This is a genomic window from Leucobacter sp. GX24907 (assembly GCF_053567335.1).
Genome location: NZ_JBSGPD010000011.1, coordinates 1 through 48,498, shown reverse-complemented (window position 1 = coordinate 48,498; position 48,498 = coordinate 1). Strand labels below are relative to the sequence as shown.

Below are 48,498 nucleotides of genomic sequence, written 5' to 3'. Positions count from 1 at the left end.
AGCAGCCGATCGAAGTTGTTCGTGACCGCGTTCCAGTTGAAGTCGTAACTATTGATGATCATAAGAACTCCAGAGGTTCTGGACGATCACTCGCCTACTTCATCTCGAGATCGCCGAGGTTCTCCGGGTCAACGACGCCGGCCTCGTCGAGCGCGCGCTGCAGCGAACCGTCCTGCTGAGCGTTCTGGATCGCGATGTTGAGTACCTGCAGCGAGCGAGGATCGATGTCCGGGCTCACGCCGTAGTTCGAGCTCACCTTGAAGATGGCGGGCTCGGGGCGCACGAGCTTCAGCGACGAGTCCTTCTCAGCAGCGTCGGCGAGGGTGGGAACGTCACCGAACGCGGCGTTCGCGCGGCCGGACTTCACGACCTCGATCGACTGCGGAATGCTCTCAGCATTTACGATCTCAACGCCGAGACCCTCGACGGTCGACTCGTAGGCCGTGCCGGTGGCGACGCCGATCTTGTCTGCCTCGATGATCTTGTCGACGGTGTCGAGACCCGAATCAGCGGGAACGATGAAGACGCCCTCGTACTCGTAGACCGAGTCGGTGAACTGGATGGCGAGTGAGCGCTCGGACGTGGCGTCGAGGTATGCGGCGACGTCGAAGCGATCCGCCTGCAGACCCGAGACCATCTTCGACCACTCAGCGGCGACCGGGGTGAACTCGACACCCATTTCTTCGGCGAGCTTTTCGAGCGGCAGAACGTTGGGGCCGCCCATCTGGCCGTCTTCTTGCTCGCCGGTCATCGGGGGAGCGGAGGCGATGCCGACGCGCAGCTCGCCCTGGCTTTGGATCTTGTCGAGCCAGGCGCCGTTCGCGGAGGCTCCTGCTTCGCCGCCACCTCCGCCGCCCTGGATACGGGCTCCGAGCCAACCGCCACCGATCGCGAGCGCGATCACAGCGACGATCGCGAGAATTACCTTGCTGGACTTTGACATCTTCGTCATCTTTCTTCTCGAGGTGGCCGTGCCGATAGCTCGGCACGGGTCATCTGGGAATTACAGCCCCGGGCGGAACCCAGGGGAGACACTTTCACTGCAGCAGTGTCTTACAATCTTCACTGTACCGGGCCAGTTGCCTCGAGAGCGAGTGAACAGGCCAGGAGTCGTGGGATCGTGTCTTTTTTGTGACCTTCGTCGAGCAGCGCTCCAGTTGAGGCATATCAGGTATGCGTGCCGGTACTTCACCGGCGCTCGCCCGACTACTTTCCTTCTGCCTTCAGCCGCTTGTACAGCTCGTTGGCAGAGACGAGGGTGTGATCGGAAAACGCGCGCATGATGACTTCGCGGTCGCGAGTGCGAAGCGCCTTCATGAGTCGTTCGTGCAGCTCGAACTCGCGGTGCGGATCTTGATGTTGCCTGCGATCTTCGGAGAGACCGATCGTCATCTGCGCGGCGGTCACGGGCCAAAGCTTGTTCAGGAGGAAATTGCCGGAAGCCTCCCAAACCGCATGGTGAAAATCCATGTGTGCATCGTGCTGCACGACCGGGTCCGCATCGAATGCTTCAGAGGAGTAGTGATCCCAGGCGTCTTCGACGATGGCGAACTTCGTTCCGGATTCGTCGGCGAGAATCGCGTCGATCGCAACCATGTCGAGAGCGTTACGCGTGACGGCCATGTCGTGTACCTCATCGCTGCGCATTTCTGCGACGCGTAGCCCCCGGTAGGGCTCTTTGACGATGAAACCTTCCTCGGCGAGGGCGTTGAGTGCTTCTCGCACCGTCGGTCGGCTGACTCCAAGCGCGGTCGACAACTGGGTCTCGGTCAGCTTCTCACCCGGGAGGAGAACGCCGGTAATGATCGAGCGACGGATCTCGATGCGAACGGCTTCTTTGCGCGAGACGGGCTTGATGCGCGTCGGGCCGAGCCTAGGGTCGTCGAACATCGAGACTCCGCGACTCGTCATCGTGTCACTCATAGTGGTAGGCCTTCCGGGACGTTCTCCAGAGGCTACCATTAGTGTCAGACAATGCACCATTCGGGGTGCACGGCAGTCGTGAAGCGGTGTCCGCTCAGCCGTGCCGTGGCGTGTGCTGCTCGGCCGCTTCGACGCGATCCTGGCCCGCGAGCGGATTCCACTGCACCCCGCTGCGCGCCTCCACCCCGGGCAGCAGGCGCTGCGTCCGGTCGTAATCTTCCATGGGATGGAAGAAGAGCGGCTTGACCGTGTCGAGCTGTGAGAGACGTGTATCGAGCGCTACCAGAGTCTCGGTCCGCTCTGCGTCGCTCATCTTCCCGGGGGCGAAGGCGGCGAATGGCGGCAGCACTTCGAAGCCGCAGTAGGCAAGCAGGCCATTCTGGATCGGCCAGAGCACGTGATGGAGGTCGCCGTCGATCCCATTCGGTTCGTAGAGCGTTCCTGCGGTCCCGGTGGTGACGCACAGCATGGCCTGCTTTCCCACGAAATGGCCCTTGCTGTACTTACGTCCCGCACTGTAGGCGAAGCCACGCGAGAGTACGCGATCCGCCCACCCCTTGAGGATCGCCGGCATCGAGAACCACCAGATCGGAAAGTGGAAGATCACCAGATCGGCTTCTGCGACCTTGCGCTGCTCTTCGGCGACATCGGCGGAATGTGACATGTCCGCGTGTGCGTGTTCCTGCTCGGCCGAGGGGTCGAAACGGTGCTCGTCAAGCCGATCGACGAATTCGTCCGGTGCAAGCGCGGCCTGCCAGTTCAACACGTAGAGGTCGCTGACCTCGACGTCGTATCCGGCGTGCTCAAGCGATGCGACGGCACGGTCTTTGAGCGCGGCCGTGAACGAGGTCGGCTCGGGGTGCGCATAGACGAGCAGAGCGTTCGGCATGCGGGGCTCCTTCGAAGTAGAGGACGTTGTAGATCAGCGTGAGAGAAAGTCGAGGATATCGCGGTTCACAGTCTCGGCGAACTCATCGAAGAATCCGTGCCGACCTTCGGGGTAGATGATCGAACGCGAGCGCGGAATACGTGCCGCGATGAGTGCGGAGTTCTCCGGCGGTGTGACGCGGTCGTCGCTTCCGTGCAGCACGAGCGTCGGAGCGACGATGGCGGGCAGCTCCTCCCACGCAGCATGCCCCTGGCTGATGCGGCGGTGGGCGCCGCGCTCGCCGGGAGACATGGTTGGATCTCCGAGCAGCGGGCTTTCGGACGGACCGTACGGCCGGCTCGGAGTGTAGAACATCGCGTGCAGCATGCGTAGACGATGTTCTGGGCTCGTGGCACCGACGCCGGAGAACTGAGCTCGTGCATCAGCATCGGGCGCAACCGCGTGAGTCCCTCCGGGTGAGGTGCAAGCGAGGACGAGGGCTTCGACGAGCTCGGGATGCCGTGCGGCCAGCATCTGCGCTACACGTCCGCCCATCGAGGCTCCGTAAACCGAAGCGGAGCGCAGGCCCAGTGCTTGCAACACATCGGCGGCGTCATCGGCAAAGCTTGCCGTGCTCCAGGGTTCGCGAGACGCGCGGTCCTCGAGAGAAGATCTGTTCGGCTCTCCGCTTCCGTCCGTCGCCCGGCTTCCGCCCGTCCCGCGGTAGTCGAACGTGACGGTCATGAAATCAGACTCGAACGCGCTGCGCAGACCGTCCCACCAACGGTGAGAGTTCGCCTGGCCGGGGAGGAGCAGGATCACCGGAGCGCCTGCCGGACCTCCCAGTTGCGCGGCCAGAGGGAAGCCATCACGAGCAACGATCTCGACAGACCGGGCAGAGCTACTGAGCATTGTCTGGGGCGGGGTCGTTGAGGTGCCCGGCCCTTCAGGTTCCGGCCCGGAAGGTCGCGCGCGTCAGCAGGTTCACGCCGCCTTCGTTCAGCGTGTCGTAGTAGGTGAAGCCGGTGCGATTCTTTCGGCGACCCGACATGAGTACAGGCAGGTCGACCGATGCTTGCGCAGCATCGGCATCATCGACTTCGAAGCCGAGCTGGAAGACGCCCTCGCCCTTGGCGTCGAGGAATGCGCGCTGCGGGCTCGGTTTCTCGCTCGGTTGACAGAGCTGCAGTTGAACGTTGCCGAGGTTGCAGACGCGGTACTTCAGCTCCTGGAAGGCCTCGGGATTCGGAACATCCAGCTCTTCGTACTCGGCGAGCGGCGGGTACTCGATCCAGGGCCCGATGCCCACCGATTCGTAGAATGCCTGCGACTTATCGATGTCATGCACGACGATGCACACGTGGTGCACCTTCTCGAACGGAGCGGACATGGTTCAGGCCTCCTTGCGGGGCATCACGTAGTTGAGTACGCGGCGGCCGCCGTCGGGGTAGATGGTTTCACCGGTGAAGTAGGAGGCGTCGTCGCTTGCGAGGAACGCGACGACCGACGCGATCTCGCTGGGCTCGCCGTAGCGCCCGAGCGGGGTGCGCATGAGGATGGCCTCGTCGCCCGCGCTGTTCACGAAGTCGCCGGCGACCATCTCGCTCATAATCGTGCCGGGGCCCACCCCGACGACACGGATGCCATGGGGTGCGAACGCGACCGCGGCCGTGCTCGTGACTTGGTTGATGCCGCCCTTCGAGATTGCGTACGGGGCGACATTCGGGTTCGCGAGCCCGGAGTTGATCGACGACATGTTGATGATGACGCCCTTCCCACCCTGTTCGATCATCTGGCGCCCCGCGGCCTGCGTGCCGAAGAAGACGCCCTTCAGATCGACGTCGAGCACACGATCGTAGGTCTCTTCCGAGACCTCGAGGAAGGGGAGGATCGGGCAGATCCCTGCATTGTTGACCATGACGTCGAGGCGGCCGAAGCGTTCGACCGCCTGTGCCACGAGCCCCTGCACGTCTGAGACCACGGCGACGTCTGCGACCACCGACAGCAATGTATCCGAGGTGCCGGTCTCGGAAGCGTGCAGCTCATCGACGGTCTGCTGCAGACGTTCGGCGTCGATATCGGAGATCACGACCTTCGCGCCCTCTGAGAGGAAGCGTTCGGCGGTAGCTCGTCCGATGCCCTTTGCGGCTCCGGTGATGACGACGACAGTGTCGGTGAACCTCATGAAATTTCCTTTCGCGGAGGTCGAATCAGTGAGAGCGCCTCGGTCAACGCAACGGCGCCCGTGACTGCGATCTTACTCTCGGCACCGGGTCGTGAGCGGGGCGAAGCGGGGTGCAGACCTGCAGCCAAAAGCAGTGCTTACGCGCCGTGAATCGAATCGCACTGCACGGCCGGAACGATCCGTCTTGCAGGCCCGAGCGGAGCCTGCAGGTTCCGACGGGGATACCATCGAGGGATGGATCTTCGACAGCTCGAGATCTTCCGCGCCGTTGCGACGTCCGGGAGTCTCAGTCGGGCGGCCGACGTGCTGCATATCGCTCAGCCCGTGCTGAGTCGGCAGGTCAAAGCACTCGAGATGACGCTCGGCACGCCCTTGTTCGTGCGCACGGGTCGCGGAATGGCGCTCACCGAGGCCGGGAACGAGCTGATGCACCAGAGCACGGGCATCATCACGGAGGTGCGTCGACTGCAGGACAGCCTGCGCTCCTTCGATGGTGTACCGCGTGGAGAAGTGGTGGTCGGCTGCGTCCCCACCGTCGGTGAGCGCATCGCCGGCCCACTCGCCGAACGGGTGATCCGCGATCTCCCTGAGGTGTCGCTGCGGCTCGTAGAGGGGTATTCAGGCCACTTGGTCAACTGGATGCATCGCGGAGACCTCGACCTCGCCGTGATCTACCGCGGCGACGAACGCCCGCACGTGCAGGTGGAGAATCTCGGCCGGGAGCCGCTCCTCGCCGTTGGAGCCGCCGACTGGTGGCCTGAGGAGCATGAGGAGATCTCCTTCGCACGTTTCGCTTCCCGTCCGGTTTCCCTGCCGAGCACCGGTCACGGTTTGCGCAGCATCATCGACTCCGCGGCCCGGAGCACTGGAGTCGAACTCGATGTCGTGCTCCAGGCCGATTCCTATCGGGTGCTGCTCGACGTCGTCGAACGCGGTCTCGCGGCGACCGTGCTCCCGGCATCTGCGATGGTGGGACGCGGCGGACGATTTTCGACAGCCAGGCTGGTCGATCCCGCTCTGGAGCGAGGGCTTGCGATCGCCCGACCCGTCGGCACCGCGCAGACCCTTGCCATCACGTCCGTGCACGAGCTCCTGCGGGCGCAGACCGTCGAGTTGCTCAGCGCGGGGTGAGACGCTGCGTACGCGGGAGGTACACCCCGCCGAGAAGTGCCTTGTCGTTGCATCGCGCGCCGCGAACGAACAACCCTGCTCATCTCGGCGTGAAGATCCGCGCCCTACTTCAGTACGAACGGGTTGCCCGTGTCGGGTTGCGTGGAGATCCACACGGACTTCGTCTGCAGGTACTCCTTGATCGCCTCTTGACCGCTTTCGCGCCCCATGCCGCTGCGCTTGTAGCCGCCGAACGGCGAGGTGAAGCTGACCGCACGGTACGTGTTCACCCACACGGTGCCGGCCTGGAGCCCGTCAGACATGCGGATCGCGCGACCGATATCGCTCGTCCAGACGCCCGCGGCGAGCCCGTAGAGGATGTCGTTTGCGATGGCGAGCGCATCCGCCTCGTCGTCGAAGGGGATCACGGAGAGCACCGGGCCGAAGATCTCCTCCTGCGCGACCCGAGAGCGGTTATCGACGTCGGTGAGGATCGTGGGCTCCACCATCTGTCCGCCGCTCGCATCGGGGCCGGTGTAGGGCTTTCCGCCGAGCGCGACCGTGGCTCCCTCCCGCTTGCCGATCTCGATGTAGTCGAGCACCTTCTGGTACTGGCCGGGGGTGGTGACCGGGCCGACCTGGGTGGTCGGTAGACGAGGGTCGCCGATCTTCGCGGTCTCCGCAACCTCCACGAGTCGTTCGACGAAGCGATCGTGAATCGAGCGCTGCACGAGCAGGCGAGACCCTGCGATGCAGGTCTGGCCCGACGCCGCGAAGATGCCGGAGATTGCGCCCATGACGGCCGCCTCGAGGTCGGCGTCTGCGAATACGATGTTCGGCGACTTTCCGCCGAGCTCGAGCGAGACCTGCTTCAGGTCTTTCGCGGCCGCCTGGTAGATCGATCCGCCGGCGACTTCGGAGCCGGTGAAGGCGACCTTCGCGATGTCGGGATGGGAGACGAGCGGTGCGCCGACGGTCTGACCGAACCCGGCAACGACGTTGAACACGCCGGGTGGAAACCCAGCCCGGTCCAAGAGTTCCGCGAACTCGAGCGTCGAGGCCGAGGTGAATTCGGAGGGCTTGACGACGACGGTGTTCCCTGCGGCTAGAGCTGCCGGGAGCTTCCAGGAGAGCAGGAGGAGCGGTGAGTTCCAGGGCGTGATCATCGCCACGACGCCGAGCGGCTCGTACTTCGTGTAGTTGAGGATGTTGGCCTTGTCGGTGGGAATGACGTGGCCTTCGATCTTGTCGGCGAGGCCGCCGTAGTAGCGGTACCACTCGGCGAGATATTTCGTCTGCCCTGACATCTCGGCGAAGAGCTTCCCGTTGTCGCGGGTTTCGGTCTCGGCGAGACGCTCCGACTCTTCCTCGATGATCTCGGCGAGCTTCACGAGCAGCTTTCCGCGGGCGGTTGCCGTCATGGCCCGCCACTCGGGCAGTGCGTCCCGGGCTGCCGCGACGGCGCGGTCGACGTCGGCGGCACTCCCGTCCGCGATCTCAGCCCACATTTCTCCGGTGTACGGGTTCGTGCTCGGAAAGTATTCGCCGTTCTCCGGTGGCGTCGGCTGCCCCGCGATGTAGTGCTCGTATCGGGTGACCATGGTGCTCTGCTCCTTCACCTCGGGTCTCCGAGCCCCAGTGCGGCACGGAAGCGGTTCTTGCTGTAGACGGCATCGCGAGACGGGAGGGATCGCGGCAGGTTCTCCGCAACGACCTTGATCACGTAGAGACGAGGCCCGTGGTTCGAGACGGGGTCGAGGGACTCGACTTCGTTCCAGTCGCGGATGACTCCGGTCTCGACGAAGCCACTCGCCCGTGCGATCGCGGCGAGGTCGATGCCCGCGCCAGTGTGGCTCACCTGCATGCCGGTCTCACCGAAGTGACCGTTGTCGATGACCACGATCGTGAGGTTCGGGGGTGCGGCAACACCGATGGTCGCGAGGCCGCCGAGGCCCATGAGCTGCTCGCCGTCACCCGTGATCACGAGCACGGGGCGGTCGGGTTGCGCTTGTGCGAGGCCGAGGCCGAGCAGCGACGCCGCGCCCATCGCGCCCCAGAGGTAGTAGTTGTCGGGGTCATCGCCGGCCGCGTGCACGTCGTAGCTCGGGGAGCCGAGTCCGGTGACGACGAGCGAATCGCGTCGCTTCGCGAGGAGGTGCTCGACGACGGGGCGGCGGTCGAGCACGCCGGGTGCTGATGTCAGAACTACCACTTCTTTGCTCCCAGGAGTCGTTGCGAGATGAGGACGGCGATCTGCTGATCGGCGTCGAACGCCATGCCGACACTGGAGTCGGTGATGGCGAGGAGATCCTCTTCGGTTTCTGCGCGGTACACCGTGACGCCGAGCGCCTCGAGTGTCTTCTGCACCGCATGACCCATGGGCATCTGCCAGGGGTTGAACTCGTGCCACTCTCCACGCATGGTGACGAGGATCAGGAGCGGCATCCGTGAGATGACTGGCAGCGAGAGCATGTTGATGCAGTTGCCGACGCCGCTTGATTGCATGAGCAGTACGCTGCGCTGGCCGCCGAGCCAGGCGCCGGCGGCGACCGCGATTCCCTCCTCCTCCGTCGTGAGCACGTTGGTGGTCACTTCAGGATCCGAAGAGAGGAGCTCGATGGTGCGCGTGTGGCCCGCATCCGGCACATAGGCCAGATGGTTCACGCCGTGTGAGCGGAGAACTTCAACCAGGCGATCCGGCCAGGGGGTAGCCGCGGAGGCCGCAGGCTCTTCCTCGGCGGCAGCCTCCTTTTCAGCCGCAGCCACATCCTCAGCGGCAATGGCCGGGGCATCTAATGCCTCGAATGTCATCGAACGGGCTCCTTCGCGTCGTCGAACACCAGATCTTCTGGTGGTGCTTGGGGATCACGCTAACCGCGATGCGGGGGCGGAGGTAGGGGCAATCTGCGATATCCGATATGCGCAGAGCAGCTATGGAGGATCGGTGCTTGCGGTGAGGCGCTTGCAGCTGGCACGGTGAGGGTTCTGATGAAACTCACGTCCAATCAATTGCAGCTGCTCGTCGCAGTGCAGCGCACCGGGAGCCTTGCCCAGGCGGCGTCGGTCCTGGGCGTGACTGCGCCTGCCATCTCCCAGCAGATTGCGAAGCTGGAACGGAGCGCGCACGCGACTCTCGTCGAGCGCAGTTCGAAGGGGACTCTGCTCACCCCGTTGGGTGCGGAACTCGCGGAACACGGGCGCCGGGTGCTTGCCGAACTCGGGGCGGCCGAGCAGTCGCTCGCGGATTCCACCGGCGCTTACCTCAATCGGTTGCGGGTCGGCGCACCACCGTCGCTGTCGCTTCGACTCTTGCCCGATCCGGTCGCGGCAGCACGATATCGAGATCCCGCTGCGAATCTGAGTGTGATCGAATCCGGCTCAGACGAGGGGATCGGGCTCGTGCTCGACGGTGAGCTCGATCTTGCGCTGGCAGCCTTCTACGGGGACTATGACGTCGAGGGCGATGTGACGCTTGAACCGCTTATCGATGAGCCGATGGTCTTGGTGCTTGCCGACGATCATCCGTTCGCCGGGGAGGCGGGTGCACCAGTCGAGCTTGCGCGACTCGCGGGCGATGACTGGGTCAGCGGGGCACCTGGCCGTCCGCTGAGGGAGCAGTTGGATCGTGTGGGTGATGAGCACGGGTTCGCACCTGAAGTGCCGTTCGTGACCGAGTCGTTCGATGTGGCGCAGTCTCTTGCCGATGTCGGGGTCGCCGTGACGCTGGTGCCGGCAACCGCGGTCGACGCTCGTCTCAGTACGGTCGTCAGACCGACCCTGCCCGCATTGACCAGGCGTATATATGCCGTCATGCCGACGCGCCTCGAACGTGTGCCCCTTCTGCCCGACTTTCTTGCGGATCTGCGGCGTGTAGCGCGAACCATGATCGGCCCCGACACCTATTCCCCATCGACCTCAGAGGAAGCCAGCCCATGACCACGATCTCTACATCCGCGACCGCGGCCAATCCGTCCGATTACGACGTTGTCGTGGTCGGGGCCGGTGTCATCGGTGCGAGTGTCGCGTTCCACCTTGCGGAGCGCGGGAAGCGAGTCATCGTGGTCGAGGCTCGGCCAGGGCATGGGGAGGGATCTACCGGGCTCTCCTTCGCTTCGGTGCGCGCGCAGTGGGCTGATCGCTTCAACGCTCGGATCTCATGGGAAAGCATTCAGCGCTGGCGCAGTTTCGAACAGGTCTACGGTATCGATGTCGGGTATCAGCCGAACGGGTACCTCCTGCTGTTCCCCGAAGCGCAGTGGGCGTCGCATCAGCCGGTGATCGAGATGCAACAGTCACTCGGGATTCCGGTTGAGGCGCTCACTCCGGAAGAGGCGCAGAGCCGCACGTCGTTCGAGACCGATGGAATCGGCGGGGCCTCCTGGGGTGCTGCAGACGGCCAAGTCGATCCGCACGGGGCTAACGGTGCATTTCTGGACCTCGCACGGGCTCGGGGTGCTGAGGTGCTCTTCAACTTCGCCGTCGATCGCATCGAGGCTCATGATGATGGCAGCTGGACCGCCAGTGCGGGCAAGCGCTCGGTACGGGCTCAGCACCTCGTCAATGCCGCGGGGGGCTGGGCAGGCGAGGTCGGCGCACTCGCCGGTTTCGAGGTTCCAATCGTGCATTCGCGCCGCAACGTGTTTTCGACCGCTGAGGGTTCGAGCGACCGTTACGTGCCCATGACCATCGACCTCGGCAGCGGCGTCTTCTTGCGCTCTGAGGGGAGTCGGGTGATCTTTGGCGCGACGAACCCGGACGAGCCGAACGGGTACAACACCCAGCTCGACTGGGAGTGGGTCGAAGGGGTGCTCATGCTCGGCTACGAACGCTTCCCCTGGCTTGCCGAGATGCCACTCGACCGCAATTCGAGCTGGGCGGGTACGTACGAGAACACCCCTGACCATCACGCCATCATCGGAGCGATCGCTGAGGCGCCGACCTGGGTCAATGCCGCCGGCTTCTCGGGACACGGCATGATGCAGGCGCCAGAGGTGGGCAGGATCGTCGCTGAGACGATCATCGACGGAGCCTCTCGCGACTACGATATCTCGTCGCTGTCGCTGGACCGCTTCCGAGGGGGCCGGGGGCCGGACGAGCAGGTCTCGCTCGTGTTCTGAGCGGGCGGAAGTGAGCCGTGAGTCAAACCTCGGCAGAGACGAGTCAAGCTTCGGCAAAGACGCCCAGGCGGTTTCCGCTCGGATCGTGGAACTCGAATCTGCGACCGCCCGGATACTCGTACGGGCCCGCGACGATCGTGCCTCCGGCCTCGGTGACGGCCGTGAGGCTCGCGTCGAGGTCGTCGGAGAAGAGCAGCACGAGCGGCCCGGTCGCGCTGGGCGTCCCTGCGGCATTGAGACCACCGACCTCGCCGACCCCGTCCGGTGATGCGATGCCCTGGTACTCGGGGCCGTAGTCGTTGAACTGCCACCCGAACGCGGCTTCGTAGAAGGCGCGGGTCGTCTCCATGTCGGTGACATCGAATTCGATGTAGCTGATGGCGTGATGGGTGGGTTCGGCCATGATGACACCTCCGGGTGCGGGGCTTCGTTGCAGGCCCGCCCAGTCTAAACCGGGCGCCGCTGAAGCGGCGGACTCAGATCTGTCTGTTGAGGCAGCGGTGCGAGATTACTCGACGTACTCTATCCGCCCGGTGATTGCGGGTACCCCGCCCGGACCGATCACGGCGAGCTCGTCGGCAAGATTTCCCTGCTCCCCGGGGGCTGCGTTTTTCCCGGCGACATGGAGCTGTTCACCGGCGAAGATCGGTGCGCGCGCTGAGAACTCGAATGCGGTGACGGATGCATGGGGTCGGGCCTGCAGAAACCCGTCCACGAGGTACGTGGCGAGCAAGGGGCCGTGCACGACGAGCCCCGGGTAGCCTTCAACGCCGGTGGCATAGGGCAGGTCGTAGTGGATGCGATGGCTGTTGAAGGTGAGCGCAGAGTACCGGAAGAGCGTGGTCTCCGTTGGACGTCGAGTGCGCACCCAGTCCCAGCCCTCCGGGAGTGGGGAATCGGGGCGCGGGGGGTGATGCGCCGAAGGGGCTGTCGGATCGGCCGCTGCCTGTTCACGGTAGACGATCGTGTGCCGATCAACGATGGCGAGCTGTCCGTCGGCCGAGATGTCGTGGCGCAGCACGACGAAGCAGAGGCGTCCGCTCGCACCCTGCTTCGGGGTGAGCGACGCGATCGTGGTGGTGCGCTCAAGCTGCTGGCCGACGATGATGGGGGAGTGGAATGTGATCTTGCTCCCCGCCCACATGCGACGCGGGAGATTGAACGGAGGCCTATCGAGCGGAGGCATGAAGTCTCCGAGCCGTGGGTGCCCGTCGGGACCCAGCTCGCTCATCGGCGCGGAAGGTGTGAACTGCAGCCAGTGGCCGAGCGGGAAGAGCATCGCCGCGTCGGCGTTGGCGTCGGCGCCGATCGAGGGGCCAGTGGGCGGATGGTCGAGTACGGCGTGCAGGCCGATCGCCGCCGAGCGCGAAGCCACGTCATTCGACTCTTCGGAGCGGCCCAGCCACGAGGAAAGGTCTGGATCAGGTGAGTGTATTGAGAGGTCCGAGGTCATATCTGCGCTCCCGATCTGCAGTCGTCTGATGCTGTGTCGCTTCCACCACTCATTATTCTATATTATATAGGAAGGCCGTTGATCGGCTCGATACCGAAAGGGAACTACGACTCATGACTCCCGACGCTGCGACTCCGACCGAGGCGCTGTCCTACCTATTCGTGCCGGCCTCTCGTCCGGACCGCTTCGAGAAGGCGCTCGGGAGCGAAGCCGATGCGGTCATCATCGACCTGGAGGATGCGGTCGCAAGCGACGATAAAGGCGCGGCACTCGAGCATCTCCTGACCGCGCTCGACGAGGGGTTGTCCCAACCCGCCCACGCACGGATCAATGCTGCAGGTTCGCCCTGGTTCGAGCGAGACCTCGCCGCTCTCTCTGCGCTCTCGGAGCACTCGCGCGCGTCACTCGCCGGGGTGCTGCTGCCAAAGGCTGAACGGGTAGACGACCTCGAACGGGTCATCGGTGCACTGCTCGGACTGGGTCACGGGGCAGCTGGTGGGGCAGGGCACCGTCCTGAAGTGATCGCGATCATCGAGAGCGCTGCCGGAGTCTCCGCGATCCGTGAGCTCGCAGGAGTTCCCGGTCTCTCTCGTTTCGCAGTGGGCGCCGCTGACCTATCGTTCGATCTGGATGTCGAGATGACCTCGAGTACCGTCGATTGGGTCTATGCCCAGTTGGTCGTCGAGTCCCGTGTGGCCGGCCTTGCGGGACCGATTGCATCGCCTCCATTTGAGATTGAGGATCGCGCGATCGTCGAGCGCGAGGCGCTCCGACTGCGTGGGCTCGGTGCGGCAGCGCAGTTGTGCATCCACCCGCGCCAGGTGTCCGCGATCCACCGGGGATTCAGTCCAAGCGCCGAACTCGTCGCCTGGGCAGAACGCGTGGTGCGCGCCGCGACTCAGACCGACGGCGCCGTGCAGGTCGACGGCCAGATGGTCGACAAGCCGGTGCGCGAACGGGCCGAGCGGGTCCTGGCTCGCGCCCGCTGATCTCGAACCCGACGCGCCTACGCGAGACCGAACTCCTGCAGTACTCGTTCCGTGTGCTCGCCGAGCGCCGGCACCGGCCCCATGGGGGCTTCTTCGCCCAGAGATACCGGGGGAAGCGCGACACGAGCACTGCCCGACGGGGTGCTGATAGTACGCCAGCGATCCCTCGCCGCCAGCTGCGGGTGGGCCGAGAAATCGTGCATCGTGCGCATCTGCGCGTTCGCGATACCGACCTCGTCAAGCAGCACCTGCAACTCCGCAACAGTGCGTCTGCGCACGTGTTCCCCGATGACCTGATCAAGGCGCTCCCGGTGCGCGACGCGCAAAGAGTTCGACCGGAACTCCTCGTCGCTGACCAGCTCCGGGCGTTCCAGTACGCGTTCGCAGAAGAGCGCCCATTCGCGCTCGTTCTGCAACCCCAGAAACAGTGTGCCGTCGGCCGCTGCGAACGGGCCGTACGGGGCGATACTCGCGTGCGCGGCCCCGGAACGCTTCGGAGCATTACCGGAGTACTCCGCATAGAGGTAGGTCTGTTGCATCCACTCGCCAAGCGCTTCCAGCATGCTGACCTCCACACGCGTGCCGACCCCGGTGCGGCAACGCTGCAGCAGCGCCGCGAGCGTGCCCGAGTAGGCGTACATGCCCGCGGCGATATCAGCGATCGAGACGCCGACCTTCGCGGGCTGTTCCTCGGACCCGGTGAGTGAGAGCAGCCCGGCCTCGCACTGAATGATGAGGTCGTAGGCCTTCTTGCGCGCATACGGACCGCCGCGACCGAAACCAGAGATCGAGACCGTGATGAGTTCGGGGTTGATCTCACGCAACGCGTCATCGGTGAAGCCGAGCCGCTCCACCGCGCCCGGTGCGAGGTTCTCGACGAACACGTCCGCCCGGGCGAGCAGCGCTCTAAGAGCCTCACGCCCCTCAGGGGCCTTCAGATCGAGGACCACCGACTCTTTACCCCGGTTGAGCCAGACGAAATAGCTCGCTTCACCTCCGACAGTCGTGTCATAGGCGCGCGCAAAGTCACCGGCCTCTCGCTCGATCTTGATCACTCTGGCACCGAGATCGGCGAGCTGCCGCGTCGCGAACGGGGCCGCGACCGCCTGTTCGATCGAGACGACAGTGATGCCTTCGAGGGGGCGCACGGTCACAGCCCTCCGCGCGACACGAGCTGTGAAGCGATCACATTGCGCTGAATCTCGTTCGTCCCCTCGCCCACGATCATGAGCGGAGCATCGCGGAAGTACCGCTCGATGTCGAACTCGGTCGAGTAACCGTAGCCGCCATGAATGCGCACCGCGTCGAGTGCGATCTCCATCGCGGTCTCCGAGGCGAAGAGCTTCGCCATGCCGGCCTCCATGTCGGCGCGCTCTCCGCTGTCGTACTTCTCTGCGGCGAAGCGAGTGAGCTGGCGTGCAGCGGTGAGCTTCGTCGCCATGTTCGCCAGGTGGTGGCCGATGGCCTGGTGCTTCCAGATCGGCTGCCCGAACGACTCGCGCTCCTGCGCATAGCGCAGAGAATCCTCAAGCGCGGCAGACGCGACCCCCAGCGCACGGGCCGCGACATTGATGCGTCCGGTTTCCAGTCCGCGCATCATCTGCCGGAAGCCGGCCCCGGCCTCGCCCCCGAGAATCTGCGAGCGGGGTGTGCGATAGTCGACAAACGAGAGCTCGCACGTCTCGACGCCCTTATATCCCAGCTTCGGGAGATCCTTCGAGACCTCGAAACCCTCACCCGGCTCGACCAGCACGATCGAGATACCGCGGTGACGCGGCTGCGCACTCGGATCCGTCTTGCACATCAGCGCGACGAGGCCGGAACGCCGCGCGTTCGTGATCCACATCTTCGATCCGTTGATCACCAGATCGTCTCCGTCGGTCTTCGCGACGGTGCGCATCGCCTGCAGATCAGATCCGCCGCCCGGTTCAGTGAGCGCCATCGTCGCACGCAGCTCACCGGTCGCCATCCGCGGCAGATATGCCTGCTTCTGCTCCTCGGTACCGAACTCGGTCAGCAGCTTGGCGACGACCGTGTGGCCGCCCATGGCCCCAGCGAGGGTCATCCACCCGCGCGAGAGTTCCTCGGTGACTTGCGCGTAACAGGGCATCGAGACCGGGATCCCACCGTACTCCTCGGGCACCGCAAGCCCGTAGATGCCCATCTCCTTCATCTGCTCGATCCACTGTTCCGGATACTCGTTCTGATGCTCGACCTCGCGCACCGTCGGTTTGACCTCTCGGTCGATGAACGCGCGAACAGTATCGACCAGGAAAGACTCTTCTTCATTGAGGTGGGGCATCGGTGCTTCCTTGCTTGGTGTTCTGCTAGGCGTTCCGCTCGGGTTCCTGCCGAGCTACGCGGATCCGGATATAAATATATAATATAGAAAATTGAATGTCGAGGTAGAGTGAGAGTCGAGACCCGAGAAGCGCATGAAGCGCAGTCGACCGCGCCATTCAGTGCCCCTTTGTGTATGTGAGTTCTACTCATCCACTCCGAGCTCGATCGCCCGGCTTTCTGAATCACGGAGGTACGCGTCGAGTGCGTCGGCTGCCCGGTCGCTCTCGCCGGCACGCAGCAGCTCGACGATGCGGAAGTGCTCGTCGCGGAACGATTGGTACACCGATACCTCGTAGTGCGCGTAGGCGAGCCGCATTTGCGCGAGAATCCGCGACATCATCCGGCTGAGCAGTTCGCTTCCCGCCTGTTCGACGAGTCGGCGATGGAACGCCTGATTCGCCTCGGCGAGCGATGCAGCGTCGGTGGGATCCGCGCCCCGTGCCGTTGCTTCGAGTGCATCAAGCACGTCCGTTTCGAAGGCGATGGTGCGGATCACCCCCGGTTCGATGACTCGGCGTACGCGGTAGATCTCCAGGAGATCCTCTCGCGAAGGACTCGCGACGAACACGCCACGGTTCGGTTCGTGCCGGGCCAGACCCTCTTCCTCGAGAAGCTGGAGCCCTGCCCGCAATGTATGTCGGGAGACGCCCATCGCCTCGGAGATCGCCACTTCAGGGAGCTTCACGCCCGGAGGGATCGCGCCGGCCGAGATCTCCCTGCGCAGTGACTGCGCCACCTGCTCTGGGACGAAGGCGTGCGTTTTGCTGTCTAACCGGGGGAGTGCGGCGAGGAAGGTCGGCCGAACTCCTGGTACGGGTGGTCGATCGTGGCTAGTCGATCCGGCCAAGAGCCTCTCCCGACGAGAGCGTCTGACCGAGATCCAACGCAGCACGTGCGAAGGTGCCCGCGCGGTGCGCGACGACATTGGTCTCCATCTTCATGGCCTCGATGACTGCGATCGGAGTGCCGTCTTCAACCGAGTCACCGTCCTCGACAAGCCATTTGGTGAGGGCGCCGGTCACCGGTGCTGTCACAGCATGCTCGTCGTCTACGACCCGTGCGTCGGCAGGGTTTCCCGGAGCTGAGCCACCCGTCATGCCTGAGGCCATCGCTCCGAGCACGGCTTCGGGAAGCCCGAGCTGTACCGAGCGGCCATCGACCTCGATCATGAACCGACGGACCCCGTCTTCGCGTGATCGAACGGCCTGCGCCAGGTACTCGGAGGTCTCGAGTTCGGTAGTGAACTCCGTCTCGATCCAGCGGGTGTGCACCCGAAAGGACTCGGGCCCGTCGGCAGCAATGAAATCGGGATTCTCGAGCACTTCGCGATGGAACGGCAGCGGCGTCGGGATGCCCTCCACGCGCATCTCGGCGAGGGCGGTACGGGCCCGTCGCAGCGTGGTGGCACGATCGGGGCCGGTGACGATGATCTTCGCGAACATCGAGTCGAACGCGCCCGAGATGGTATCGCCGCTGCGGATGCCGGAGTCGACGCGCACGCCGGGGCCGGTCGGAGGTTGGAAGGTGTCGATCGTGCCCGGTACGGGCACGAATCCGAGCGCGGGATCCTCAGCATTAAAGCGAAACTCGATCGAGTGCGCGCGCGGTTCGGGCGTCGTGCGTACCCTCAGCGCCTCACCCTCGGCGATCCGCAGCTGTTCAGCCACGATGTCGATGCCGGTCGTCTCCTCGGTCACCGGGTGCTCGACCTGCAACCGCGTGTTGACCTCCAGGAAGCTCAGTGTGCCGTCGGGGCTCAGGAGGTACTCGACTGTCGCAGCACCGACGTAGTCGGCGGCGGCGCAGATCGCGCTCGCAGACTCGATGATTCGCCGACGCAGTTCCGGATCGAGGAACGGCGCCGGAGATTCTTCGACGAGCTTCTGATTGCGCCGTTGCAGCGAGCAGTCGCGCGTGCCGATGACGACGACGTTGCCGTGAGTATCCGCGAGTACCTGCGCCTCAATGTGTCTCGGCCGGTCGAGGAATCGCTCGATGAAGCACTCGCCGCGACCGAACGCGGCGACCGCCTCGCTCGTCGCGGAGGCGAAGGCATCATCGATCTCGTCGATCTGACGCACCACCCGGATGCCGCGACCGCCGCCACCGTGCGCAGCCTTGATGGCAATCGGGAGGCCATGCTGCTCTGCGAAGGCGTGGATCTCGTTGGGAGAGTCGACCGGGCCGTCGCTGCCGGGCGCGAGTGGCGCGCCGACCTGCAGAGCGATGGCGCGCGCTGACACCTTGTCGCCGAGGCGCTCGATGGTGTCGGGGCTGGGGCCGATCCAGACGAGCCCTGCGGCAAGTACGGCGCGAGCGAAATCGGCGTTCTCGGCGAGGAAGCCGTATCCCGGGTGCACCGCGTCTGCTCGGGTATTCCGCGCGGCGGCGAGCAGCTTGGCCTGATCGAGATAGGTCTCCGCCGCGGTCGCCCCGTGCAGGGGCACTGCGGTGTCTGCAAGACCGGTGTGGAAGGCCTCGAGGTCTTGGTCGGCGTACACGGCGACGGTGTCGTAGCCGTGTTCCCGGGCGCTGCGGATGATACGCGCCGCAATCTCTCCGCGATTTGCGATGAGGATCCTCTTCACGAGTCCTGTCCTTCCGGTTCGGCGAGTGGAGTGAGTGTGTCGGCGGAGACCGCCGAGAATCTGACGGCGTCGCCCGGGGCGAGCTGAGCGGCGCGAGGCAGATCACTCGCGAGCACGACCGCAATGATCGGGTAGCCGCCCGTGATGCCCTGGTCGTTGACGAGAAGCACGGGGGTACCTGACGGGGGGATCTGCACCGACCCGAGCGCCATGCCTTCGCTCAGGAGTTCACCCTCGCGGGCGCGTTCAAGCGGACGAGCGTCGGCGTTTTGCGGATCAACGTCGAGACGGATGCCGATGCGGTTCGACGCCGGAGTGACGATCCATCGCTGTCTGAGGAAGCGCTGCTGCTCCGCCTGCGAGAACCAGTCGTCTCGCGGGCCGAACACGACCCGCAGCACTACGGAGCCTTCGGCATCGGTCACCGATGGTGCGGTGCGGTGCGGTGCTGGCGGCGCGACCGCGGCGACCTGAGCGGAACCGACTCGCAGCACGTCTCCGACGGCAACCGGGGGCGGGCCGACCTTGATGTGCGTGTCTGTCGAGGCGCTGCCGAGCGCTGTCGGGGCGTTGATGCCCCCGCGCACGGCAACCACACTGCGCGCCCCGGAGCTCGGGGCGCCGATGCTGATCGTCTCGCCGGGCAGGAGAACCGCGGGATCCCCGAGACGTACGGTGCGAGCGGTCACTCCAGTGGCATCGCTGGCACCAGTGGCTGCGACCCCGTCACCGTCGCCGCTGATCGAGATTTCGACTTCCGCGCCGGTGACTGCGACGACCGAGGGGCGCAGCGCACGCATGCGGAGACCGCCGAACAGAACTTCCAGAATCGGGGCTCCCGCGGCATTGCCCACGGCGTGGTTCGCCTCTCGAACCGCGGCACGGTCCATCGCGCCGGCAGGCCCAGCACCGAGCGCGGCCGTGCCCTCGCGGCCGAGATCTTCGATGAGGGTCTGCAGGCCGGTCCCGAGCACCTCAAAGGTCGCGAGGCCTTCTGCGTGTTCCGACAGAGCGTTCGATCCGCCTGCTGCAGCCGCGGCCGCAGTAGTAGCAGCAGTAGCAGTAGGGGCTGCTATCGCTGCCGGACGCACCGGCCGGTAAGTCACCGTGTCCCAGGGCTGCACGAGCGCAGGCGATTCGCGATCGAGGCTCCACATCTCGGCGTCGGTGCGGCCGATGAGCTGCCAACCGCCGGGCGCGAGACGCGGGTAGACCCCTGAGAACTCGCCCGCCAGAGCAACGGAGCCGCCTGGAACCGCGGTTCGGGGCGAGGTCCGGCGCGGCATCTGGAACTGTTCGCCGGGTGCGACGCAGTAGGTGAAGCCAGCGAACCCGGGAAAGGCGCCCATCCAGGTGCGACTACTGTGCCACTCGATGAGGGCTTCCGTGCTCATTCCGAGGAATTCCGCTGCGTCAGCCAGGTCGGGTCCGTCGTAGGCGACGTCGATGACGATTTCGTTTGCGGTCCTTGCGTCGCGCCTGGCAAAATCCATGTCTGCCAGGGAGTGCTGCGCACGAGCCGCCAGGGTATGGCCGCTCATGCGCAGCAGCACGGTGCGGGCTCCTGAGATGGCGTCGAGCTGGCCGGAGAGTGGATGCTCGATGAGATGTCCGTGCGCCGACATCGCGGCTTCGAGCGAGTCGAATTCGAGGAGCAGGCTGCGGTCGCCGGCCCACTGCACGCGCCGAGCTCTCATGCGAAGCTGCGGATTTCAACGCCGGCGCGCTCGAGGGCCGAGCGTACTTCGCGAGCCATCTCGATGGCTCCGGCGGTGTCGCCGTGCACGCAAATGCTCTCGGCCTCCAGATCGACGACGGTGCCGTCGAGCGAGATCAAGCGGCCCTCTTCCGCGAAGCGGAGCATATTGTCGACGACGCGCGTGGTGTCGTGGAGCACGGCCTCCGGGTGCGATCGAGGCACGAGGTTGCCGTTCGGCAGGTAGTTGCGGTCGGCGAAGGCTTCGAGCACCACGCGCAGGCCCAAGTCTCTGGCGTAGTCGACGGCCACCGAGTTGGGCATGAGCAGCAGTGCCAGGTCTGGATCGTAGGCCGCGACTGCGTCGACGACGGCCCGAGCCTGCACTTCGTCGTGAACGACGGCGTGGCCGAGTGCACCGTGCGGCTTCACGTAGCGGATGTGTGTTCCGGCAAGTCGAGCCATGCCGGCGAGTGCTCCGATCTGGTACACGGTTTCTGCGTACAGATCTTCTCGGGAGTAGGCGATGAATCTGCGCCCGAACCCTGCGAGGTCGCGGTAGCCGATATGTACGCCGACGCTGATACCGCGTTCTGCGGAGATCGCGAGGGCTCGCTGCATGGTGACGGGGTCGCCGCCGTGGAAGCCGCAGGCGATGTTCGCGCTCGAGACGGAGGCGAGAATTCCGGCGTCGTCGCCGAGTTGCCAGTTGCCGAATGACTCAGCGACGTCGCTGTTCAGGTCGATGGAGGGGAAGCTCTTGAGTGTGGACACAGTGCGATTATGACCCGGGAGGTTGGATTGTGCAACAATCTGGAAAGGGTTGAGGCGGGAAATCGCGGGCGAGTTCGCTTATGGACAGGGCGACCTCGCTAACTACTCAGGCGACACCGGATCAGGCAGGCGGCACCTCTCACCACCCAGTCGGCACTGCGTATTCCTTGACCAGGTCATGGTGCTCACGGGACTGCGTTGTCGGATCCCTAGAATGGAGCGGTACAGTTCCGAGATTCCCGACCCCGTATGGAGTCGGGTGCGCGCGGCAGGTGGAGGACCAATGCAGCGACGTCAGCTCAGCGACGAAGTCGCGGCCTATCTGCGGCAGTCGATCATGGCCGGTGAGCTCGCACCGGGGGCGTCCGTGAAGGCGGAGGCCGTCGGGGAGAAGCTCGACGTCTCTGCGACCCCCGTGCGTGAGGCGCTGCACGCGCTGAGGGCCGAAGGGTTCTTGGATCTCGTTCCTCGGCGCGGCTTCACAGTGCGTCCGCTTACCGCTGCCGATATTCGTGACATCTTCGAGGCGCACGCACTGATCGCGGGCGAGCTTGCAGCTCGCACCGCCGAGCGCATTACTGATGAGCAGGTTGCACGACTTCAGCGGAATCAAGACGAGCTCATGCGCGCCGCGCAGCAGCGGGATCACGTCCTACTCGAACAGCTGAACGACGACTTCCACCGTCAGGTCTACGCAGCCTCCGGATCGGAGCGGCTGCGTTGGGCGCTCGGCGGGTTCGTGAAGTACGTGCCGAGCGCCTTCTACGCGGAGATCGATGGCTGGCCCGAGACTACGGCTCGGGACCACTCCGCGGTCTTCCAAGCAGTGATCGCCCGAGAGCCTGCTTCGGCTCGATCGGCGATGTCGCAGCACATCCGCAATGCGGGGGAGCAGCTCGCGCAGCACTTCGATCGTCGGCAAGCGGAGTGACCCTTCCGCACTCTACGGAACTGCGTAGGGAGTCGGGTCGATTTCAGGTGTGGCGCCGTCGAGCAGATCGGCGAGAAGTTCGGCCGATCCAGCGGCCTGAGTCCAGCCGAGATGGCTGTGACCGCTGTTGATCAGCAGACCTGGCACTTTGGTCGCCCCGATATAGGGATTGCTGTGCGGCGTCGAGGGGCGCCAACCGGAATGGTGCACGGCGCGGTCCCAATCAAGAGCGCCGGGGAGCAGCTTCGCGGCGACGTCGCGGATCGAGGTGTAGTTCTCCGCCGACTGGGAGGTATCGTAGCCGGCGAACTCGGCGGTAGACGAGAACCGCATGCCATTGACGACGCGGGAGAACGCCACGTGGGCGCGTTCGTCGACACCGCCGATTCGGGGGAGCTGAGCACCTTCGACCGCGGGTACGGTGATCGCGTACCCCTTCGCGGGGAGGATCGGGAGCCGAATGCCTACCTCGCGCGCGAGTTCCCGAGTGCGTGCCCCGGCAGCGAGCACGACCGCATCCGCGCTGACATCGCCTGAGCCGGTGCGTACGCCGGTCACTCGGCCCGCGCGGCGGATGATTCCGAGCACCGGCGTGGAGAGGCGCACATCGACGCTGTAGCGAGCTACCGCCTCAGTGAGCAGCGCACGTGAGAACGCCTCGGAATCCCCGTGCGCAGCTCCGGGGGTATAGAGCACGCCGACACTCTCGCCCTGCTCGGTGACGAGCGATCCATAGGCCGGGTCGCGCCGTGCGAACTCCGTTCCGGGTACGGCTTCGTAGTGTTCACCGAGCTCGGCGAGGCCAGCCCGGTCGTGCGCCAGGCGTTCGAGATGCGCGGAATCGCTGCCGATGAACGCCATGCCGGTGTGTTCGAACGCGACGTCCTGACCGAGGTCCGCAATGATTCGTTCGAGCTCGAGCAGGCTGTAGGCGCTCAGGGCATGCGCATGCCTGATGTTGCGTGCGACACGTGACGGGAAGCATTCGCGAAGGAACCGAAGGCCCCACGGAATTAGGCCGAGACCTGCGCCCGGACGCACCTTGATGAACCCCGCCTTGCTCGGGATCAGTGCCCGCGCGAGCAGACCGACCGCAGCCGGACTGGCCCAGACGACCGAGTCGCCTGGCACCAACATTCCGGCATTCGAGGCCGTTGCCTCTGTCGCGACCTCCTCTGCGCGCTCGAAGAGTGCAACATCGTGACCACGCTGCGACAGTGTCCAGGCTGTGGTGATGCCGACCACTCCGCCGCCGACGACGATGACGCGCATGTTGTTCCTTCCTTGTTCCAGTGCTCGGAATATGGTCAGTCGGTGAGGAGGCCCCGGCTCCGAAGCTCTCCCGCGATCGCGTCGAGCGTTGCCGAATCGGTCACGGGGAGAAGTGGTGCGCGGACCTCGCCACCCGGCTGACCGAGCATCGCCATCGCTGCCTTGAGCTGTGCCGATGGTGACGCAAAGCGGCCACCGAAGTCGGGCGTCGTGAACGCTGCGGTGAGCGACCACCAGCGGTCGGCGTACTCGCGTGCCTCGTCGAGGCGGCCGTCCCACAACGCGTCGAAGAACGGTACTGCGAATGGTGCCCCGATTCCACCGCCGTCAATGTAGCCGTCGCCTCCCATCTCGCGGAGGATTGCGATCCCACGACGGTTGATGAGGCTCGCGAAGATGCGCACGCGGTCGGAGAGGGCTTCGATCGTGTCGACGACGCGCATCCAGTCGCTCGTGCTGTTCTTGATCGCGACGACGTGGTCGAGGTCGGCAATGCGCTGAAGCGTGTCGACTTCGATCTCGAGGGCGGTACCGCGCGGCCAGTTGTAGGCAATGATCGGCAGCTCGGTGGCCGCGTCGATCTCGCGATAGAACTGCAGGATCTCCTCTTGAGTCGGGTGTGCGTATGGTGGCGGGGTCGAGAGGACTCCACTCGCGCCGACCTCTGCCGCCTGCGCGGCGAGGCCCGCGACCTGCCTGGAGGTAAATGACGTGCAGCCCATCACGACCGGAATGCGGCCTGCTGCGGCCTCGACAGCGATGCGGGCAGCGCGTACTCGCTCGTCATCGCTCTGAGCCCACCACTCGCCGGAGCTGCCTCCGACGAGCACACCGTGCACTCCTGAATCGACATAGTGCTCGATGAGCGAGTGCATCGCCTGTTCATCCAGGGCGCCGTCGGCGGTGAAGGGGGTGGGGGAGGCGGGCCAGTAGCCGCGCCAGTCGACACTGTCGCGATCCATATCGGATCCTTTCTCAGTACGCCGAGCGCATGCCTGCGCTCGAACGGTTGGGGCTATACACGGTTGGATCAATACTCGGTTGGTTCAATGCACGGATGGGGCTCCACGCAGATCGGTCTAGACGGTGAAGCCCGTCGGGAAGGGGTCGGTCGGGTCGAGGAAGTGCTGGCTGGTGCCTGTGATCCATGCGCGACCGGTGAAGCTCGGTACGACGGCGGGGATCCCGGCGACCTCACTGGTGCCGACAATTCGGCCGATGAAACGGGTACCGAGGATGGATTCGTTCACGAACTCTTCGCCGAGTGAGATCTCGCCGCGTGCATGCAGGGCCGCCAGACGGGCGCTGGTGCCGGTGCCGCAGGGAGAGCGATCAAAGTAACCCGGGTGGTTCATCACGATATTTCGGGCATCTGCTCCGTCGGTTCCCGCCTGAACGAACTGTGCGTGGTGGATTCCGCGGATCAGTGGATCTGCAGGGTGCTGCGGTGGCTTCTGCTCATTGATCGCGGCGATGATGCGCAGGCCGGTGTCGACAATGCGGTCTTGTTGGCCGAGCTCGATCTGGAGGCCAAGCTCTGATGCCTGGATGATCGGATAGAAGTTGCCGCCGTAGACCATGTCGTATGTGACAGTCGCGGAGGCGCCGTCGGGTCCGAGACCTGGCACCTCGACAGTCTCGTCTTGTGCGAGTACGAATGCGGGAACGTTGGTGAGCGCCACCCCGGTGACGGCAGCGTTCTCCACTGATGCCTCAGCGGTGACGAGGCCCGCTGGGGTATCGAGTCGAACGGTGGTGATGGGTTCCTCTACGGAGACCATGCCGGTCTCGATCAGCACGGTCACCACGCCGATGGTGCCATGGCCGCACATCGGGAGGAAGCCGGTCGGCTCGATGTAGAGAACACCCCAGTCAGCGTCCTCACGAACTGCAGGGAGCAAGATCGCTCCGGTCATCGCAGCGTGCCCGTGGGGTTCGCGCATCAGGAGGAGGCGGAGATCGTTCAAGTGCTCCTGCGCCCATGCGCGGCGCAGAGCCATGCTCGCCCCGGGGATCGGCGGTACGCCTCCGACCACAACTCGGGTCGGCATGCCACCGGTGTGCGACTCGACCGCGTGTATGACCTGCAATGCGCGCATCGGTTGAACCTCCTCGTCCTCGAAACGTGAGCTGTGGGACAGCGACGGAATGACTCACGGTCTCCCTCGAGTCTCATTAAAATTTTACCTTAGGGAAGGAATGGCAAAGAGTCAAACATCACTTGACTCTCAGTGTTCAATCGCAAGAGATAGGCGAGGCAAGTTCTGGCTTTGAGAGTAAAATGTTTACGATTCGGCTAGAGTGGTCGGGGCCGCTTCTCCGGCGGTGAACGGCGATCGAAGGAGATACCCTCATGGCAGGGCCGCTGCCCGAGCACGTCGCGCAGACTGCGCGTGCGGCGCTGACCCAGGAGTCAGGCAAATCGAGTCCTGCGAGCCGTCGGGATCTGATGGTCGAAACGTTGCGTTCGGCGATCCTCTCGGGAGAATTGAATGAGGGGGCGATCTACCCGGCGCCGGCGATCGCAGCTCAACTCGGCCTCTCCACGACTCCGGTGCGCGAGGCCATGATCAAGCTTGCAGATGACCACCTGATCTCGGTACTGCCGAACCGGGGGTTTCTGGTCACGAACCCCACACCGACCGAGATCGACGACATTCTCGACGCGCGGTTGCTTCTCGAGGTGCCGGCAGTGCGCAGGCTGGCGGTGACTGGTGTTGAGGATCTCGACTATCGTCGCCTGCACGCGCTCGCCAGTGAGAGCGTTGCAAGTGCGGAGACTCTGGATCTCTCTTCCAATGTGCGTGCAGATCTCGAGTTCCATGTAGGGCTCGTCGAGCTCGCCGGCAACCGAGAGGTGACGCGGATGGTGCGATCGCTGCGCTCCCGTTGGCGTCTTCGGGGGCTCGGTTCTCCGGAGAAGCGAGCGGCCTTACTGCGCTCAGCGCACGAGCACCTTGACATTCTTCGACTGGTACGCGACCAGCGCGTCGATGAAGCGGCGGCGCTCTTGGAGTCGCATCTCGTCGCAGCCGGCGAAGTATGGAAGGCGGATGCCTCATGAACGCCACCGACCGAGAGGGAACTTTCGAATGAGCAATGCAGAGCAGCACACCTCAGATCAGCAGGCGTCGAGCCGGCAGGAAGCAGCGACCATTTCGCTGGGAGTCGTTGGGGTGGGGGCGATCGCCGCAGACGTCACGACGGCGATCCTCAGCGGCCCGCACGCCGACAAAGTCGAAGCTGTGCTGTCACCGCGCTCGAGAGCTCGGAGTGCCGAGCTCGCCGAGCGCTTCACACAGGCGCGCGTCGCGGAGAGCAATCAGGCCGTCGTCGATGCGAGTGACATCGTCATTATTGCCGTGCTGCCCGAACAGCTCGCCGAGGTGTGCTCCGAGCTGACCTTCTCCGAGCACCAGACGATCGTCAGCCTGGTGGCCAGTTGGCCCCCCTCGGCGATCGCCCCGTATGTCGCGCCCGCGCAAACCATCTGCCAGATGATTCCGCTCCCGATGATCACGCTGGGCGTTGGCCCGATCGTGCTCTACCAGGCGAATGCACAGATCGAGTCGCTGATCGAAGGCTGCGGCGAAATCGTGACTCTCGAGCGCGAGAATGATGTGCTGGTATTCAATGTGCTCTCGGCGGTCATGTCGACCTACTTCGAAGTGCAGAACGAGATCATCGACTGGGGGTGCTCGCACGATATCGATCGGGAACGGGTGACGAGCTACATGACGGCGCTCTTCCACGGGCTCGGAGTGCAGTCCACTCGGGCGAAGGCCGACGAGATGGCAGACATGCCCGTATTGCACGAGACCCCGGGCGGGCTCAACGCGCAGATTCGCGAAGCGTTCCAGCGACGCGAAGCCGGAGCTGCGATCCGGGAAGACCTCGAAAGCGTCCATGCGGATCGGAGCACCCGTTCCAAGGGCTGAGCGGTGAGCGTTGAACGGCTGAGCATTCAAGGGCTGAGCATTCAAGGGCTGAGCACCCAACTGCCGAGTGCAAGCACGTGTGCTGCTAGCTCGGCGGGTTCAATCGGAGCTCGTGCGCGTCGAGTGCCTCCTCGGCTGCACGGATGACGTCGGACCCGTATCGGCCGATTGCACGCTCTTCGACGAGCGCTGCGCGTTGTGCTTCGAGGACGACGCGGCTCAGGCGCAGATAGGCCCGCGCGGGGCTCTCGGTGTTCTCGACGGTGCTCACGAATCCTGTCGAGCCGAGGGCGAGCGGAGCGAAGGCCGTCTTCGCCGAGCCTCGCACCCGCGCAATGATGTCGTCGGACGGCGCAGTCCCGTCGGAGCGGTGTTCGGCGAGTGCATCGTCGAGTGCAGCCACGCCCTGCGCGATGAGATCCTCGCTCAATGCGATGGTCTCCCGGATCGCAATCGCGTCAGCGCGGTTCCCGTCGGGCCAGAGTCGCGCGATGAGGGTGGGCAGAGTCAGCCCATGGAGCAGCAGCGTCAGTGTTGCGACGAGGAAGGCGATGAGCACGATCTCCGTGCGGAATGGCACGTCGACGGCAATCGACTGCGCCGCAGCTAGCGTGACCACGCCGCGCATGCCGCTCCAGGCAAGTACGGTGCCGTCGCGCCATCCCAGGGCTTGCTGCCGTTCGTGCGCGAGGTCGGCCTCCGTGCGACGCTGCAGCAGGCGGAAGCGAGTGATCCTGCGGCCACGATGTGTGGACTCATCGGCCTCGATGCCGTCCCAGCGGTCGGCCAGATGCGTGAGTCCCTGAGACCGGGCAGCGAGACGCCTTGCCGCCCGGCGCATGGAGAAGAGGAGCGGCACGAGAAAGACGGTGCGGCAGAGGATGAGGGCCGCAACGAGCGCCAGCGCGATGAACGCCAGATGTTCGATGCGGAACGGGTGGCCTCCGGCGTCCTCGATCAGTGCGTGCAGTTGCAGCCCCATGACCAGAAAGACGCCGTTCTCGAGCGCGAAGAGCACGGTACGCCAGTTGACCCGTTCCGCGATGCGAGCTGTCGCGCTGAAGCGCCGTGCTGCGTGGTGGCCCGTATAGAGTCCGGTCACCACGACCGCGATCACACCCGAAGCGCCGAGTACCTCGGCCGGGATAAACGCTACGAACGGCACAACGAAGGAAATGATGGTGTCGTAGATGGGGTTCTCGAGCTTGGAGCGCACCCAGACTGTGAACGCGCCGATCCCGAAGCCGATCGCGGCCGCGATGGCGGTAGCGTATGCGAAGCTCCCCACCGAGCCCCAGAAGGAGAAGCTGCCGGCAACCGCCGCGATCGCAGTCTTGAGGAGAACGAGGGAGGTCGCGTCATTGACGAGACTCTCGCCCTCGAGAATCGAGACGAGACGCGGTGGCATCCCGAGGCGCTTACCGATGGAGGTCGCCGCGACGGCGTCTGTCGGTGCGATAACCGCTCCGAGAGCGACGGCCACGGGGAAGGGGATGAAGGGGAAAACGAGGTGCATTGCGGCACCCACCGCGAGTGCGGTGATGAGTACGAGCAGCACCGAGAGTCCGATGACGGGACGGAAGTTCCTGCGGAAGTCGATCAGCGGTACGTTGACCGCGGCCGCGTAGAGCAAGGGTGGCAGCACGCCGATCAGGATGATCTCGGGATCGATCTCGATGAGCGGCACGAAGGGGAGAAACCCGATCCCGATGCCGGTGACGACGAGCAGCAGTGGGGCCGCGATTCCGACGCGCCCGGAGAGGATCGCGACGCCCACGACAAGCACGACCCCGATCACTGCGAGGATCTCGATCTCCATGCGAGAAGTGTAGCGGCGTGGCGTCAGAGTCACCCGGCCCTGCCGCCTCGCCGCCACACCGCTACGTGTTGGATCGAAAGATCAGAGCTCGTAGGGATCGCCCACGTCGGCGAGTTCGGCGTCGAGGTTCCACTTCTCAAGCACCTCGACGATCGTGCCGTCATCGTGCATATCGGCGATGATCTCGTCGAGAGCCTCGCGGAGAGCCTCGTTATCGAAGCTGGTTGGCCAGTTCGCCTGCCCGGGCTTCTCGAACTCCGGCACCTCCGGGCGGGGCGTCAGTGGTTCGAGGGTGACGCCATCGATAGGGGAGTCTTCCAGGCGCAGAGTCGCGGTGGGAATCGACGCGATGATCGCGTCGATGCGGCCGGCTTCGAGGTCGCTGTAGATCGACTCGTCGTCTTGGTAGACCGTGAAGTCGTCACCGAGCCACTTCTGCACGCTGTCATTCCAAAGGTTTCCCACAACAGACGCGATCCTCTTGCCTTCAAGGTCATCGGCAGTCAGGCCTTGCGTAGAGATCACCGCGCTTTGATCGAGGTAGACAGGCGTGCTCAGCCGAACAATCTCTCCTCGCGCCGTCGTTCGGTACCAGTCCGCGGCAGCGAGGTCTGCACGCCCGGTCTGAACCGATGGAATGGAAGCGTTGGCGCCTCCCGCGGCGTCTATGACGAGTTCGAGGCATGTACGGTCAGCGACTTCCTGCAGGAGGTCTCCTTCAAGACCAGACATGCTGTCACCTTCGATGATCGACAGCGGTGGGAAGTCGTAGGCGGCGACAATCAGTTTCCCGGGTTCGACCGTCTCGAAGTCGTAGTCGGTCGTGCAGTCAGGGTCGGTGCCAGCCTCATCGGAACTGTTCGCGCAGGCGGCGAGTCCGAAGACTGTCAGGGCAGAGATTGCTCCGATTGAGAGGGAACGGCGAACAAGAGTACGAGTCATCTGGGTTCTTCCTGTGTTGTTCTGGATAACAAATGGTGTGAAAGTCCGCGTGCCCGTGGGCCACGCGAGCACCAGTCTAGATATTGGGCTACCCAATTGCTAGAGTTTGGATGACCCAATTATTTCCGTCGATTCACACCGTCGTGGCGAGGATCCCCGGACTGCACCGAATGCGAGAGAAGATGAAGATCCAGTCCATCGAAGCGATTCCGCTCGCGGCGTCGTTCAGTTCCCTGTTCAAGTTCGGCACGATCAATCGAACGACTTCGCCGAACGTGGTGATCATCCTTCGCAGTGACGAGGGGCATGTCGGCTACGGTGAGGCCGTCGCCGTACCCGCGTTCACGAGCGAAACTCCCACTTCGATCGTCGAACTCGTCGAGACGCGCATCGCCCCAGTGATCGTAGGCCGCGATCCGCTCGACCGGGGGCCGCTGCTCGCGGATATCTCGAAGTCGCTCCGCTTCGCACCCTTCACGATCGCGGCGCTCGACATCGCGCTCTTCGATCTCTCCGGTAAGGCGCTCGGTGTGCCCATGTCGCAGCTGCTCGGCGGAACCTACCGCACGAGCACCCCGGTGCACGGGTCCGTCGGGTGGGATGAAGACGCGCAGAAGATGGTCGATCTCGCCGTCGAGCAGGCGCGCACCTTCGACAGTCTGAAGCTCTACGCCGGTCGAGGAGAGATCGATGAGGATCTCGATCGCCTGCAAGCAGTACGCGAGGCGGTCGGCCCTGATGTCGAGCTCTTCGTAGATGTGAACACGATGTGGGAGCCTTCCCAGTTCGCGCGCGCACTCGACCGCTCCTCCGAAATCGGTCTGCGCGGATTCGAGCAGCCGATGCCGCTGGCGGCCGCTCCGCTGCAGAAGCAGCTCATGGCCGGCCGTTCCGTCGACATCATCGCCGACGAGGCCGTGCGCACAGTCACCGATGCGGCGCGGGTCGCCGCGGAAGGCACAGCCACCGTCATGAATGTCGGCCTGCAGAAGCTCGGCGGACCGACCGCAGCACTGCAGGCAGCTCAGCTGGCAACTGCGAACGGCATCGGCGTGCACGTCGGTGCGGTGCTCGAAATGGGAATCGGCACAGCTGCCGGTCTGCACTTCGCCGCTGCGATGCCCAGGCTCAGTTACCCCTCGTATCTCATGGGGCCGCTCAAGTACGCGCAGTGCATCACGGCCGAGCAGATCGAGATCGTCGACAGTGCGATCGCGATTCCGCAGGGCCCGGGTCTCGGCATCGAGGTCGATGAGCAGGCTGTTCGTGACCTCGACCTGCGGAAGCAGTAGAGCAACGTGAACGTTCCAGGAACAGCGGACCTGGTCGTCGTCGGTGGGGGAATCGTCGGAGTTGCTACGGCCGCCGCGGCGGCCTCGCGAGGCCAGAGCGTCGTACTCATCGAGAAAGAAGAAGGCGTCGCTCGCGAGGGATCGAGCCGAGCTCAGGGGTCTCTCCGTGTGCAGGGGCGTCACGAGGCCGAGTTCCCGCTCGCTCTCCAAGCACTCGGTTTGTGGCAGGAAGCTGCGGAAGAGGCTGCCGGAACCGATGCCGATTTCGAGTTCGTCCAGGGCGGCAATCTGTACATGCAGACGAGCGCCGATGAGCGGCCAGTTCTCGAGAAGCTCGTCGCCGAGGCTCACGCCTCGGGGCTGACCCAGGTGGAACTGCTCGATGCAGACCAGGCGCGCGAGGTGCTGCCTGCCGCGACGGGCGACTTCCATGGCGCCATGTGGAGCCCGATCGATGCTGCGGCGCAGCCGGCCACGTCGACGAAGTTCTGGGCGCACAAGGCCGAGCGTCTGGGCGCCGAACTCCGATTCGGTGTCAAAGCGCTGCGGATCGAGCAGTTGCGGGGCGGTGTGCACGCCGTGCATACTTCGGCGGGCCGGATCTTGACCGAACGCGTCGTGGTCGCCTGCGGTGTCTGGACGCCGCACCTTGCGAAGACGGTCGGGATCGAAGTGCCGATCATGCCAGTCGTCATGTCTGAACTCGAGACCGCCCCGCTTCCTCCCGTGCTCGGCCCCACGATCCGTGCCTTCGGATTCGGTGCGCGACAGCGCCCGAACGGCCGCACCGTAGTCAGTGCGGGACTCAACGCCAAAGTCGGTCACGACGTCTCGCTCGCAGACCTCAATGGGCTGCGGCACTGGCTCCCCAGAGCGATGTCGTTCCGCAAAGCCCTCAAGCTGCGGCTCGACATGCCGAGCACGCTGCGACAGGTGCGGCACGTGGCGACCCACGATCCGCGTTTGGTGCCCGACACCTCGCCCGAGCCTCGGGTCGATCGCCCGCTCGTCGACGGATCGCTCGCGCGCATGTCACAGGTGATTCCGGCGTTCAAAGATGCTCGTGTGAGCAGGTACTGGGCTGGTCTCGTCGACATGACCCCGGACGGGCTGCCCGTGATCGACGGCAATACCGGAGTGGACGGGCTCGTCATCGTCACGGGACTCGCAGGTCATGGGCTCCACCTCGGGCCGGTGCTCGGCGAGATCGCGACGGAGCTCGCGTTCGAAGGGCGCAGCAGTCGCCCCATTGATGCGTTCCGACTCGCACGCTTCGACGGACCCGACGTCAGTACTCCCAAGATGATGATTTGAGAAGCGCGAGCTCTGCAGGGCTCCGGCACCGACGAGTGGCTGATGATTGTCCTCCTGAAGGAAGAACTATGAAACTTCGCCTCACATCCCGGTCTGTTCGGGTGATGGGCTCCGTAGCGGTCCTCGCTCTCTTCGCTCCGCTCGTTTCCTGCGCGAGTCAGGGCTCCTGGTCGGAGGTGAGCGAGGACTGCCTCGCCGAGCATGATCTCAAGACCGTGAAACCTGGCAAATTGACGGTCGCGATGCCCGACCTCTCGACGCGCAGCAGCCTCAATCGGAACAGCCTGGTCGGTTTGGAAGAAGACATCGTGCGATTGATCGCGAAACGCAACTGTCTTTCCTTGGAGACGGTGCGGGTCGGCGAGTCGGGTGCTCAAATCCCCGCAGTAGAGAACGGTGATGTCGACCTCGCGCTCGGATTCTGGCATCGGAACGGCGACGAAGGACCCGGAGTGCGGTTCACTGAACCCATCGTTGTCAAGGAGAAGAATGCCGATGATGAGGGCGGCGGCTCAGGCGGGGTTGCTCACTTGCGGTGGACCTTAGAACCGGGGAATGAAAGCCTGTCTGTCGGGATCGACGAAGAGCTTATGGCGCTTCGCGATAACGGCATGCTCGCGAGGCTTCTGGAGAAGTGGGGTCTTGATCCGGAGTCGTCCGGTCGCGTTGCACCGCTAGGATGATCTTTGTCAGACAAAGAGGTGCCGACAATCAGTTTTGGAGATGCAATGACCGACGCCCTTGCAGCAGTGCCACTTGCAGCAGAGCCCCTTCCCGCCGATCAGACCCATGTATCGTTCGACGCGCTCGTATCGCGGATCGAGCGGACGCTCATCGCGGCGGGTTCTTCGCCTGAGGCCGCGGCGATCCTCGCCCGCAACTGCGCTTCATGCGAACGCGACGGCACGCACAGTCACGGCGTGTTTCGCATGCGCGGCTACGTCCATTCCCTCACCACGGGTTGGGCAGACGGACACGCTCAACCGAGCACTGAACGCGTGAGCGACTCATACGTGCGCATCGACGCGGCGAATGGCTTCACGCAGCCCGCGCTCGCGAATGCGGCCGCCGAGATCGATGATGCGCTCGAAAAGACCGGAGTCGCCGTCGTCGCGGTCCGCGAGGGCCACCACTTCAGCGCGCTCTGGCCCGACCTCGAGGCCTGGGCAAAACGCGGCTACGTCGCGCTCGGCATGATTACCGCCGGCAAACTGGCCGTGATGCCCCGCGGCGTCAAGCAGCACGTCTTCAGCACGAACCCGTTCGGGTTCGCGACCCCCGTCGAGGGAGCTCCGCCGGTCGTGTTCGACTACGCGACCTCTTCGATCTCGCACGGCGATCTCCAGCTCTACCGCCGCGAGGGCAAGACCGTGCCCCCGGGCACCGGGGTGGATCGCCACGGCGAGGAGACCGATGATCCGAACGAGATCCTCACCGAGGGCGGCATTCTGCCCTTCGGCGGACACAAGGGAGCCCTGTTCTCGTTCATGATCGAGGTACTCGCCTCGGGCCTGACCGGTGGTTCGTTCACCTACGAGCTCGACAAGGAAACACCCGAGGGCGCGCATACCTTCCGGACGGGTCAGTTGTTCATCGTGATCGATCCGGCGCGAGGCGGCAACGAGGTCTTCGAGCACCGCATCGCCGCCTTCGTGGAGATGCTGCGCGAAGCGGGCATGTCACGACTGCCGGGCGACCGCCGCTACGCCGCCCGTGCGAAGGCCGAGACCGCAGGCGTACCCGTGACCGACCTCGTACGCGAACTGTTCGCCGGCGAGCTGCTGTAAAGCTCCGACGTGACGGGATCAGCCGATCGCCCAGAAGACGGCGCCGGCGTTGCGGTCGAGCGCGTCGAACGAGCGGTGTTCGAAGAGCGTGTCGAGCGAAATTTCCTGCCAAGGATCCCTGCTTGAGTTGCGTGCCGTCACGATCCCATCGTGGTAGTCGGTGAGTACGACGGTGTGACCTGCGCCGGGCTTGGTCACCTTCTTCGGACCCACCACCATGGCGAGCACGGGCTGGTCGTTCGCGAGTGCCCGCCTGATGTCCTTCTTCGAAGCGAGCGGTGTCGCCTGCAGGCCGAAGTGCTTCGCTGCTGCGACGATCGACTTGCCACCAGCGCCGAAGGTTCCCGCCCGGTTGAAGTCGCCCTGAGCGTTCATGACGGCGCCGACCTCAATCGGGGTGGTGTCCACGCCGTAAGCGCCCGCGGCCATCGCGAACGAGGTCGGCACGCAGCCGGTGTGTCCGAATTTGAAGTGGCCGAATTTCCGGCCGGCCCATTCCCCGGTCAGTTGCGAAAAGTAGGGCACCCTGGTGCTGTTGATGCGTGCCGGGGCCTGATCCGACAGCGCCCACACGGTCTCCGTGGTTCGGTCCTCAACGGCACCGACGAGCACCAGGTCACCATCATTTCGCAGTACGGCCCGTTCGACGTGCTGATTCGACGGTGCCGATGTATCGGAATCTCGTGAAGACCATGCGATCCTCTGGTGCTTCTCGAACGCCAGGCGGCCGTCGCCGTGCATGATGAGGGAGGATCCGGCGAGGCCCTGCATGCGCCAACGCACACGGCCGTGGTTCAGCACTTGGAGCTCGCCGAGTTCGGTGACGCGCAGTTCATGCTTGCCGTTCGTCGACGTGAGGGATTTGCCGGGGGCGAGGTGCTCGCCGAGCATCATTGCGGCTCCGGTCGCGCTCGGGCAGCCCGCGTAGTGCAGCGTCGGTGATATCTGAGTCTGAGGAATGAACCCGTCCTTCGTGCCGCGCACCTGTACCCGGATCCGGTGGCACTGATCCGCCGGAGTCAAGGTGTAGTCCGCGTTGTTCGCGCCATCGATGTTCTCTCCGTCGCGCTGCCATTGGTAGCTGAACGAGGCACCGGTGGTCCACGCGCCGGGGTCTGCGGAGAGCGTGGCATCGGGGGAACCGATTGGCCCGGAGATCTGCGGGGTCCCGCTTGTCAGTTTCGCGGGCCGGCCAGGCTGCTGCCACTGCGGCGCGACGGACTGGAATGCCGGCGCTGCTACAGCTGCCGGCGTTGCTACAGTTGCCGGCACTGCTCCAGTTACGGGAACCGAGGCGAGAGGTTGCGCGGAGCCAGGAGTATCCAGCTGCGCCCCGGATGCAGCACCGAGCAGCGTGCTCGTGACGAGCGCGGCACAGAGCGGCAGCAGCGCGATGCGTGCTGCGTGCCGTCTACGATCGGCTGTGCTGCGACCGACTGCCCTGCGACCGGTTGTGCTGTCCACGATACGAGGTCGATCCTTCGATGCGTTCCTTCTGCGATATCTCCCGAACTTAGGTTACAGTCCGTGTATCGCTCGCTGCACGAGCGAACGCGCGAATGGGCCGGAGGATATTCTCCGGTCCATTCGCGCGTAGATGCTACTTCGCAGCGAAGCGGAAGAGTTTCTTGTTCGCGAATTCTTCGAGCCCGAATCGGCCGAGCTCCCTGCCGTAACCGGACTTCTTGACTCCGCCGAAGGGAACGTCGCCGGCCTCGAGGCCTGCAGCGCCGATGAATACCATGCCGACTTCGAGACGGTCGCCGACCGCGATCGCGCGTTCCTCGTCGTCACAGATGATCACCGATCCGAGCCCGTACGGCGAGGAATTGGCCAGTTCGATCGCTTCCTCATCGCTCGACACGCGGTAGAGCTGCGCAACCGGGCCGAAGAGCTCCTGATGATAGATGTCCATCTCAGGAGTGATGCCGGTGAGCACACCTGGCGTGTAGACATTGCCTTCGGGCTCGTTATTTCCGACGAGCAGGGTTGCCCCCTGATCGAGCGCGTTCTGCACAGGCTCCACGATGTCGCGTGTTGCCGCGGCTGAGGCGAGCGGTCCGAAATCGCCGTTCTCGTAGGATTGCGCGGCGATCGCAGCAGCGAACTTCTCCGCGAATTCGTCGTAGTACTTGTCGAGCACGACGATGCGCTTCGAACCGTTGCAGGCTTGACCGGTGTTCTCCATGCGGCCCGCGACCGCCTGAGCTACGGCATGGTCGAGGTCATCGGTATCGAGCACGAGGAATACGTCGGATCCGCCGAGCTCGAGCACGCACTTCTTGAGATGACGCCCGGCCTGCTCGGCGATGATCTCTCCTGCCCGTTCGGAGCCCGTCACCGAGACGCCCTGCATGCGATCGTCAGCGATGATCTCGGCGATCTGACGGTGCGTTGCGAACACCGCGGTGTAAGCCCCCTCGGGGAAGCCGGCATCTGCGTAGAGCTGCTCAAGTGCGCGTGCGGTCTCGGGGCACTGATTCGGGAGCTTCACGATCACGGTATTGCCGAGGATCAGATTCGCAGCGGCGAAGCGAGCGACCTGCGATGACGGGTAGTTCCAGGGCATCACACCGAGGGTCACACCGATGCCCTGCATGCGGATCACAGTGCGCAGTCCGTCGGCAACTGAGAGTTCTTCGTCGGCGAGCCACTCTTCGGCACCATTCACGAAAGCTTCGATCTTGGAAGCCGCGCTTTCGACCTCACCGCGAGCCTGGTCCAGCGGCTTGCCCATCTCGCGGTGAATGTTCGATGCGAGTTCTTCGATGCGTTCGCGGTGCAGCGCGGCGGCGCGTGCGGCGACTGCGACGCGCTCCGAGACGGTGGTGGATCGCGACCAATTGCGGTAGGCCTGATCTGCGGCGGCCAGGATCTCCTGGATCTCGGCGTCGGTCGAGGCCGGGTATTCTGCCTCCACCACACCGGTGGCGGGGTTGGTCACAGCGTATGTGCTCATGGGCGTCCTTTCAGTGTCCGGGATAGGGGAGTGCGATCGGGGAACCGGCCCTAGCGCACGCCTTCTTCGCCGTAGTAGCTGTGGTCGATGATGCGCTGGTAGTCCATACGCGATAGGTCGAGGGTGCGGTATTCGCCGTGCAGTACGAGTTCGGCCAGGCCGCGGCCGACGCCCAGTGCGTGCATGAAACCGTGGCCCGAGAAACCACAGGCCGTGAATAGATTGTCGGCGCGCCCAGGGACATTGCCGATGATCATGTTGCCGTCGAAGCGGTTCTGGTCGTAGAGGCCGATCCACGAGTCGCGCCGGGTCAATTCGCCGACGCGGAATCGCTCCTGGAGTGCGGGAAGCACACGATCGGTGTAATCCGTGGGGTCGATTGAGAAGTTCTCGCCACCAGGGAAATTGAAGTCGACGAGACCGACGGAGATGCCCTCCTGGAACGCGTGGACTGCGAGACCGTGCACATCTTTGAAAAACGGCAGGTGCGAGACGTCATTGCCGGTCTCGATGTAGTGCTCATGCCTGCGCATCGGCTCGACCGGAATCTCGACGCCCATCTGGAGGGCGAGCTCCGGTGCGTTCACTCCGGCCGCGTTGATGAATGCGTCGGCGGTCAGCACCTCACCGGTGTGGAGCGTCACTGAGCGCACGATCGGCCCGTCGTGATTGAGGGAGTGGACTCGGCCAATGCGGAAGTCCACGCCGGCGGCGACCGCCTTCTTCCGCAGCACGTCGAAGAAGACGCCCGGCTTCAGCCAACCGTCACGGGTCGACAGCACAGCTGCGACCATGTCGTCGGTGACGATTTCGGGGAAGCGCTCTGCGAGTGCGGGCTTGTCGATCCACTCGGCGACCACGCCGTTGTCGACCTGTGTGCGGTAGTTCCGTTCGAGCGTGTCGACATCGTTCTCACCGACAACGAACATGTAGCCGTTCTGCTGCCAGCCGAGTTCGGGGGCGGGGGCGCCGTCGACCGAGCCCCAGTTCTCCCAGTCATCGATCGCAGCGAGCGTGACCTGCGAGAGCAGCACGTTCTCGGGGCGGGTGAAGAGCTGGCGTACTCCGCCCGTTCCCTTCCCCGTTGCGGCGTACTTGTAGCTGTAGTCGGCTTCGACGATGACGACGTCGAGACTCGGGTCGTTCTCCTTGAGGCTGAGTGCAGCGGCGGTGCCAACCGATCCTGCTCCGATGACGATGACGTCGGCCATGTGTTTCTCCTTGCTTCTCACGTGTTCTGGATCAGTGCTTGCCGGGCTTGAAGTAGAAGCCGGCTTCGGAGGGCACGAGTTGCACGCCGCGCATGTAGTCTGCGATCTTCTCGGCGAGCATGATGATGCCGGAGTGCAGATTGCCCGTCACCGACAGCGGCATGATTGATGCGTCGACCACGCGCAGGCCCTTCACAGCGTGCACACGGCCCTGACCGTCGACCACCGAGTTGTCGTTGTCAGTGCCCATGCTGCACGTGCTGGACGCGTGGTACGAGGTGCCGGTGTGCTGCCGCACCCATGCCTCGACTGCGCGGTCGTCGGTGATGTCGGGGCCCGGGTTCAACTCCTTCGGCTTGAACCGCTGCAACGCGGGCTGTGTGGCGATGCGCTCGCGCAACAGCCGCACCCCGTCGATCACGTCCTGGAGATCTTGTCGCACAGAGTAGGTGTTGAAGACAGTCTTCACGGGTGCGGAGGGATCGGCCGAAGTCAGTGTGACCTCGCCGCGGCTCTCGGGGCGCGAAAGGTCCATCCAAACCTGGAATCCCGGCATTGCGACGACCTTGCCGCGCACGACCTTGCGCGAGAGCGGCAGGAACTCGTACTGCATGTTCGGGAAGTCGACGTCTTCGCGGGTGCGCAGGAAGGCACCGGCCTCGAAGAGATTGCTGCCGCCGATGCCCTTGCGTGTAAGCATCCACTGCGTCCCGAAGAACGGCTGCTTGAGGAGGCCGATCTCGGAGGTGAGGGAGTCCCGGTTCCTGGTGCTGAATTGCACGTCGACTCCGGGGTGGTTTTGCGCATTCTTGCCGACCTGCGGGGCCTCGGCGACGACGGAAATCCCATGGCGCTTCAGCTCGTCCACAGGGCCGATGCCCGACAGCATGAGCAGCTTCGGGCTGTTCATGGCACCTGCCGCGAGGATCACCTCGCGATCGACATCGATCGTGCGGGTGAGGCCGCGATGCTGCACCTCGACGCCGCTCGCCTCTCCACCCGTGACGATGATGCGGTTGACTGTCGCGTGGGTCATGACTGTCAGGTTCTTGCGGCGGAGCGCAGGCTCCAGATAGGCCCGTGCAGCGCTCCAACGCTCACCCTTGTGGATATTGACCTGGGCGATGTGCATGCCCTCCTGCTGATACCCGTTGTGATCGATCGGGATATCGAATCCAGCCTGATCTCCGGCCTCGATGAAGGCGTCGAAGAGCTTGTGCTTGGCCTGCGCACGGTGGATCTTCATGGGACCATCACCGCCACGGAACTCGCTCTCGCCGTTGCCGTCGCGATCGGAGAAGGTCTCGAGTTTCTTGAAGTAGGGGAGTACGTGCGCCCAATCCCATTCTGTGAGGCCGGCTTCGGAAGCCCAGCCTTCGTAGTCCATGGGGTTACCGCGGTTGTAGATCATTGCGTTGATTGAGGAGGAGCCGCCGATGAGCTTGTCGGCCTTCTCTTCGATCTTGCGGCCGGCGAGCTCGGGTTCTGGGCCCGAGTAGTGGCCCCATTGCACACGCGCGTCTTGGTAGACGAATGGGAGGCCGAGTGGCATCGTGCGAAAGAGGCTCGACTTGTCTCCACCGGCCTCGATGAGCAGCACGCTGTTCTCGGGGTCCTCGGTGAGCCTCGCGGCCAAGATGCAGCCGGCGGGGCCGGCTCCGACGATGACGTAGTCGTAGGACTTGCTCATGCGGTGCTCGCTTCTTCGTGTCGGAGTTCGATCGTAGTTGCGCGTCTACGGCGGCGCACCAGACGCAGAATCAGCGTAATCGAAAAGTGGTTTTTTGGGTAGCCCAATAATGCCATAGACCGCGAGTAATCGCGATCGCGCAGGAAAATTTGCTCTATTTCTTGACCCAAAGACTAAATTGGTCTAGATATTGGGTGACCAATATTGTTCGCCGTGCGCATGTGCGGCATCCGAGAGGAGCGTGGCATGGCAGGAGAGAGCGGCACTGCCGGGGTGGAAAATCTGGTGAGGATCCCTACCGAACGTCGTCGCTACGAAGCCGTTGTCGATGGCCTGCTCGAATTGATCGAAGACCGCGGGCTCGGCCCGGGCGACGCAATGCCGACTGAGCGCGAGCTCGCCGAGGTATTCGGCGTGAGTCGTAGCGTGCTGCGGCAAGCCTTCGGCATCCTCGAGGATCGAGGTCTCATCAATACGCTGCGAGGATCCGGCCGGTATCTGCGCGACGCGGTGCCGAGCGAGTCTGTCGGCACCGAGGCGGTGCCGGGGGCGCGCTCGCGATTCGAGGTCGCTTCGATCGCCGATGTGCTCGAGGCTCGAACGCTCGTCGAAACTCAGATCGCGAAGCTCGCATGCGAGCGGCGTACTTCTGAAGAAGCACAGCGGCTCACCCGGGTCGCCGAAGAGCTCGTTGGCTGGGAGGACAACGTCGCCTTCCACCTGGCCCTCGCGTCGTGCACGCACAACTTCATGCTCGAGCGTATGGTGCGGGAGCAGATGGAGCTCTCGAGTGAACTGCATCAGCGCGAGCACTACCGCGATCCCGATCAGCTGCAGCGCATGCGCAATGATCACCTCGAGATCGCCTGGGCGGTGACGGCGCGCGACACCGATAGGGCCGAGGATCTCGTACGCACCCACTTGCGCGGCACGAATCGTTTGCTGCACCAGCTCGACATCACCTGAGGATTCTCGCTGGCAGTTCTCACCGGGAGTTCTCGCCGGCCGTGCACACCGACCGTTCTTGCCGACCGTGCTTTCCGGTGGTCTGGGCAGACAGTTCTCCGCGAGGGTGCTGCTAACGCTGAGCGTTCTGCTCCGCGATCCTGCGCCATTCCTCCATCTTCAGATTCGACGTGTCGAACCAGGTGTCAGAGAGCACGTGACCGTTCGGGTAGGGGTCGGCCGGGTCGAGGACTGACTTGTTGAAGCCGTAGATCCAGGCGCGACCAGCAATGGCAGGAATGACGGCGTCGTACTCGCCAACCTTCGCGAGCCCCTCGATCTCGCAGGTGAAGGTCGAGCCGGTGATCGACTCGTGAATGAACTTCTCGCCGATCCCGAGCTCGCCGCGTGCGTGCATCAGTGCGAGTCGTGCTGAGGAACCTGTGCCGCACGGCGACCGATCGCACCGCCCGGGAGAGGCAGTAACCGTGTTCTTGGCAGTCAGCACTCCGTTCTCGCGGCGAAGCGGACCCATGAACTCTGTGATGGAGATGCCAGGCATGTCAGGGTTGCCGGGGTATGAGATCGGAAGCTGCTCTGCGGCTGCCATCTTGATCGTCTCTCCCAGGTCGCAGAGCTCGCGGGCCTCTGAGGGGTCAATGGTGAAGCCGAAGTCCTCTGCTTCGACGAGCGCGTAGGTCATGCCTCCGTAGGCCACGTCGAGGCGCTTCGAGCCGTACCCTTCAATCTCGACGATGGCGTCACGGTGGTAGACGAAGGCCGGCTGGTTCACGAAGCGAACGTTCAGCACCTTGCCGTCCTTGCACTCGCAGCGCACCGTGATGAGACCCGCTGCCGACTCCAGTGTGAGCTCAGTGACCGGCTCCTGCATCGGAACAATGCCCTGTTCGAGCAAGACGGTGGCGACGCACATCGTGTTCGAGCCCGACATCGCCGGGTACTCGGTCGACTCCAGGATCACATAGCCCATAGCCGCATCGGGGTGGTTGGAAGGGAGGATCATGTTCGCGTTGTGCCACACCGCGCCGCGAGGCTCGAACAGCACGAACTGCCGGATCTCATCAAGATTCTTCTCGAGCCAGATCTTCTTATCGAACATGGTCTCGCCGGGAACTTCCCCGACGCCTCCGACGATGACGCGGCCCACCTCGCCCTCTGCGTGACAATCGACGATCTCGAGTTCGCGTGCCCAAGCCATAATCTGTCCCTTGTCTTTCTCGTCCTTGAGTGTCTGTCCTCGTTATCGAGTGTCTGTCTCGTCATTGAGTGCTTGTTGACCCAATTCTGTGCATTCACCAGTGAGTGGGTGACCCAATAATAGGTAGATGCGTGCGTGCAGGTACAGGGTTGGCGAGCGCGGCCACGTCGTGCGGTGCGTGGGGCTTGGTGCGCGAGAAGCTGGGCTTACGGCACGGATGGGGCAGCTTGTCGGGGCTGGAGATGCGGGTCTTGCAGCGCGTATGAACCAGGTTGTCGGCGTGGGGTGCGCGGGTCTTCTGGGAGGTGCGTGCCGGACTTTCGCGCGAGTGATGCATGTGTGTGAACGCCGCCCACGAACGACACCCGAATCCGCACTCGACAGAGTTTGTTATAACAAGCTAATCTGATCTCATTCCTTCCCTGCGATCGGTGCGCCGCATCGATCCCCGACATCATCGATACCAGCGCAGGATCGATCCCCACGAAGGGTCGATACCTACACCGGATCGATACCCGCACCGGATCGAAACCGACACCGGATCGATACCGACACAGAATCGAGTCGAAGCGTGTGCTCGACCCGACGAAAGGAGCAGAAGCCAAGATGACCGCAGCCCACGCAGTTTCCCCGGCGGAGACCGAGTTCGAGACCTATGAATGCGTCGACTACCACACGGCAGGCGAGCCGTTCCGCATTGTGACCTCGCTGCCTGTCGACATCGAGGGCGATGACGTTCCCTCGAAGCGTGTGTTCGCGATGAACTCGCCCGAGATCGACCGCATCCGCAAGATCCTTTGCTACGAGCCCCGCGGGCACGCCGACATGTACGGCGGCTTTGTCACTCCGCCGAACGATGACGGCGCGCACTTCGGCGTGCTGTTCTGGCACAAGGACGGGTTCTCAACGGCTTGCGGCCACGGCACCATTGCGCTCGGGGCTTGGGCGATCGAGAGCGGCCTCATCGAGGCGGATCCCTCGGGCGTCACCGATGTCGTCATCGATGTTCCCTCGGGGCGTGTGACCGCGCGTGTGCACACGGCCCCCGGGAATGCTGGGGCGCCCGGGCAGATCACGGCGATCCAGTTCATCAACGTCGTCAGCTACCTGCTTGCGAAGGACGTGCCTGTGCAGACCTCCCGCGGCGAGATCCTTGCTGATATCTGCTTCGGTGGTGCGATCTACGCGCACGTCAACACCGCGCAGTTCGATCTGGCCGTGACACCCGAGAACTACGGCGAAGTTATTGCGCTCGGCCGTGAGATCAAGTGGTTGCTCAACGACACGGAGCACGCCAAGCACCCGAGCGACGATCGTCTCAGCGGTATCTACGGCACGATCATGTTCGAAGACCTCGGTGACACCGAGGCGAAGACGGCAGCTGGGGCGGCGGCTCATCAGCGGAACTCGACGATCTTCGCGGACGGCGAGCTCGATCGGTCGCCGTGTGGTTCGGGCACGTGTTCACGCGTCGCGACGCTCACCGCGCGGGGTACCCTGCCTGTCGGCGAGGACCTGCTGCACGAGTCGATGGTCGGCTCCCGCTTTACAGCACGTGTGCTCGAACAAACCACCGCGGAAGGCTTCGACGCCGTCATTCCGCAGGTCACCGGCATGGCGTACCGCACGGGGGAGCACCTCTTCACCGTTGATCCCCGCGATGAGCTCGTTCCAGGCTTCGTGCTGCGCTGACTCAACCGGCCGCGAGAACTTAGAACTCTTCGTCTGCGGGTTCGAATCGCACTTTGCTCGGTCGTCGATGCTGCGCCGGCTCGTATGCGCCGGGCGGTCGATCGATGTGAGTACGTCCGGCGGGGCTGGTCCATCGGAGCACCCCGCCGGCTACTTGCTCCACATTCCAGTCAGAGTGGTGCTTCAGCGTATGGTGGCCACGGCACAGGTGACTGAGATTGTCGGTCGAGGTCGGTCCGCCATATGCGGCATCGATGGTGTGATCGAGGTCGCACCGGTGCGCCGGGACGCGGCACCCCGGAAAACGGCACATTCGGTCTCTTGCCCCGAGCCGGCGCCGGATCTCTTCGCTTGGACGGTACCGGTTGACCGAGAGCACTTCGCCGGTGTGGAAATCGGTGGTGATCCTATCGAAGTGCGTTGCTTCAGCAGCGCTCTCGCGGATGCGGTCGAGGCCGATCGGACCGTAACCGGTGAGTTCTCCGGTGAGGTTTCCGGTCGGCATTCCCGTCAGGAGACCGCTCATACTTTCCTTGCTGCTGCCGGCGTTGTCGTCGGACGCGCCTTCGATCATCTCGATGGGTGAGAGGAACTGGATGCGCGCGTCGATGGCCTCGGCCGGGCACCCCGAGGTCAACTGGAACGGGTCGGATGAGAGCAAAAGGTCAGTGAACGCATCGGCGCGAAGCTGATCGCGAGTGCGCGGTGCAGCGCTTTCGGGAGCAGAGCCTCCGGAGGCGGAGCTTTCGATGGCAGCGTTTTCCAAGGCGGAGGTCTCGGAGGTGGCGATCCCAGAGACCGCATCCGTTCTTCCTCCTGCCCCTGATCCCGCTTCCGCGGCTTCTTCGACGGATGCGCCGGCGATGGGAACTATGCGTTCACCATGCTTCGCTGACTTCGCGACTCGAGTAAGACGGTCATGAATCGCATACGCCACGTCGGCGGGGAGGTGTGCGTACAGGTCTGCCATTCCATCTTCTGCGGCAACCACACGCACACTTCGACTCGAGACGGCTTGCTTGTGACGTTCTTCAATCGGAGCTGTCGACCACTCTTCCGCGAAGTTCTTCGCGATCGGCTTCAGCCGATTCGGAGTCTCTGTGCGAGCAGCCTCGAGCACGCGTGCTTCGTACTCGCGCCGTCGTTCGGCGGTGGCAGGATCAGTTCCCGCGCCAATGACGACGCCCGCGTCGGCGATGACCTGCAGGTGTCCGAGCGTGACCTTCCCGGATTCGACCCACGCGAGCGCCAGCGGATACTCGTGAGCGGCGCGATAGGCAAGATCCATGAGGTGCTCGGTCTGGTATTCGCTGACCTGGAGCAGAAGCGCGATCTCTGCTCGGAGGGAACGGTATCCGAGCTCATCGTGAGCGCTCGTTCTGGACTTCATGGACGCTTGCGTTCGTGGAGGAAGAGCCGGCTGCAAACGGGTGATCTCGGTAACGAGCTCGCCAACAAGACGCAGGCGACCTGCGTCGTCGGCGCGACGACGCTGCTCGAGCGATTCAAGACGTGAGAGGCGGTCAGCCTGGATGCGTCGAGCCGCTCGGGCACGCTCAGCCGTCTCGGCGTGCTCAGCAGATCGCACTTGCGCATCATCGGGCGACGGTGCTGAAACTTCGAGCGACTGCGATGAAGCGGCGGCATCGGGGTTGAACATGAACTCAGTAGACCATGCACTACCGACATTCAGGCTCGGAAGATCCGCATGAATACGGCGAAGTTCTGGGGTTGTGCAAAGACTTCGACAATCTACAAAACCGCAGGCTGAGACGTTGTTGAGTGGTCTACAAGATCCGGGGCGGGCTATGACTGAAGACTCGCGAAGAACTCGCGCATCATCTGGGTGACCGGGATCCCGAGCCGATCATTCTCTGCGCGAAGCGCGTAGCGATGCTCGCCGGGAACTCGGCTCATACCGGCTTCGCGTAGCAATTCGATGAGTCCCGAGACGCGCGCGCCATACTCGGAATTGCCGCCCCGCTCCGGGTCTGCGACCAGCAGGAACTGTCCGACGCGCGACGTATGCGCTCCTTCGGGTTTGCCCGAGTCCGCCTCCGTCGAGAACGGCGCGCCGGTCAGCGCTGAAGCCAGTAGCTCAACGGTCAGCGAGAGCAGCAGGCCCTTGTGCCCGCCGAATGCGATGAGCCCGCCCTCGTCGAGTACTTCGGCCGGGTCTTGCGTGGCACGGCCACCGCGGCCGATCCCCATGCCCGGAGCGAGTTCACGGCCTTCATTGCGGGTGATGGTGAGGTCGCCGTGCGACATGGTCGAGGTCGCGAAATCCCAGACGAGCGGATCCGTGCCCGCCCGCGGGGTTGCAAAGGCCATCGGGTTGGTGCCGAAGATCCGCTCGGACGCGCCCTGCGGAATGACGATCGAATCACCGCCGGTGACCATCGTGAGCGCAACGAGACCCTGGCGGGCGAACGGTTCGACGTCAGGCCACAGGGAGCTGAAATGGTGGGCATCGCGGATCGCGACCAGTGCAACACCGGTCTCGTCGATCGCGGCAGCAATATCTTCACGCGCCGCATCGATCGCTGACTGCGAAAAGCCGTTCGCGCCGTCAACGCGGAGGAATGACGGGCTGACGCGATCCACCACGGGCACCGCGGTGCCATCGAGCCAACCGCTGCGCACCGAGGCGAGGTAGCCCGGCATGCGGAACACGCCGTGACTGTGCGTGCCGTCGCGCTCGACCGCCGCACAGTTCCTGCCGATGAGTCGAGCCGACTCCGGGGTTACTCCAGCATCGAGGAACGCCTGCTCGAGCAGCGCAGCGAGTTCCTCGAACGGGATGCGGTCAGGGGCCTCGGTCGCGGGGCGTTGAGAAGCGAGGTCTTGAGGAGCGGAGTCCTGAGGTGTACGCGTCGTCGCATCGGTCGTCATGAAGTTGAGCATGCCAGGTTTCGCAGTGTCAGGTGAGGAGGCCCGCCGGGACCGCCCAGGGGCATACACTGCTGAGACGACGCCGAGCCCCAGCCCTGCGGTGTTTCTCGGTCAATCGCTCGCTCGCCCCTCGCTTCACTCCGTGGGCTGCTGCCGTGTGCGGCACCAGTGGATCAGCTCAAGGCTCCGCCTTTCGCTTTGATCCGCTGCCATTCCTGCATCTCGAGGTTCGAGACGTCCATCCACGTGTCGCTCAGCGCGTGCCCGGCAGGGTACGGGTCAGTCGGGGAAAGGACCGCGCGGGTGAAGCCGTAGATCCACGCCTGGCCGGCGATCGCGGGAACCACCGCGTCGTAGTCGCCGACCCGGGTCGTGCGTTCGATCTCGCAGGTGAACTTGGAGCCGGTGATCGACTCGTGGATGAACTTCTCGCCCACGGCGAGGTCTCCACGCGCATGCATGAGTGCGAGGCGGGCCGAGGATCCGGTGCCGCAGGGGGAGCGGTCGCAACGGCCGGGGGAGACCACGACCGTATTCTTGGCGGTCAGCGTGCCATCGGCGGTGCGGGAGAGCGGCCCCATGAACTCCATGTTGGTGATGCCCGGCATGTCTGGGTTGCCCGGGAACGAGACGGGCAGTTGTTCGGCGGCGGCCATCTTGATGCGCTCGCCGAGGTCCACGAGATCGCGCGCGGCGCTCGGCTCAATGGTCAGGCCGAGCTCCTCGGCCTCGACCATCACGTACCCCATGCCGCCCCAGCTGACGTCGATGCGCACACTGCCGAGCCCAGGAACCTCCACCATCGTGTCGCGGTAGTAGTTGAACGCCGGCTGGTTCACGAACCGCACGCTCGTCACCTTCCCGTCCCGGCACTCGCAGCGCACGGTGATCAGGCCGGCGGGCGACTCGAGCGTGAGGTCGGTCACGGGCTCGACCATGGGCACGATGCCCTGCTCGAGCAGCACGGTCGCCACGCACATGGTGTTGGATCCGGACATCGCCGGATACTCGGTGGACTCCATAATGATGTAGCCCATCGCGGCATCGGGGTGGTTGGAGGGCAGCACGATGTTTGCGTTGACCCATGAGGCTCCGCGAGGCTCCAAGAGGGTGAAGCGGCGGATCTCGTCGTTGTTCTGTTCGAGCCAGAGCTTCTTGTCGAACATCGTCTCACCGGGTACCTCGCCGACTCCGCCGGTGATGACGCGTCCGATCTCGCCCTCGGCGTGACAATCGACGATCTCGAGTTCGCGTGCCCATGCAACCATTACTGCTCCTTCGCAAGTAGGTGGGTTCTGCAACGAACCCGGTTAGACGCGAGCGTAGCGCGTCGTCTGAATGTCAAACAAGAGCGGGAACCTTCCTAGATGCTGTGCGCCTCGGGAGGTTCCCGCTCTGTTGCGGGCGGGTTGTGGTGTTGCAGGCTAGAAGCGGACGGCGTCGACGAATTTCTTCAGGTGCGGGTTCTCCGACCGGTTGAACGCTTCGTCAGGAGTCGCGTTGACCGCGATCTCGCCCTCGTGGAAGAACACGAGACGATCCGCGGCTT

The 48,498-nt window shown here is 64.3% G+C and carries 43 protein-coding genes; 13 read left to right on the top strand and 30 right to left on the bottom strand.

The genetic code is table 11. The features are described 5' to 3' along the window. Positions 1-94: 94 nt before the first annotated feature. The 6 genes from ACUYV6_RS12745 to ACUYV6_RS12720 form a co-directional block, all read right to left on the bottom strand. Positions 95-952 (bottom strand): substrate-binding periplasmic protein, encoded by an 858-nt coding sequence (locus ACUYV6_RS12745; protein WP_449279047.1) that lies wholly within the window; start codon positions 950-952, stop codon positions 95-97. 254 nt (positions 953-1,206) lie between these two features. Beyond that, positions 1,207-1,923: a GntR family transcriptional regulator gene (locus tag ACUYV6_RS12740; RefSeq protein WP_449279046.1), complete on the bottom strand. Its 717-nt coding sequence runs from the start codon at positions 1,921-1,923 to the stop codon at positions 1,207-1,209. Between the two features lie 94 nt (positions 1,924-2,017). Beyond that, the gene (locus ACUYV6_RS12735; protein WP_449279045.1) at positions 2,018-2,812 is read right to left on the bottom strand and encodes an NAD(P)H-dependent oxidoreductase; all 795 of its coding nucleotides are present in this window, start codon (positions 2,810-2,812) and stop codon (positions 2,018-2,020) included. 33 nt (positions 2,813-2,845) lie between these two features. Further along, positions 2,846-3,703: an alpha/beta fold hydrolase gene (locus ACUYV6_RS12730; protein WP_449279044.1), complete on the bottom strand. Its 858-nt coding sequence runs from the start codon at positions 3,701-3,703 to the stop codon at positions 2,846-2,848. A 34-nt stretch (positions 3,704-3,737) separates the two neighbouring features. Beyond that, a complete protein-coding gene (locus tag ACUYV6_RS12725) occupies positions 3,738-4,181 on the bottom strand; it encodes a VOC family protein (RefSeq protein ID WP_449279043.1) in 444 nt (147 codons plus the stop codon). 3 nt (positions 4,182-4,184) lie between these two features. Then, positions 4,185-4,976 carry an SDR family NAD(P)-dependent oxidoreductase gene (locus ACUYV6_RS12720; protein ID WP_449279042.1) on the bottom strand — a complete coding sequence of 264 codons (792 nt, stop codon included), beginning with the start codon at positions 4,974-4,976 and terminating at the stop codon, positions 4,185-4,187. A gap of 234 nt (positions 4,977-5,210) precedes the next feature. Between ACUYV6_RS12720 and ACUYV6_RS12715 the strand changes: the two genes are divergently transcribed. Next, a complete protein-coding gene (locus ACUYV6_RS12715; protein ID WP_449279041.1) occupies positions 5,211-6,107 on the top strand; it encodes a LysR family transcriptional regulator in 897 nt (298 codons plus the stop codon). Positions 6,108-6,211: 104 nt separating this feature from the next. Here ACUYV6_RS12715 and ACUYV6_RS12710 read toward each other — a convergent pair whose 3' ends face one another. The 3 genes from ACUYV6_RS12710 to ACUYV6_RS12700 are packed head-to-tail and all read right to left on the bottom strand — an operon-like array spanning position 6,212 to position 8,897. Further along, positions 6,212-7,705 carry an aldehyde dehydrogenase gene (locus ACUYV6_RS12710; protein WP_449279040.1) on the bottom strand — a complete coding sequence of 498 codons (1,494 nt, stop codon included), beginning with the start codon at positions 7,703-7,705 and terminating at the stop codon, positions 6,212-6,214. Beyond that, the gene (locus ACUYV6_RS12705; RefSeq protein ID WP_449279039.1) at positions 7,702-8,298 is read right to left on the bottom strand and encodes a thiamine pyrophosphate-dependent enzyme; all 597 of its coding nucleotides are present in this window, start codon (positions 8,296-8,298) and stop codon (positions 7,702-7,704) included. The genes ACUYV6_RS12710 and ACUYV6_RS12705 overlap by 4 nt, the downstream gene beginning before the upstream one ends. Next, a complete protein-coding gene (locus ACUYV6_RS12700; RefSeq protein ID WP_449279038.1) occupies positions 8,292-8,897 on the bottom strand; it encodes a thiamine pyrophosphate-binding protein in 606 nt (201 codons plus the stop codon). The genes ACUYV6_RS12705 and ACUYV6_RS12700 overlap by 7 nt, the downstream gene beginning before the upstream one ends. A 177-nt stretch (positions 8,898-9,074) precedes the next feature. Here ACUYV6_RS12700 and ACUYV6_RS12695 point away from each other — a divergent pair, with 177 nt between their 5' ends. Together ACUYV6_RS12695 and ACUYV6_RS12690 are read left to right on the top strand one after the other, a co-directional pair. After that, positions 9,075-10,022: a LysR family transcriptional regulator gene (locus ACUYV6_RS12695; protein WP_449279037.1), complete on the top strand. Its 948-nt coding sequence runs from the start codon at positions 9,075-9,077 to the stop codon at positions 10,020-10,022. After that, on the top strand, positions 10,019-11,203 hold the full coding sequence (locus tag ACUYV6_RS12690; RefSeq protein WP_449279036.1) for an NAD(P)/FAD-dependent oxidoreductase: 1,185 nt from the start codon (positions 10,019-10,021) through the stop codon (positions 11,201-11,203). The genes ACUYV6_RS12695 and ACUYV6_RS12690 overlap by 4 nt, the downstream gene beginning before the upstream one ends. A gap of 43 nt (positions 11,204-11,246) precedes the next feature. Here ACUYV6_RS12690 and ACUYV6_RS12685 read toward each other — a convergent pair whose 3' ends face one another. Next, positions 11,247-11,606, bottom strand: coding sequence for a VOC family protein (locus ACUYV6_RS12685; protein ID WP_449279035.1), 360 nt, complete (start codon positions 11,604-11,606; stop codon positions 11,247-11,249). 105 nt (positions 11,607-11,711) lie between these two features. After that, positions 11,712-12,578 carry an FAS1-like dehydratase domain-containing protein gene (locus tag ACUYV6_RS12680; protein WP_449279034.1) on the bottom strand — a complete coding sequence of 289 codons (867 nt, stop codon included), beginning with the start codon at positions 12,576-12,578 and terminating at the stop codon, positions 11,712-11,714. Positions 12,579-12,769: 191 nt separating this feature from the next. Between ACUYV6_RS12680 and ACUYV6_RS12675 the strand changes: the two genes are divergently transcribed. Beyond that, positions 12,770-13,645, top strand: coding sequence for an HpcH/HpaI aldolase/citrate lyase family protein (locus ACUYV6_RS12675; protein ID WP_449279033.1), 876 nt, complete (start codon positions 12,770-12,772; stop codon positions 13,643-13,645). A gap of 17 nt (positions 13,646-13,662) precedes the next feature. On the opposite strand, the gene ACUYV6_RS12670 is transcribed toward ACUYV6_RS12675, so the two are convergent. The 6 genes from ACUYV6_RS12670 to ACUYV6_RS12645 form a co-directional block, all read right to left on the bottom strand. Next, on the bottom strand, positions 13,663-14,799 hold the full coding sequence (locus tag ACUYV6_RS12670) for a CaiB/BaiF CoA transferase family protein (RefSeq protein ID WP_449279032.1): 1,137 nt from the start codon (positions 14,797-14,799) through the stop codon (positions 13,663-13,665). Further along, positions 14,796-15,947 carry an acyl-CoA dehydrogenase family protein gene (locus ACUYV6_RS12665; RefSeq protein WP_449279031.1) on the bottom strand — a complete coding sequence of 384 codons (1,152 nt, stop codon included), beginning with the start codon at positions 15,945-15,947 and terminating at the stop codon, positions 14,796-14,798. The genes ACUYV6_RS12670 and ACUYV6_RS12665 overlap by 4 nt, the downstream gene beginning before the upstream one ends. A 183-nt stretch (positions 15,948-16,130) precedes the next feature. Beyond that, positions 16,131-16,724 carry a GntR family transcriptional regulator gene (locus ACUYV6_RS12660; RefSeq protein ID WP_449279030.1) on the bottom strand — a complete coding sequence of 198 codons (594 nt, stop codon included), beginning with the start codon at positions 16,722-16,724 and terminating at the stop codon, positions 16,131-16,133. 94 nt (positions 16,725-16,818) lie between these two features. After that, complete coding sequence (locus ACUYV6_RS12655; RefSeq protein WP_449279029.1) at positions 16,819-18,576, bottom strand: acetyl/propionyl/methylcrotonyl-CoA carboxylase subunit alpha; 1,758 nt, start codon at positions 18,574-18,576, stop codon at positions 16,819-16,821. Next, a complete protein-coding gene (locus tag ACUYV6_RS12650) occupies positions 18,573-20,273 on the bottom strand; it encodes a 5-oxoprolinase subunit B/C family protein (RefSeq protein WP_449279028.1) in 1,701 nt (566 codons plus the stop codon). Before ACUYV6_RS12650 ends, ACUYV6_RS12655 begins: the two co-directional genes overlap by 4 nt. Beyond that, entirely contained in the window at positions 20,270-21,046 is a 777-nt protein-coding gene (locus ACUYV6_RS12645; protein WP_449279027.1) for a LamB/YcsF family protein, read from the bottom strand. The genes ACUYV6_RS12650 and ACUYV6_RS12645 overlap by 4 nt, the downstream gene beginning before the upstream one ends. A gap of 214 nt (positions 21,047-21,260) precedes the next feature. On the opposite strand from ACUYV6_RS12645, the gene ACUYV6_RS12640 reads away from it, so the two are divergent. Continuing rightward, a complete protein-coding gene (locus ACUYV6_RS12640) occupies positions 21,261-21,977 on the top strand; it encodes a GntR family transcriptional regulator (RefSeq protein WP_449279026.1) in 717 nt (238 codons plus the stop codon). A gap of 12 nt (positions 21,978-21,989) precedes the next feature. On the opposite strand, the gene ACUYV6_RS12635 is transcribed toward ACUYV6_RS12640, so the two are convergent. The 3 genes from ACUYV6_RS12635 to ACUYV6_RS12625 all read right to left on the bottom strand — a co-directional run bounded on the left by ACUYV6_RS12635 (position 21,990) and on the right by ACUYV6_RS12625 (position 25,348). Continuing rightward, positions 21,990-23,249, bottom strand: coding sequence for an FAD-dependent oxidoreductase (locus ACUYV6_RS12635; protein ID WP_449279025.1), 1,260 nt, complete (start codon positions 23,247-23,249; stop codon positions 21,990-21,992). Between the two features lie 35 nt (positions 23,250-23,284). Then, entirely contained in the window at positions 23,285-24,211 is a 927-nt protein-coding gene (locus tag ACUYV6_RS12630) for a dihydrodipicolinate synthase family protein (RefSeq protein WP_449279024.1), read from the bottom strand. Positions 24,212-24,328: 117 nt separating this feature from the next. After that, a complete protein-coding gene (locus ACUYV6_RS12625) occupies positions 24,329-25,348 on the bottom strand; it encodes a proline racemase family protein (protein WP_449279023.1) in 1,020 nt (339 codons plus the stop codon). A gap of 254 nt (positions 25,349-25,602) precedes the next feature. Between ACUYV6_RS12625 and ACUYV6_RS12620 the strand changes: the two genes are divergently transcribed. Continuing rightward, the gene (locus ACUYV6_RS12620; protein WP_449279022.1) at positions 25,603-26,313 is read left to right on the top strand and encodes a GntR family transcriptional regulator; all 711 of its coding nucleotides are present in this window, start codon (positions 25,603-25,605) and stop codon (positions 26,311-26,313) included. A 28-nt stretch (positions 26,314-26,341) separates the two neighbouring features. Continuing rightward, positions 26,342-27,187 carry an NAD(P)-binding domain-containing protein gene (locus ACUYV6_RS12615; RefSeq protein ID WP_449279021.1) on the top strand — a complete coding sequence of 282 codons (846 nt, stop codon included), beginning with the start codon at positions 26,342-26,344 and terminating at the stop codon, positions 27,185-27,187. A gap of 85 nt (positions 27,188-27,272) precedes the next feature. On the opposite strand, the gene ACUYV6_RS12610 is transcribed toward ACUYV6_RS12615, so the two are convergent. After that, positions 27,273-29,006: a cation:proton antiporter gene (locus ACUYV6_RS12610; RefSeq protein WP_449279020.1), complete on the bottom strand. Its 1,734-nt coding sequence runs from the start codon at positions 29,004-29,006 to the stop codon at positions 27,273-27,275. A gap of 81 nt (positions 29,007-29,087) precedes the next feature. After that, entirely contained in the window at positions 29,088-29,948 is an 861-nt protein-coding gene (locus ACUYV6_RS12605; protein WP_449279019.1) for an ABC transporter substrate-binding protein, read from the bottom strand. Positions 29,949-30,118: 170 nt separating this feature from the next. On the opposite strand from ACUYV6_RS12605, the gene ACUYV6_RS12600 reads away from it, so the two are divergent. From ACUYV6_RS12600 to ACUYV6_RS12585, 4 genes are all read left to right on the top strand, one after another. Continuing rightward, complete coding sequence (locus tag ACUYV6_RS12600; RefSeq protein WP_449279018.1) at positions 30,119-31,240, top strand: mandelate racemase/muconate lactonizing enzyme family protein; 1,122 nt, start codon at positions 30,119-30,121, stop codon at positions 31,238-31,240. Positions 31,241-31,246: 6 nt separating this feature from the next. Continuing rightward, positions 31,247-32,554 carry an NAD(P)/FAD-dependent oxidoreductase gene (locus tag ACUYV6_RS12595; RefSeq protein ID WP_449279017.1) on the top strand — a complete coding sequence of 436 codons (1,308 nt, stop codon included), beginning with the start codon at positions 31,247-31,249 and terminating at the stop codon, positions 32,552-32,554. A gap of 68 nt (positions 32,555-32,622) precedes the next feature. Next, positions 32,623-33,237, top strand: coding sequence for a transporter substrate-binding domain-containing protein (locus ACUYV6_RS12590; protein ID WP_449279016.1), 615 nt, complete (start codon positions 32,623-32,625; stop codon positions 33,235-33,237). A 45-nt stretch (positions 33,238-33,282) separates the two neighbouring features. Continuing rightward, a complete protein-coding gene (locus ACUYV6_RS12585) occupies positions 33,283-34,341 on the top strand; it encodes an Ldh family oxidoreductase (protein ID WP_449279015.1) in 1,059 nt (352 codons plus the stop codon). 18 nt (positions 34,342-34,359) lie between these two features. On the opposite strand, the gene ACUYV6_RS12580 is transcribed toward ACUYV6_RS12585, so the two are convergent. The 4 genes from ACUYV6_RS12580 to ACUYV6_RS12565 form a co-directional block, all read right to left on the bottom strand. Continuing rightward, positions 34,360-35,805, bottom strand: a complete 1,446-nt coding sequence (locus tag ACUYV6_RS12580; RefSeq protein ID WP_449279014.1) for a C39 family peptidase — start codon at positions 35,803-35,805, stop codon at positions 34,360-34,362. Positions 35,806-35,941: 136 nt separating this feature from the next. Further along, positions 35,942-37,300, bottom strand: coding sequence for an aldehyde dehydrogenase family protein (locus ACUYV6_RS12575; protein WP_449279013.1), 1,359 nt, complete (start codon positions 37,298-37,300; stop codon positions 35,942-35,944). 50 nt (positions 37,301-37,350) lie between these two features. Then, complete coding sequence (locus ACUYV6_RS12570) at positions 37,351-38,511, bottom strand: NAD(P)/FAD-dependent oxidoreductase (protein ID WP_449279012.1); 1,161 nt, start codon at positions 38,509-38,511, stop codon at positions 37,351-37,353. A gap of 31 nt (positions 38,512-38,542) precedes the next feature. Continuing rightward, positions 38,543-40,201 (bottom strand): choline dehydrogenase, encoded by a 1,659-nt coding sequence (locus tag ACUYV6_RS12565; protein WP_449279011.1) that lies wholly within the window; start codon positions 40,199-40,201, stop codon positions 38,543-38,545. Positions 40,202-40,447: 246 nt separating this feature from the next. Here ACUYV6_RS12565 and ACUYV6_RS12560 point away from each other — a divergent pair, with 246 nt between their 5' ends. Next, positions 40,448-41,167, top strand: a complete 720-nt coding sequence (locus ACUYV6_RS12560; protein ID WP_449279010.1) for a FadR/GntR family transcriptional regulator — start codon at positions 40,448-40,450, stop codon at positions 41,165-41,167. Positions 41,168-41,279: 112 nt separating this feature from the next. Here the strand turns inward: ACUYV6_RS12560 and ACUYV6_RS12555 are convergent, their stop codons facing one another. Then, positions 41,280-42,365, bottom strand: a complete 1,086-nt coding sequence (locus ACUYV6_RS12555; protein ID WP_449279009.1) for a proline racemase family protein — start codon at positions 42,363-42,365, stop codon at positions 41,280-41,282. Between the two features lie 606 nt (positions 42,366-42,971). Between ACUYV6_RS12555 and ACUYV6_RS12550 the strand changes: the two genes are divergently transcribed. Beyond that, positions 42,972-44,057 (top strand): proline racemase family protein, encoded by a 1,086-nt coding sequence (locus ACUYV6_RS12550; protein ID WP_449279008.1) that lies wholly within the window; start codon positions 42,972-42,974, stop codon positions 44,055-44,057. A 19-nt stretch (positions 44,058-44,076) separates the two neighbouring features. Here the strand turns inward: ACUYV6_RS12550 and ACUYV6_RS12545 are convergent, their stop codons facing one another. The 3 genes from ACUYV6_RS12545 to ACUYV6_RS12535 form a co-directional block, all read right to left on the bottom strand. After that, a complete protein-coding gene (locus ACUYV6_RS12545) occupies positions 44,077-45,717 on the bottom strand; it encodes an HNH endonuclease signature motif containing protein (protein WP_449279007.1) in 1,641 nt (546 codons plus the stop codon). A gap of 146 nt (positions 45,718-45,863) precedes the next feature. Continuing rightward, positions 45,864-46,949, bottom strand: a complete 1,086-nt coding sequence (locus ACUYV6_RS12540) for an Ldh family oxidoreductase (protein WP_449279006.1) — start codon at positions 46,947-46,949, stop codon at positions 45,864-45,866. A gap of 173 nt (positions 46,950-47,122) precedes the next feature. Continuing rightward, positions 47,123-48,217: a proline racemase family protein gene (locus ACUYV6_RS12535; protein ID WP_449279005.1), complete on the bottom strand. Its 1,095-nt coding sequence runs from the start codon at positions 48,215-48,217 to the stop codon at positions 47,123-47,125. Positions 48,218-48,498: the final 281 nt, after the last annotated feature.

Bases quoted from the DNA above. Each gene is read 5' to 3' on its own strand.
- ACUYV6_RS12650 (WP_449279028.1), bottom strand. From the start codon at position 20,273: ATGAGAGCTCGGCGCGTGCAGTGGGCCGGCGACCGCAGCCTGCTCCTC.
- ACUYV6_RS12560 (WP_449279010.1), top strand. From the start codon at position 40,448: ATGGCAGGAGAGAGCGGCACTGCCGGGGTGGAAAATCTGGTGAGGATC.
- ACUYV6_RS12535 (WP_449279005.1), bottom strand. From the start codon at position 48,217: ATGGTTGCATGGGCACGCGAACTCGAGATCGTCGATTGTCACGCCGAG.
- ACUYV6_RS12715 (WP_449279041.1), top strand. From the start codon at position 5,211: ATGGATCTTCGACAGCTCGAGATCTTCCGCGCCGTTGCGACGTCCGGG.
- ACUYV6_RS12610 (WP_449279020.1), bottom strand. From the start codon at position 29,006: ATGGAGATCGAGATCCTCGCAGTGATCGGGGTCGTGCTTGTCGTGGGC.
- ACUYV6_RS12605 (WP_449279019.1), bottom strand. From the start codon at position 29,948: ATGACTCGTACTCTTGTTCGCCGTTCCCTCTCAATCGGAGCAATCTCT.
- ACUYV6_RS12555 (WP_449279009.1), bottom strand. From the start codon at position 42,365: ATGGCTTGGGCACGCGAACTCGAGATCGTCGATTGTCACGCAGAGGGC.
- ACUYV6_RS12620 (WP_449279022.1), top strand. From the start codon at position 25,603: ATGGCAGGGCCGCTGCCCGAGCACGTCGCGCAGACTGCGCGTGCGGCG.
- ACUYV6_RS12625 (WP_449279023.1), bottom strand. From the start codon at position 25,348: ATGCGCGCATTGCAGGTCATACACGCGGTCGAGTCGCACACCGGTGGC.
- ACUYV6_RS12740 (WP_449279046.1), bottom strand. From the start codon at position 1,923: ATGAGTGACACGATGACGAGTCGCGGAGTCTCGATGTTCGACGACCCT.
- ACUYV6_RS12540 (WP_449279006.1), bottom strand. From the start codon at position 46,949: ATGACGACCGATGCGACGACGCGTACACCTCAGGACTCCGCTCCTCAA.
- ACUYV6_RS12675 (WP_449279033.1), top strand. From the start codon at position 12,770: ATGACTCCCGACGCTGCGACTCCGACCGAGGCGCTGTCCTACCTATTC.
- ACUYV6_RS12690 (WP_449279036.1), top strand. From the start codon at position 10,019: ATGACCACGATCTCTACATCCGCGACCGCGGCCAATCCGTCCGATTAC.
- ACUYV6_RS12550 (WP_449279008.1), top strand. From the start codon at position 42,972: ATGACCGCAGCCCACGCAGTTTCCCCGGCGGAGACCGAGTTCGAGACC.
- ACUYV6_RS12665 (WP_449279031.1), bottom strand. From the start codon at position 15,947: ATGCCCCACCTCAATGAAGAAGAGTCTTTCCTGGTCGATACTGTTCGC.
- ACUYV6_RS12685 (WP_449279035.1), bottom strand. From the start codon at position 11,606: ATGGCCGAACCCACCCATCACGCCATCAGCTACATCGAATTCGATGTC.
- ACUYV6_RS12695 (WP_449279037.1), top strand. From the start codon at position 9,075: ATGAAACTCACGTCCAATCAATTGCAGCTGCTCGTCGCAGTGCAGCGC.
- ACUYV6_RS12635 (WP_449279025.1), bottom strand. From the start codon at position 23,249: ATGCGCGTCATCGTCGTCGGCGGCGGAGTGGTCGGCATCACCACAGCC.
- ACUYV6_RS12545 (WP_449279007.1), bottom strand. From the start codon at position 45,717: ATGTTCAACCCCGATGCCGCCGCTTCATCGCAGTCGCTCGAAGTTTCA.
- ACUYV6_RS12730 (WP_449279044.1), bottom strand. From the start codon at position 3,703: ATGCTCAGTAGCTCTGCCCGGTCTGTCGAGATCGTTGCTCGTGATGGC.
- ACUYV6_RS12565 (WP_449279011.1), bottom strand. From the start codon at position 40,201: ATGAGCAAGTCCTACGACTACGTCATCGTCGGAGCCGGCCCCGCCGGC.
- ACUYV6_RS12575 (WP_449279013.1), bottom strand. From the start codon at position 37,300: ATGAGCACATACGCTGTGACCAACCCCGCCACCGGTGTGGTGGAGGCA.
- ACUYV6_RS12720 (WP_449279042.1), bottom strand. From the start codon at position 4,976: ATGAGGTTCACCGACACTGTCGTCGTCATCACCGGAGCCGCAAAGGGC.
- ACUYV6_RS12700 (WP_449279038.1), bottom strand. From the start codon at position 8,897: ATGACATTCGAGGCATTAGATGCCCCGGCCATTGCCGCTGAGGATGTG.
- ACUYV6_RS12745 (WP_449279047.1), bottom strand. From the start codon at position 952: ATGACGAAGATGTCAAAGTCCAGCAAGGTAATTCTCGCGATCGTCGCT.
- ACUYV6_RS12615 (WP_449279021.1), top strand. From the start codon at position 26,342: ATGAGCAATGCAGAGCAGCACACCTCAGATCAGCAGGCGTCGAGCCGG.
- ACUYV6_RS12570 (WP_449279012.1), bottom strand. From the start codon at position 38,511: ATGGCCGACGTCATCGTCATCGGAGCAGGATCGGTTGGCACCGCCGCT.
- ACUYV6_RS12590 (WP_449279016.1), top strand. From the start codon at position 32,623: ATGAAACTTCGCCTCACATCCCGGTCTGTTCGGGTGATGGGCTCCGTA.
- ACUYV6_RS12640 (WP_449279026.1), top strand. From the start codon at position 21,261: ATGGAGCGGTACAGTTCCGAGATTCCCGACCCCGTATGGAGTCGGGTG.
- ACUYV6_RS12585 (WP_449279015.1), top strand. From the start codon at position 33,283: ATGACCGACGCCCTTGCAGCAGTGCCACTTGCAGCAGAGCCCCTTCCC.
- ACUYV6_RS12735 (WP_449279045.1), bottom strand. From the start codon at position 2,812: ATGCCGAACGCTCTGCTCGTCTATGCGCACCCCGAGCCGACCTCGTTC.
- ACUYV6_RS12725 (WP_449279043.1), bottom strand. From the start codon at position 4,181: ATGTCCGCTCCGTTCGAGAAGGTGCACCACGTGTGCATCGTCGTGCAT.
- ACUYV6_RS12630 (WP_449279024.1), bottom strand. From the start codon at position 24,211: ATGGATCGCGACAGTGTCGACTGGCGCGGCTACTGGCCCGCCTCCCCC.
- ACUYV6_RS12600 (WP_449279018.1), top strand. From the start codon at position 30,119: ATGCGAGAGAAGATGAAGATCCAGTCCATCGAAGCGATTCCGCTCGCG.